Annotated in this window: 53 protein-coding genes (2 of these 53 running past the window's edge); 24 read left to right on the forward strand and 29 right to left on the reverse strand. The window is 48.6% G+C overall.

Annotation, left to right across the window (positions count from 1 at the left end; genetic code table 11):
- The 11 genes from LHL18_RS10170 to cysB form a co-directional block, all read right to left on the reverse strand.
- Positions 1-513, reverse strand: partial view of an SPOR domain-containing protein gene (locus tag LHL18_RS10170; protein ID WP_134056270.1) — the 5' portion only. It extends 90 nt beyond the left edge of the window; the window shows 513 of its 603 coding nt (coding positions 1-513); its start codon is at positions 511-513; its stop codon lies beyond the left edge, outside the window.
- Positions 510-1,787: a bifunctional tetrahydrofolate synthase/dihydrofolate synthase gene (gene folC / locus LHL18_RS10175; protein ID WP_226767003.1), complete on the reverse strand. Its 1,278-nt coding sequence runs from the start codon at positions 1,785-1,787 to the stop codon at positions 510-512. The genes LHL18_RS10170 and folC overlap by 4 nt, the downstream gene beginning before the upstream one ends.
- A gap of 7 nt (positions 1,788-1,794) precedes the next feature.
- Positions 1,795-2,670 carry an acetyl-CoA carboxylase, carboxyltransferase subunit beta gene (gene accD, locus LHL18_RS10180; protein ID WP_134056274.1) on the reverse strand — a complete coding sequence of 292 codons (876 nt, stop codon included), beginning with the start codon at positions 2,668-2,670 and terminating at the stop codon, positions 1,795-1,797.
- A 138-nt stretch (positions 2,671-2,808) separates the two neighbouring features.
- Positions 2,809-3,594 (reverse strand): tRNA pseudouridine(38-40) synthase TruA, encoded by a 786-nt coding sequence (truA, locus tag LHL18_RS10185; protein WP_226767004.1) that lies wholly within the window; start codon positions 3,592-3,594, stop codon positions 2,809-2,811.
- A 71-nt stretch (positions 3,595-3,665) separates the two neighbouring features.
- Positions 3,666-6,194 carry a FimV/HubP family polar landmark protein gene (locus LHL18_RS10190; RefSeq protein ID WP_226767005.1) on the reverse strand — a complete coding sequence of 843 codons (2,529 nt, stop codon included), beginning with the start codon at positions 6,192-6,194 and terminating at the stop codon, positions 3,666-3,668.
- 233 nt (positions 6,195-6,427) lie between these two features.
- Positions 6,428-7,447 (reverse strand): aspartate-semialdehyde dehydrogenase, encoded by a 1,020-nt coding sequence (locus tag LHL18_RS10195; RefSeq protein ID WP_226767006.1) that lies wholly within the window; start codon positions 7,445-7,447, stop codon positions 6,428-6,430.
- A 14-nt stretch (positions 7,448-7,461) separates the two neighbouring features.
- Positions 7,462-8,583: a 4-phosphoerythronate dehydrogenase gene (locus LHL18_RS10200; RefSeq protein WP_226767007.1), complete on the reverse strand. Its 1,122-nt coding sequence runs from the start codon at positions 8,581-8,583 to the stop codon at positions 7,462-7,464.
- A gap of 102 nt (positions 8,584-8,685) precedes the next feature.
- Complete coding sequence (locus LHL18_RS10205) at positions 8,686-9,486, reverse strand: DUF4198 domain-containing protein (RefSeq protein WP_134056283.1); 801 nt, start codon at positions 9,484-9,486, stop codon at positions 8,686-8,688.
- Positions 9,487-9,526: 40 nt separating this feature from the next.
- On the reverse strand, positions 9,527-10,021 hold the full coding sequence (locus LHL18_RS10210; RefSeq protein WP_134056285.1) for a DUF2271 domain-containing protein: 495 nt from the start codon (positions 10,019-10,021) through the stop codon (positions 9,527-9,529).
- 31 nt (positions 10,022-10,052) lie between these two features.
- Positions 10,053-10,703, reverse strand: coding sequence for a PepSY-associated TM helix domain-containing protein (locus LHL18_RS10215; protein ID WP_226767327.1), 651 nt, complete (start codon positions 10,701-10,703; stop codon positions 10,053-10,055).
- A gap of 98 nt (positions 10,704-10,801) precedes the next feature.
- Complete coding sequence (gene cysB, locus LHL18_RS10220; RefSeq protein WP_226767008.1) at positions 10,802-11,779, reverse strand: HTH-type transcriptional regulator CysB; 978 nt, start codon at positions 11,777-11,779, stop codon at positions 10,802-10,804.
- A gap of 162 nt (positions 11,780-11,941) precedes the next feature.
- On the opposite strand from cysB, the gene LHL18_RS10225 reads away from it, so the two are divergent.
- Together LHL18_RS10225 and LHL18_RS10230 are read left to right on the forward strand one after the other, a co-directional pair.
- Complete coding sequence (locus tag LHL18_RS10225) at positions 11,942-12,634, forward strand: sensor histidine kinase (RefSeq protein ID WP_134056291.1); 693 nt, start codon at positions 11,942-11,944, stop codon at positions 12,632-12,634.
- A gap of 75 nt (positions 12,635-12,709) precedes the next feature.
- Positions 12,710-13,474 (forward strand): hypothetical protein, encoded by a 765-nt coding sequence (locus tag LHL18_RS10230; RefSeq protein ID WP_134056293.1) that lies wholly within the window; start codon positions 12,710-12,712, stop codon positions 13,472-13,474.
- Between the two features lie 53 nt (positions 13,475-13,527).
- On the opposite strand, the gene topA is transcribed toward LHL18_RS10230, so the two are convergent.
- A complete protein-coding gene (topA, locus tag LHL18_RS10235) occupies positions 13,528-16,113 on the reverse strand; it encodes a type I DNA topoisomerase (protein WP_226767009.1) in 2,586 nt (861 codons plus the stop codon).
- A 224-nt stretch (positions 16,114-16,337) separates the two neighbouring features.
- Between topA and astB the strand changes: the two genes are divergently transcribed.
- Positions 16,338-17,681 carry an N-succinylarginine dihydrolase gene (gene astB / locus LHL18_RS10240; RefSeq protein WP_226767010.1) on the forward strand — a complete coding sequence of 448 codons (1,344 nt, stop codon included), beginning with the start codon at positions 16,338-16,340 and terminating at the stop codon, positions 17,679-17,681.
- A gap of 61 nt (positions 17,682-17,742) precedes the next feature.
- Here astB and LHL18_RS10245 read toward each other — a convergent pair whose 3' ends face one another.
- Positions 17,743-20,103: an Ig-like domain-containing protein gene (locus LHL18_RS10245; RefSeq protein WP_226767011.1), complete on the reverse strand. Its 2,361-nt coding sequence runs from the start codon at positions 20,101-20,103 to the stop codon at positions 17,743-17,745.
- 172 nt (positions 20,104-20,275) lie between these two features.
- Between LHL18_RS10245 and LHL18_RS10250 the strand changes: the two genes are divergently transcribed.
- Positions 20,276-21,610 (forward strand): dicarboxylate/amino acid:cation symporter, encoded by a 1,335-nt coding sequence (locus LHL18_RS10250; RefSeq protein ID WP_226767012.1) that lies wholly within the window; start codon positions 20,276-20,278, stop codon positions 21,608-21,610.
- Between the two features lie 35 nt (positions 21,611-21,645).
- Here the strand turns inward: LHL18_RS10250 and LHL18_RS10255 are convergent, their stop codons facing one another.
- The 3 genes from LHL18_RS10255 to LHL18_RS10265 form a co-directional block, all read right to left on the reverse strand.
- On the reverse strand, positions 21,646-22,299 hold the full coding sequence (locus tag LHL18_RS10255; protein WP_226767013.1) for a thiopurine S-methyltransferase: 654 nt from the start codon (positions 22,297-22,299) through the stop codon (positions 21,646-21,648).
- On the reverse strand, positions 22,299-23,294 hold the full coding sequence (gene sohB, locus LHL18_RS10260) for a protease SohB (RefSeq protein ID WP_226767014.1): 996 nt from the start codon (positions 23,292-23,294) through the stop codon (positions 22,299-22,301). Before sohB ends, LHL18_RS10255 begins: the two co-directional genes overlap by 1 nt.
- Before the next feature lie 100 nt (positions 23,295-23,394).
- Entirely contained in the window at positions 23,395-25,875 is a 2,481-nt protein-coding gene (locus LHL18_RS10265; protein WP_226767015.1) for a VolA/Pla-1 family phospholipase, read from the reverse strand.
- 224 nt (positions 25,876-26,099) lie between these two features.
- Between LHL18_RS10265 and LHL18_RS10270 the strand changes: the two genes are divergently transcribed.
- The gene (locus LHL18_RS10270; protein ID WP_134056309.1) at positions 26,100-26,843 is read left to right on the forward strand and encodes a YciK family oxidoreductase; all 744 of its coding nucleotides are present in this window, start codon (positions 26,100-26,102) and stop codon (positions 26,841-26,843) included.
- A gap of 71 nt (positions 26,844-26,914) precedes the next feature.
- Here LHL18_RS10270 and LHL18_RS10275 read toward each other — a convergent pair whose 3' ends face one another.
- Complete coding sequence (locus tag LHL18_RS10275; RefSeq protein ID WP_134056311.1) at positions 26,915-27,445, reverse strand: H-NS family histone-like protein; 531 nt, start codon at positions 27,443-27,445, stop codon at positions 26,915-26,917.
- 347 nt (positions 27,446-27,792) lie between these two features.
- Here LHL18_RS10275 and can point away from each other — a divergent pair, with 347 nt between their 5' ends.
- Entirely contained in the window at positions 27,793-28,449 is a 657-nt protein-coding gene (can, locus tag LHL18_RS10280; protein ID WP_134056313.1) for a carbonate dehydratase, read from the forward strand.
- Here can and LHL18_RS10285 read toward each other — a convergent pair whose 3' ends face one another.
- Together LHL18_RS10285 and purU are read right to left on the reverse strand one after the other, a co-directional pair.
- Positions 28,450-28,983: a hypothetical protein gene (locus LHL18_RS10285; RefSeq protein WP_226767016.1), complete on the reverse strand. Its 534-nt coding sequence runs from the start codon at positions 28,981-28,983 to the stop codon at positions 28,450-28,452.
- A gap of 66 nt (positions 28,984-29,049) precedes the next feature.
- A complete protein-coding gene (gene purU, locus LHL18_RS10290) occupies positions 29,050-29,883 on the reverse strand; it encodes a formyltetrahydrofolate deformylase (protein WP_264190158.1) in 834 nt (277 codons plus the stop codon).
- 155 nt (positions 29,884-30,038) lie between these two features.
- On the opposite strand from purU, the gene tsaA reads away from it, so the two are divergent.
- Genes tsaA through LHL18_RS10305 form a run of 3 tightly spaced genes read left to right on the forward strand, consistent with a single transcriptional unit; the run spans position 30,039 to position 33,567 of the window.
- Positions 30,039-30,743, forward strand: coding sequence for a tRNA (N6-threonylcarbamoyladenosine(37)-N6)-methyltransferase TrmO (tsaA, locus tag LHL18_RS10295; protein ID WP_226767018.1), 705 nt, complete (start codon positions 30,039-30,041; stop codon positions 30,741-30,743).
- A complete protein-coding gene (locus LHL18_RS10300; protein WP_226767019.1) occupies positions 30,715-31,779 on the forward strand; it encodes a Kelch repeat-containing protein in 1,065 nt (354 codons plus the stop codon). The genes tsaA and LHL18_RS10300 overlap by 29 nt, the downstream gene beginning before the upstream one ends.
- Before the next feature lie 60 nt (positions 31,780-31,839).
- Positions 31,840-33,567: a proline--tRNA ligase gene (locus LHL18_RS10305; protein WP_226767020.1), complete on the forward strand. Its 1,728-nt coding sequence runs from the start codon at positions 31,840-31,842 to the stop codon at positions 33,565-33,567.
- A 56-nt stretch (positions 33,568-33,623) separates the two neighbouring features.
- Here LHL18_RS10305 and LHL18_RS10310 read toward each other — a convergent pair whose 3' ends face one another.
- A complete protein-coding gene (locus LHL18_RS10310) occupies positions 33,624-35,036 on the reverse strand; it encodes a sodium-dependent transporter (protein ID WP_226767021.1) in 1,413 nt (470 codons plus the stop codon).
- A gap of 198 nt (positions 35,037-35,234) precedes the next feature.
- Here LHL18_RS10310 and LHL18_RS10315 point away from each other — a divergent pair, with 198 nt between their 5' ends.
- Together LHL18_RS10315 and galE are read left to right on the forward strand one after the other, a co-directional pair.
- Positions 35,235-35,534: a YciI family protein gene (locus LHL18_RS10315; protein ID WP_226767022.1), complete on the forward strand. Its 300-nt coding sequence runs from the start codon at positions 35,235-35,237 to the stop codon at positions 35,532-35,534.
- A gap of 23 nt (positions 35,535-35,557) precedes the next feature.
- Entirely contained in the window at positions 35,558-36,574 is a 1,017-nt protein-coding gene (gene galE / locus LHL18_RS10320) for a UDP-glucose 4-epimerase GalE (RefSeq protein ID WP_226767023.1), read from the forward strand.
- Here galE and LHL18_RS10325 read toward each other — a convergent pair.
- Positions 36,571-37,215: a response regulator gene (locus LHL18_RS10325; protein ID WP_226767024.1), complete on the reverse strand. Its 645-nt coding sequence runs from the start codon at positions 37,213-37,215 to the stop codon at positions 36,571-36,573. The two genes, galE and LHL18_RS10325, sit on opposite strands and share 4 nt — an antisense overlap.
- Entirely contained in the window at positions 37,208-38,350 is a 1,143-nt protein-coding gene (locus LHL18_RS10330; protein ID WP_226767025.1) for a sensor histidine kinase, read from the reverse strand. Before LHL18_RS10330 ends, LHL18_RS10325 begins: the two co-directional genes overlap by 8 nt.
- Before the next feature lie 129 nt (positions 38,351-38,479).
- Here LHL18_RS10330 and LHL18_RS10335 point away from each other — a divergent pair, with 129 nt between their 5' ends.
- From LHL18_RS10335 to LHL18_RS10350, 4 genes are all read left to right on the forward strand, one after another.
- Positions 38,480-39,241, forward strand: a complete 762-nt coding sequence (locus LHL18_RS10335; RefSeq protein ID WP_226767026.1) for a hypothetical protein — start codon at positions 38,480-38,482, stop codon at positions 39,239-39,241.
- Positions 39,242-39,288: 47 nt separating this feature from the next.
- Entirely contained in the window at positions 39,289-40,092 is an 804-nt protein-coding gene (locus LHL18_RS10340) for an SDR family oxidoreductase (protein WP_226767027.1), read from the forward strand.
- Positions 40,093-40,254: 162 nt separating this feature from the next.
- Complete coding sequence (locus tag LHL18_RS10345) at positions 40,255-40,542, forward strand: Bor family protein (RefSeq protein ID WP_134056340.1); 288 nt, start codon at positions 40,255-40,257, stop codon at positions 40,540-40,542.
- 14 nt (positions 40,543-40,556) lie between these two features.
- Positions 40,557-40,883, forward strand: coding sequence for a Bor/Iss family lipoprotein (locus tag LHL18_RS10350; RefSeq protein WP_134056342.1), 327 nt, complete (start codon positions 40,557-40,559; stop codon positions 40,881-40,883).
- Positions 40,884-40,955: 72 nt separating this feature from the next.
- Here the strand turns inward: LHL18_RS10350 and LHL18_RS10355 are convergent, their stop codons facing one another.
- From LHL18_RS10355 to rnm, 6 genes are read right to left on the reverse strand one after another with little or no spacing between them, the layout of a single operon-like run.
- Positions 40,956-41,708: a sulfite exporter TauE/SafE family protein gene (locus tag LHL18_RS10355; RefSeq protein ID WP_226767028.1), complete on the reverse strand. Its 753-nt coding sequence runs from the start codon at positions 41,706-41,708 to the stop codon at positions 40,956-40,958.
- A 56-nt stretch (positions 41,709-41,764) separates the two neighbouring features.
- The gene (gene rluB, locus LHL18_RS10360) at positions 41,765-42,763 is read right to left on the reverse strand and encodes a 23S rRNA pseudouridine(2605) synthase RluB (protein WP_134056352.1); all 999 of its coding nucleotides are present in this window, start codon (positions 42,761-42,763) and stop codon (positions 41,765-41,767) included.
- Complete coding sequence (scpB, locus tag LHL18_RS10365; RefSeq protein ID WP_226767029.1) at positions 42,763-43,347, reverse strand: SMC-Scp complex subunit ScpB; 585 nt, start codon at positions 43,345-43,347, stop codon at positions 42,763-42,765. Before scpB ends, rluB begins: the two co-directional genes overlap by 1 nt.
- A complete protein-coding gene (locus tag LHL18_RS10370; protein ID WP_226767030.1) occupies positions 43,347-44,186 on the reverse strand; it encodes a segregation and condensation protein A in 840 nt (279 codons plus the stop codon). The genes scpB and LHL18_RS10370 overlap by 1 nt, the downstream gene beginning before the upstream one ends.
- A 22-nt stretch (positions 44,187-44,208) precedes the next feature.
- A complete protein-coding gene (locus LHL18_RS10375) occupies positions 44,209-44,829 on the reverse strand; it encodes an L-threonylcarbamoyladenylate synthase (RefSeq protein ID WP_226767031.1) in 621 nt (206 codons plus the stop codon).
- A 32-nt stretch (positions 44,830-44,861) separates the two neighbouring features.
- Entirely contained in the window at positions 44,862-45,716 is an 855-nt protein-coding gene (rnm, locus tag LHL18_RS10380) for an RNase RNM (protein WP_134056358.1), read from the reverse strand.
- A 365-nt stretch (positions 45,717-46,081) separates the two neighbouring features.
- On the opposite strand from rnm, the gene LHL18_RS10385 reads away from it, so the two are divergent.
- From LHL18_RS10385 to LHL18_RS10425, 9 genes are all read left to right on the forward strand, one after another.
- Positions 46,082-47,668 (forward strand): anthranilate synthase component 1, encoded by a 1,587-nt coding sequence (locus LHL18_RS10385; protein WP_226767032.1) that lies wholly within the window; start codon positions 46,082-46,084, stop codon positions 47,666-47,668.
- Positions 47,669-47,671: 3 nt separating this feature from the next.
- Positions 47,672-48,256 carry an aminodeoxychorismate/anthranilate synthase component II gene (locus tag LHL18_RS10390; protein ID WP_226767033.1) on the forward strand — a complete coding sequence of 195 codons (585 nt, stop codon included), beginning with the start codon at positions 47,672-47,674 and terminating at the stop codon, positions 48,254-48,256.
- A 2-nt stretch (positions 48,257-48,258) separates the two neighbouring features.
- The gene (gene trpD / locus LHL18_RS10395) at positions 48,259-49,302 is read left to right on the forward strand and encodes an anthranilate phosphoribosyltransferase (RefSeq protein WP_226767034.1); all 1,044 of its coding nucleotides are present in this window, start codon (positions 48,259-48,261) and stop codon (positions 49,300-49,302) included.
- A complete protein-coding gene (gene trpCF / locus LHL18_RS10400) occupies positions 49,295-50,686 on the forward strand; it encodes a bifunctional indole-3-glycerol-phosphate synthase TrpC/phosphoribosylanthranilate isomerase TrpF (RefSeq protein WP_226767035.1) in 1,392 nt (463 codons plus the stop codon). The genes trpD and trpCF overlap by 8 nt, the downstream gene beginning before the upstream one ends.
- A complete protein-coding gene (gene trpB / locus LHL18_RS10405) occupies positions 50,679-51,869 on the forward strand; it encodes a tryptophan synthase subunit beta (protein WP_226767036.1) in 1,191 nt (396 codons plus the stop codon). Before trpCF ends, trpB begins: the two co-directional genes overlap by 8 nt.
- Positions 51,866-52,666 (forward strand): tryptophan synthase subunit alpha, encoded by an 801-nt coding sequence (gene trpA / locus LHL18_RS10410; protein WP_134056369.1) that lies wholly within the window; start codon positions 51,866-51,868, stop codon positions 52,664-52,666. The genes trpB and trpA overlap by 4 nt, the downstream gene beginning before the upstream one ends.
- Positions 52,667-52,802: 136 nt before the next feature.
- A complete protein-coding gene (locus tag LHL18_RS10415; protein WP_134056371.1) occupies positions 52,803-53,291 on the forward strand; it encodes an FKBP-type peptidyl-prolyl cis-trans isomerase in 489 nt (162 codons plus the stop codon).
- A 186-nt stretch (positions 53,292-53,477) separates the two neighbouring features.
- Positions 53,478-54,566, forward strand: coding sequence for a ferrochelatase (gene hemH / locus LHL18_RS10420; RefSeq protein ID WP_226767037.1), 1,089 nt, complete (start codon positions 53,478-53,480; stop codon positions 54,564-54,566).
- Positions 54,567-54,571: 5 nt separating this feature from the next.
- Positions 54,572-57,640: a transglycosylase domain-containing protein gene (locus LHL18_RS10425; protein ID WP_226767038.1), complete on the forward strand. Its 3,069-nt coding sequence runs from the start codon at positions 54,572-54,574 to the stop codon at positions 57,638-57,640.
- Here the strand turns inward: LHL18_RS10425 and LHL18_RS10430 are convergent.
- Positions 57,637-57,671, reverse strand: the 3' end of a protein-coding gene (locus tag LHL18_RS10430; RefSeq protein WP_226767039.1) for a GGDEF domain-containing protein. 955 nt of this gene lie beyond the right edge of the window; only the last 35 of its 990 coding nucleotides appear in the window; the start codon falls outside the window, past its right edge; the stop codon is at positions 57,637-57,639. The genes LHL18_RS10425 and LHL18_RS10430 overlap by 4 nt on opposite strands.

Below are 57,671 nucleotides of genomic sequence, written 5' to 3' on the forward strand. Positions count from 1 at the left end.
TTCCTTACGCAGCTCAGGCCCCACCAGCACGCTGGTCAACCGTATACCTTCAGAACTGGTAATATTACGGGTAAAAGTCACAAAACCGGCCTGGCGCAGTTTTGCCACCAGCGCATTGGCATTTTGCTCTTTACTAAATGAGCCGACCCGCACCACCCAGCCCGATTGAGCCAGTGCAGGGTTAGTTTGCGGCTGCACCTTTTTCTCTGTAGTAGGCGCAGTTACCTGAGCATACTGCTGAGCAGGCAACGTCTCTGTCGCGCCATTGTCCCCGGCATCTAATGGTTGTTCGTCCACAGGTTCAGCAGCTAGTTCTGCTTCAGCCTGGGTGAATACCTCAGGTTCCAACACTTGCTGTTGCTGAACACCCTGAAATTCAGGTCGGTTGGGGATCACCTTAAAATCATCTTTTACCACCTGCTTCTCGCCATCCAGCAAATCCGGCAGGAAAATAATACCAGCCATAACCAGTATCGCAGTTCCAAGTAACCGATGTTTAAATGCGGGTGTCACTTTGCCTCCAGATGGTCAGCCAACACGGCAGACACGGTGAAAAAAGAACCAAACACAACTAATAACTCGTCCGGCTGTAAATTAGCACGAATATCACGATAGGCTTGCTGTACGTCACTATACAGTTGAACGTCTGTCGGAACACCAGCAAGCGAATCCGCCAGCTGCTGAGCCGATGCGCCTCTTGCCCCGCCTAGGCTTACAAGATGCCATTGATTAAACAAGGACGTCAAGGGTAACAGAGTTTGTTGAATATCCTTATCTTTTAACATACCACACAATGCCCAGATCTGCCGGTACTGTGGTTTTAGTTTGCGCAGCTGCTCTGCCAGATAGCCAGCAGACTGCGGATTATGTGCCACATCCACGATAATGGCAGGCTGTTGCTGTAGCCATTGCATACGCCCGGGAAGGGTTAGTCCTGCCAGCGCTGATGATAAATCCGATGGCTCCGGCAGCAAATTAAGGCACTCCAGTACAGCCAGCGCGCATGCAGCGTTCTGAACCGGCATCGCAGGTAAAGGTAACTCGCGGTACGACGCAGTATCGCTATACCAGTGCCAGCTGTTGGCAGCTTCGCTATAGTGGTAGTGTTCTTTTACCTGTCTGACGTGACATGCCAGCAAGGCAGCATGTTTTAGCACAGAAACCGGCGGGCTCAGGTCGCCTATTACAACCGGTTGGCCGTGTCTGAAAATACCGGCCTTCTCAAAGCCAATACTTTCTCTGTCGTTACCGAGCCAGTCCTGATGATCTAAATCGACGGTTGTAATAACACTGATATCAGGGCTGATAATATTAGTTGCATCTAAGCGCCCCCCCAGCCCAACCTCAATCAGGCAAAAATCCGGCTGCCTAATTTGCAAAATCCTAAATGCGACCAGAGTCGTGAACTCAAAATAGGTCAGCGCGATGTCACCGCGTAACCGTTCAACAAAAGCAAAAGCATCTACCCAGTCGGTGTCTGACAAGTCAGCATTATTGACACGCAAACGCTCGTTAAAATGTAACAAGTGCGGTGAGCTGTACACTCCAACACTGTACCCCTGCGCCAGTAACAGCTGTTCCAAAGCCCGCGCCGTAGTGCCTTTGCCATTGGTGCCACCGATCAAAATACTTTTACCCGGCAAGCTTTGTAAACCTGCGCGACTGGCAACGCTCTGGATACGTTCTAAACCCAGTTCAATTTGATGTACAGGATGGCTTTGCTCTATATAACAAAGCCAATCGTCCAGAGTCTGGCACGATTGGCTGGCTGGTGTAGCTACAGACATGGATCCCTTAAGCGGCGTCGTGCTCCGACACCGGAGCAGGCAACTGCATAAACTTAGCAACTAATCGCGCAATTGTATCGCGCATTTTGCGCCGGTCAACAATCATGTCGATAGCACCATGTTCAAGCAGGAATTCACTGCGCTGGAAACCTTCCGGTAACTTCTCGCGCACAGTTTGCTCGATTACCCGTGGGCCGGCAAATCCAATCAGAGCTTTGGGCTCACCAATATTGATATCGCCGAGCATAGCCAGACTGGCAGATACCCCACCCATCGTCGGATCCGTCAACACTGAGATGTAAGGTAGTCCCTGCTCACTCATCTTTGCCAGCGCAGCGCTGGTTTTTGCCATCTGCATCAGTGAAAACAATGCTTCCTGCATCCTCGCACCACCACTGGCAGAGAAACAGACAAAAGGAACTTTATGCTGCAAAGCATGTTCCACACCCGCGACAAACTTAGCACCGACTACCGATGCCATCGAGCCACCCATGAATTCAAATTCAAATGCTGCAGCGACAATCGGCATACCCTTTAAGGTGCCATGCATCACGACCATGGCATCTTTTTCGTTGGTATCTTTTTGAGCTGCGGCGATACGGTCTTTATAACGTTTGCTGTCTTTAAACTTAAGCAGATCCTGTGGTTCAAGCTCCGCGGCCAGCTCTTTTACCGCACCACTGTCTAAGAAGCTGGTCAGCCTGGCCCGGGCCGACACCCGCATATGATGGTCGCACTTAGGGCAAACGCCGAGATTTCTGTCTAAATCAGCCTTATATAAAACCGCCTCGCACGAGGTACATTTTGTCCAGACACCTTCCGGGATATTTCGACGCGCGGAAGAAGAGGATGTTCTGGGCAAGATCTTTTCTAACCAACTCATATATATGTCCTATTGCTGGCAACACCGCCTGAGGCCATGTTGAAAAACGTTAAACAACGCCAAAATTCAGTAAACCGGCGCTATTAAAGCATAAAACCCTATATATCGAATATAGAGAACTGGTCTTAGTAGTGACAGTTAGCGTGGTAAAAACAACGGACCAGGTTCCGTTTTCGGTATACCAAAATGGTCTGGATAATCCACATCGACCAGATATAGACCGCCAGGTTTAGCAGTTGCCGCAGCTAAATTACGATTTTTTGCCGCCAGTAGCTCAGCTATCCATTCAGGCGGCCGGTTTTGCATACCTACTTCCAGCAGGCTACCGGTAATGTTACGTACCATATGATGTAAAAATGCATTGGCTTTGATATCCAGCACAATGTAATCACCACGGCGCACTATCGTTAAATGGTGTACGTTACGAAACGGGCTGTGCGATTGACATTGTATTGCACGAAATGAGCTAAAGTCCTGCTCACCAAGTAAATAAGGCGCAGCTTGCTGCATCAACTCAATGTTGAGTGTCTGATGATAGTGACTAAGCCCGGTACGCAAAATAGCAGGCCGATACCTGTGATTGTATATGATGTAGCGGTAGCGCCTGGCTGTTGCACTGAAGCGGGCATGAAAATCATCGGCAACAGGCGTTGCCCAGCGCACGGCTACTGCGTCGGGTAGCTGAGCATTCGTACCCATTACCCAAGCTTTATTATCACGCACCGCTGTCGTATCAAAATGCACTACCTGCCCGGTTGCGTGCACACCGGCATCGGTACGCCCGGCACAAAACAGCTCCACCGGCTGGTTGGCGACTTTTGACAACGCTGTTTCCAGTTCCTGCTGAACGCTGTTTACTTCACGCTGGCGCTGCCAACCATAAAATGCTGAACCATCATATTCGATACCCAGTGCAATGCGCATGCCGTCCCCTCTTGATAAAACGGCGGCGATTATAACGCAAGCCTGCTGTTATTACAGCGCTTGCTGCAATCTTACTCTCTAAGACTTTGGGCCTCCGCTTTGACGTTATCCGGCGCATCCGACGCCAGAATATCATCAAGCAGTAAGTCCGCGCTTTCGCGGTCATCTATCTCGATATAGGCCCTTACCAAATCAAGTTTCGCTGAATAACCATTATCTTCGCTATCTACGTCCCGTCTTTCATGCTCGCCAATGATATCTGCGTAATCTTCTAAACCTACGTCTACATTTAATTGAGTAAAGCGGTCAGGATCCTGCTCCTGCCGTTCTGCATTAGCAAGCAAACTGTCTATTTCAACAAAGTCCTCGTCGCCAAAATCAAAGCTGTCATCATGTTCTGCATTTGAGATTACAGCATCGCTGGATTGGTTTTCTGCTGGCTCTGCGTCGTCCAGATTATCCGCCATGGCTTCTAATTCAGTCATCAGCGAATCAAACTGCGTATCCGGTATCGGATCCAGTTCGGGCTCAGTTTCGGCGGGCGTATCACCTGCTACAGATAATAAATCTTCTTCCGTCAGCTCATCCTGATCCATCAATAAAAGCTCAGGCGCTAAATCATCAGGCAGAGACAGCTCCGATTCTTCGTCCTGTGTATCATCCGCCTCAAGCTCAAGCTGAGGATACTGATCTAATATTTTACTCGGGTTTTCAACAGACAATGCAGCATCTGTAGGTTGAGTTACTGAAGCATCATCTGAGGTGGTCAGATCCAAAGATGTCAGCACAGTGTCCTGCTCTTCCGACTCGGTGACATCCAGCAGTTCGTCCTGACTACTAACATCCCCGTTACCGCCATCAAAGTCCAAATTGCTATCCTGGGTGACCTCAGCAGAAGCCTGCTGATGGCTGTCAGGCAAGGCGTCGTGAACCTGATCAAGCAGCTCTGCCAGTTCTGCACTTAACAGTGCTTCCTCACTGTTATCAAACTCATCTGTATCAGCTGTTGATGCCAAATCATCACTTTCAGCTACCAGACTTTCCGCAAATTCCTCCAGCTCAGAACTGTCGAAACTTTCTATTTCGGGCACATCAGTAGCACTGCTGTCTGTAACGTCTACTTCAGCAGCTTCACTAACGTCAGCTTCTGACGACTTCTCTGCCAAGGCTATGTCTGACAGGGCCTGACTCAATTGTTGCTCCTGAGTCTGCTCCCGAGCTACGGCTGGTTCATCAGGCTCGTCTAAATCAATTTCTTCAATCAGTTCATCAACGTCAAATTCATCCGGCAGCACCGGATCTTCAAACGGATCAGCATCGGCTGTTGTATCTTGCACAGTAGCTTGCTGTTCTGCTTCGACCTCCAACCCGATGCTGTCTTCTTCATCGGCAAGCTCTATTACAACATCATCATCGTCTTCAGCCGCCAGCAGTGCAGATAAGTCGGTATCAGACAAAATATTGTCCGGGTCAAATGCGTCCTCAGGCTCAGGCGCCGCCTCTTTGGCTGGACGCTCGTCAGATGGCAGCAGGCTATCATCTTCAAAAGATAAGGCGTCATCGAATTCCTGCAGCTCGTCACTAAGATCTGGTTCTACTGAGTCCGGGCCTGCACTAAAAGCGTCCTCCAGCAATGCATCGTCAATCTCAAACAGGCTCTCATCCAGGTCGTTGTTATCGTCCAGTGGTGGCAAAGGCGATTGATAAGATGGGTCGGGCATCGGCTCTGTCGTAGCCGCATGAATAACCTCTTCAGTTTGACGGCTACGTTTTTTCACCCATAGCAAAATACTAAATAGCACCAGCAAGGCGGGAATACAGGCTGCCAAAACCCAGGCGATAGGATTTTTAAACCACTGCTGCCAATCTACCCCTTCTGCTGCTGCAGCTTCCTGCTCTGCTTTTGCCTGTAATAGCTCTGATTGCTGAGCAAGCAGTTGAGATATTTGCTGTTGCAGTTCGCTGTCTTCACCCAACTGAGATTTTATTAGCGCCAGCTCTTGCTCGACTTTACTCAAGCTGGTTTTAAGTTGCAGATTCTCAGCAACGATTGCTTCCACCTGCTGCATAGAGTCAGCAAACTGACTACGAAGACTATCCAGCTCCATACGTTGCTGCTGGTCAATTCTGGTCAATTCCTGCTGAAGCTTTTGTGCATCATCAGTTGAAGGCGCAGCTTTTTCCGGTGCTACTGTCGTTTGCCTGGCAGCGGCATTTTTTTGCCGTGTGGCCCACTCTTTATCATCACGCTCTGATTTATCCCGTGCAGTATTCAGATCAATTTGCTGAATTTCCTGCAAGCTGGGTAATACCAGCACGGACCCCGGGCGAAGATGATTCAGATTGTTATCCAGAAAGGCATCCGGGTTTTTCAGATACAGCGCATACATCACCTGATAAAGGCTGATATTTCCTTCCGGTTTAATGCGCTCGGCTACGCGCCACAGCGTATCAGAGGGGCTAAGCGGGCCTACCGTTAATGGCGCTGGCGGTACATCTGTGCTGCGCGGCCCGCGAATTTTTGTAGTTCTTTCCTGCGCCAGCGCACATGACGAAAAATTGACGAGCACGGTAATAATGAGAACAAATAACACTGGCATTAAAAGCTTCCTACCCCAATTCAGGCGCATATGTATAAGATGTCGGCAGCAACAGGTACCGGCTTTAATTATGTTGCAAACAATGTTCCAACTTTACAAGCCCGTTCACTGCACGGAAATATAATGCACTGATACCATTATGACTAGTTTTTCTGACTCTGGGTAAACTGATAACAACATCTAAGCAGGACATAAAAGCAGAAAAAAGGCTCCACTTGGGAGCCTTGCTTGTTTTACAAATAATCGCGGATAAGATGCTCAGCTATCTGAATACTGTTTGTTGCGGCGCCTTTTCGTATGTTGTCGGCAACTACCCAAAGGTTAATGCCATTTTCATGCGATAAATCCTGTCGGATGCGGCCCACAAAAACCTCATCTTTACCTGCCGCGCTACAGACCTGGGTTGGGAAATCAGCATTGTTTTCCAGCAATACCACACCTGGTGCATCAGCAAGCAATGCTTTAACCTGTTCAACACTTATCGGCATGCGGGTTTCTATGTGTACAGCTTCAGCATGGCCAAAAAACACAGGAACTCTTACCGCAGTGGCATTGACAGCAATACTGTCGTCACCGAAGATTTTCTGTGTTTCCCAGTGCATTTTCATCTCTTCCTTGGTGTAACCGTTATCCAGAAACACATCAATTTGCGGTATAACATTAAAAGCTATCTGACGGGCGAACTTCCCCTCGCTTTCAATCGGCCGGCCATTCATCAGTTGTGCCGCTTCATGCGCCAGCGCTTCAACGGCATCCTGACCTGCACCGCTGACTGACTGATAAGTGGCCACGTTGATCCGGCTGATGCCAACAGCGTCATGAATGGGTTTAAGTGCGACCAACATCTGAATAGTTGAGCAATTCGGGTTAGCGATAATATTACGGTTACGGTAGTCTGCAATGGCATGTGCGTTTACTTCCGGCACGACCAATGGAATATCATGCTCGTAGCGGTAATGTGATGTGTTATCTATCACTACACAACCCGCGTCTGCTGCTTTGGGTGCATATATTGCTGACACACTGCCACCGGCCGAGAATAATCCAATTTGCGCTTGAGACCAGTCAAAGGTTTCGGCATCAATAACTTTGATTTTCTTGCCCTTAAACGTCACGGTACCACCAGCCGACCGGCTGCTGGCAAGCGGAAACAATTCTGCGACCGGAAAATCGCGTTGTTCCAGAATTTCAATTAAATGTTGTCCAACCAACCCTGTTGCACCTAAAACGGCAACATTATATTGCGAAGCCATGACTGTTCCTCTAATTATTGAGCTAGGCCAAAACCTAATTGCAGCAAATAGTCGGGTACGCTATTGCCACACAATTGTAACGAGCTGAACTCGCGCCGCGCGGGATAGCTTTTGCGCAACCTGTCAAACCCCTGTTCAGCTAAATGTTGACGCAAGATAGCATCGTCACGACGCACATCATATAACAGTCTCGCCAGGTTTTGGACATCTGGAAGCCCAAAATTTGCACTAATTTGAACTTTTTCCATTGCTGGTATCGGCAACAACTCACTTAGCTGCTGGTTAGCGGGTATTCCCTGTAACTGACAGTACTGCTGATACAGCATTTCTGTGCCCCTGGCTTTGCCTTCCACACTGTGTCCGGCAATATGCACTGTAGCTATGTCGGTATAAGGCAATAAAGCTGTTAAAATATCAGGCTCATTTTCCCATACATCAAGCACTATGGGGCGACGTGATTTTGTTGCTGCAACATCAGCCAGCAGTGCATTGTTATTTAAAATTGCACCACGAGCGGCATTAATCAGCGCGCAGTCCGGCTTTAAACTTAGCAATGTTTCTTTGTTTAGCATATGCCTTGTTGGCCAGCGCCCGCCTGATGTTAGGGGCGCATGAAAGCTTATAATATCAGCTTGCTTACATAGCTGTTCAAAGCTGGTATGCACAAAACTGCTTTCGCGTTCAGCTCTTGGCGGGTCACATAGCAACACACTAATGTTCATCGCTTGCAGCGCCTTAGCCAAACGCGAGCCTATATTACCTACGCCAACAATACCCACAGTTTTGTCGGTCAGATCCCATTGGTACTTCTCGGCCAAACACCACAGACTACTGAGAACATATTCAGTGACCGATTGTGCATTACAGCCGGGAGCACTGACAAAAGGAATATTACGCTGTGCCAGGTACTGCTGATCAATATGGTCAATACCAATGGTTGCAGTACCAACAAAACGCAACCGGCTATTCATAGCCAAAAGCGCAGCATCAACATTGGTTACGGAGCGCACCAACAGAATATCTGCATCCTTTAGCTGCTCAGCGGTAACAGTACGGCCATTAAATAAATGAACGTCACCCAGTTCAGCAAAGAATTGCTGCACTAACGGCATATTTTCATCGGCAAAAATTTGCATTAGACCTTCCAGGTAGCAAAGTCAGAAACTGGCGGCAGTGTAACAAATAGCACAAAGCCAGCCTAATGTATCAGGCTGGCTTTGAAAGAAAAAAACATCTCGTTAAGGCAAAGCAACTTCGAAGGTATAAGTAACCGACTCCCTGACCTTGTCGGCCAGTGCTGTCGCGCTATCTGCAGAATAAGAAGCCTCTATCAGGTAACGGCCTGCGTGCTGCGGTGTGAAGCTGAAGCTGCCGTCTGCCGCCGTCTCAAAATCGACGCGACCGGCTTCGTTACGATATAGCTCACCGGCATAAGACAATACGCCTTTTACACCAGCCTGGGGTTTGCCATCCAGATTAAACACAAATGACAGTTTCTCTCCGGCCACGGCATCGGCCGGATGCGTTTCGCTGCTGAGTTCAAGCCCTTCGCCACGAACTTTGACGACAGTATTTGTTGGACCATTTACTGTGACATAAGCAAAATTGCGGCTGCGGATCTGCACCGTCTCTACATTAGCTGCACCTTGCGGTAACTGAGCAGTGCGCTCCTGCTTATTTACCATCAGCCGCTTGCGTTCACCGTTTAGCTCATAACTGGTAAAAAAACGCAGCGGATTGGCCAGTTCAATACGGTAAGTACCGTCGCCGCCAAGCTGCACATCGGCCATGGATTTACGCTTGCCCTGATACACATCAGTAACCGGCTTAACGCTGCCATCCGGCAGATACAGCTTAAGTGCGTTTAACCCTATACCTTTGTCCGGTACAAATGTCATATTTGCTGCGGATGCATCTACCGCAATCCAGCTATCTGGCTTAGATAATACATAATGGCTTGGTACAACCCACAAGGTGTGAGCACTCAAGCTACTGCTGATAAGCAGCGACGATAAAAGCAAAACAGATTTCTTCAACATAGCAAGTCCTTGTTATCAGTATTGATTCTGACCGGTACGATTAATGTAAACGTGCAGTAATGTCACCCAGCTCCCCATCCGCCGCAATATCAATAACAGCGCCTTTGGCGGGCAACATGAATTCTTGTTTCACCAGACTGCGGCCACCTTGTTCACGGGCAGCCTCTATCAGCAGGTGATACTGGCCATCAGCCAGTGATTGACCTTGATCATCCTTACCATCCCACTGCAGGGTGTAAGTACCAGGCTTTTGCGTTGCACCGCTGACAGCATCAACCAAAGCAGTATTGCTGCGGCCAATCTTGCGCCAGAATCGGCGTAAATCTTTCAGCCAGTCAGGCTTTTCAACCCACAGCGCGATTAATCTAACCGGCTGTTGCTGAGCATCCTCAACCCACACTGCAACATAAGGACGATGGTACTGGCTGGTTTCAATTTCCGGCAGCTGCACTGCAATCTCATGCGGTGCGGCCTCAACGCCGCAGGTCAATATTGCGCTAAAACATACAACTAAAATGGCGCTGGTTAATCTCATAAACTTCCCCTGTAAGCTGCAAGTAACGGTATTAATGTAACGATAAAATATACGCAAACAGCGTGACAAAAATGCCCAGCATTGCCAGACTGTTGCCTAAGCTGCGACGAGATGGTTGCTTCAGAATCAGATAAAAACCGGTTAGCGCAAACACAATACAGGCAATAGCCGTCAGATCGATCAGTAAAACCCAGCTGATGCCAGCGTTACGACCTTTGTGTAAATCATTAAGCAGCGCCAGATAACCACCGAACTCCATATCCAGCTCTGCCGTACCGGCCGAAAAATCAACCACCACACTGGCATAGCCTGCTGGCCGCTTAAAATCCAGCTCCAGCAGCATGTCATCGACTTCAAAGCTATAACTGAATACAGAGGCTTTTATCTGGTGTTCCTGGCTAAGCCAATTACGAAACTGCGCAGCAATTTCAGCCTGCTTCGCAGCAGATTCCGGCAACTCGGCAAGCTGCAAGTAAGGAGGTAATTCAAGCTCAGACTGCTGACTCACCTGCCCGGCTTTACTGATGATTAGATCAGGATGGTTCAGCGTAATACCGGTAATAGCAAAAAACAGCAGCAGCACAAGCACCAGCATTGAGCTGTAACTGTGAATTGCCCGCATCATTTTTGCCAATGCGGGTCCGCGCCAGAATTCAGTCATGATAAGTAATATGCCCGCTATAAAGTAGCCGGCATATTACTGATAATCATTACCATTTGCAATAAAATACAAGACGTAAGCCGCTCAACCGAACGAAAACGACGATAAGATGTAAAATGTTACCTGACTGGCAATTCGAAGCGGGAGAACATGCGATCAATTTCTTCCTGATTGCGCAGCATATTAGCTTTCTCTACGACATCCTTAGTCAGGTGGGGGGCAAAACGCTCGATAAAATCATACATATAGGTTCGAAGGAAGGCGCCCTTGCGGAAGCCAATTTTTGTCGTTGATGCGTCAAACAAATGACTGGCATCTATCGCCACCAGATCTCTGTCCAACTCTTTATCCATCGCCATTGACGCTATAACACCGACGCCTAAGCCAAGCCTGACATAGGTCTTGATGACATCAGCATCGGTGGCGGTAAAAACAATTTTCGGTTCAAGTCCTTTAGCTGCAAAGGCTCTGTCAAGCTCCGAGCGGCCGGTAAAACCAAAAACGTATGTCACTATAGGATGCTGCGCAACATCTTCCACCGAGATTTTTCTGCCCAGCTGCAGCAACGGATGATCTTTTCTGACAATGACGCTGCGATTCCAGTGATAGCAAGGTAACATCACCAAATCGTTATACAAGTGCAGTGCTTCTGTTGCTATGGCAAAGTCGGCTTCACCACGCGACGCCGCTTCTGATATTTGCTGCGGCGTTCCCTGATGCATATGCAGCGACACTTTAGGATATTTTTGCATAAAGCCACTGATCACCGGTGGCAGTGCATAACGTGCCTGGGTGTGGGTTGTCGCAATATTGAGTTTACCCTGATCCGGTAAGGTGTGCTCTTTCGCGACCGACTTAATACTCTCAACCTTTGCCAGAATTTGCTGCGCAATTTCAATCACATCCCGTCCGGCCGGCGTTACATGTGTTAAATGCTTGCCGCTGCGTCCAAACACCTGAATACCCAGCTCATCCTCGAGCATGCGAACCTGTTTACTGATACCAGGCTGAGAGGTATAAAGGCTTTCAGCGGTAGAGGAAACATTCAGGTTGTGGTTCAGCACTTCGACAATATAACGCAACTGCTGCAATTTCATGTGTCACAGATCCGGTAATGGCATATCATTGCTCAATATACATATATAGCAGGATATTCCAACTTATTTTTAATTCGTTGGTCGCTATAACTAACAGTAGTTAAAAATTATAGATCCGGTGCTATATCGGCTGCGATGTCTGTTGTGAATAAAGGAAATATTATGAGTAATACAGTCCCGGTAATTGATTTCGCGTCAGTGCTGGCGTCAACCGTACACGATATGAAAAATTCCTTATGTATGCTTATTCAGTCGACCGAGCTGATACAACAGGAAAGGCAGCAACTGTCAGACAGCGCACAGGATGAGCTGGCAAGGCTTAACTACGAAGCTAACCGTCTTAATTCTAATTTGTTGCAATTACTTTCACTGTACCGCTTTGAACGAAACCAACTGCCGGTACAAATCGATGAGCACTACTTGCCTGATATCACTGAAGAAGTCTTGCTGAAAAACCAGTTCTATACTGAACAGCGTAAACTACAAATAACACTGGAGCAGAGCGCCGATCTGTATTGGTTTTTTGACTATGACCTAATCGTAAACCTGCTAAATGATGCAGTCGCTAACGCATTACGCTACTGCAATAGCCGTATTTTGCTGAAAATTACGCAGCTACAGCAAAAGCTGCTTATTGAAGTTCATGACGATGGCCCTGGTTTTCCAACTTTTATGCTCAACAGCGATGCTTTAGATATGAATACACCAGATCTGGCCAATAATCATACCGGACTTGGTATCTTTTTTGCTAAGTTAATCGCCGGTGCTCACACTAATAAAGGCGAACGAGGTACCGTTAACCTGACAAATGGTGGTGAACTTGGCGGCGGGGTATTCCGGCTGACTTTGCCCTGAAAAGACAGATAGCTGTTATTTAAGCTGTTTTGTGATTAATATGAATGATAAAAATCCGTTCGGAATGAGGTTTCAATGCTGTTAACCTTGATTATAACGCTGGTTGTAGCGCTGGTTGTTATTGCGATAATAGTCAGTGCTATTCAACAACATAAAGAGCGTTTAGCCACATTGAAACGGGCTGAATACAGTAAACTTCGTACCATACTCGAAGATACGGAAGAGTTAATTGTCAATTCCGCCAATGTGCCCTTATCGCCTGCTATCAGCCAAATGCTGCTTAAACGTATAGCGTTTACGCTCAAAGCTATGGTGGAGCTGGAGCCGGGCGCTCGTGATATAAAACAGCGTTTACAGGAAACGGAGAAAAGACTCAGTGACACCGGCGCTGATGGTGGCGGCTTTGCTGAAACCGTCACCTTGCCGGATAATGACCAGCAGCTTATTGGTATGATTAAAGGCATTAAGAAACTACGCACTGTGCTACGCGCAGAACACGCAAGAGGCAATGTAGATACACAAACAGTGATCCAGGAAGACAAACGGCTGGAAGTACTGCAACTGCGTATTAATGTAGAGAGTCAGATCAAGCGCGGTAACCAAGCCAGAACAAATAATATGCTGGGCTCTGCCAGGCAATATTTTGAAAAGGCACTGACAGCACTGACCAATACCCCACATCAGGATGACTATGCCACGACGCGAAAATCTGAGGTAATGCAAGCACTTGAAGACATCGCCACCCAGTTAAAAGAGGGTAATGTGCGGGACAGAGAGAAAAAAGAAGAAAAAGAAAACAAAGATCTGGATGAACTGTTTGCGCCTAAACGTAAGTGGTAAAGCCTGCAGGATAAAAAATGGCCGCTACTGCGGCCATTTTTTATCTCAACGAATTAGCCTTTGGTGACAACCCATTTGCCATTTTCAAACCAGGCTGACCACCCTGTCGCCTTGCCGTCTTTTTCCGACATAACATACTGCTGCTTTGTCTTACGGCTCCAACGCACGATAGCTGGATTACCTTCAGGATCCTTAGCCGGGGCATCTGCCAGATAGTAAAACTTGGGTGACAAGCGCTCACGGTACTTAGCCAGCTCAGCAACTAAAGGCGCGCGCGTTTCGCGTGATTTTGGAAATGTTGAGGCCGCCAGAAACAGACCGGCAGCACCATCACGCAGTACAAAGTAGGCATCTGACTTTTCGCACTTCAACTCAGGCAAATGCACCGGATCTTCTTTTGGCGGTGCAGCTTCGCCATTTCGCAGTAGTTTACGGGTATTTTTACACTCGGTATTAGTACAGCCAAAATACTTGCCAAAACGGCCAGATTTAAGCTGCATATCACTACCGCATTTATCACATTCGATAACCGGCCCATCATAGCCTTTGATTTTAAAACTACCCTGCTCAACCTGATAACCATCACAAGCAGGATTATTACCACATACATGCAGTTTGCGCTGCTCGTCAATCAGGTAACTATCCATCGCGGTACCGCATTTTGCACAGCGTTTTTTCTGCCGCAGTGCTTCGGTCTCCATTTCGTCTTCGTCACTGACATTAACCGCTTCGTCGCCAGGCAACAGATTAACCGTTGTTGTACAGCGTTCTTTGGGTGGCAGGTTATAGCCTGAACAGCCTAAGAATACGCCGGTTGAAGCCGTACGTATTCCCATCGGCCGGCCGCAGGTCGCACAAGGTATATCGGTCAATATAAATTGATTAACCCGCATACCGCCCTGCTCTGGGTCGTTCTCTGCCGTTTTCAGTTTCTGATAAAAATCACCATAAAAATTATCCAGCTCTTTACGCCACTGCGCCTGACCGTTAGCGATATCATCCAGCTTTAGCTCCATGTTCGCGGTGAAATCATAGCTCATCAGGTCATTAAAGTTCTCAACCAGACGATCGGTAACAATCTCTCCCATCTTCTCGGCGTAAAACCTTTTATTGTCAACCCGAACATATCCACGTTCCTGAATAGTGGAAATAATTGCCGCATAAGTTGATGGCCGACCGATACCGCGTTTTTCCAGCTCTTTTACCAGACTGGCTTCGCTAAAGCGCGCCGGTGGCTTTGTAAAATGCTGGTTACTGTGCAGTTGCTGTAAGTCGAGCGTCTCACCAGGTTTTACATCTGGCAGCACATTATCTTCTTCATCTTTGCGCTTTAACGCAGGCTGCACTTTCGTCCAGCCATCAAAACGCAGTACACGGCCTTTGGCTTTTAATTCGAATTCGCCGGCCTCAACACTAATATTGGTAACATCATATAACGCCGGGGGCATCTGGCACGCAACGAACTGGCGCCAGATTAACTCGTACAGTTTACGCGCATCCGCTTCCATATCAGCCAATGAACCAGCCATCACATTGACATCAGAAGGACGGATAGCTTCGTGTGCTTCCTGAGCATTGGCTTTACTGCCATAGCTCAGCGGCTGTTCCGGTAAATACTTTTTGCCAAACTGCTGCGCTATGTAGTCACGACAAGCCGACACGGCCTCTGCACTGAGGTTCGTCGAGTCTGTACGCATGTAAGTAATATGGCCGGCTTCGTACAAGCGCTGCGCCAGCATCATGGTCTTTTTAACACCGTAACCCAAACGGGTGCTGGCAGCCTGCTGTAATGTAGACGTAATAAAAGGCGCCTGCGGCTTGCTGCTACTGGGTTTGTCTTCCCGTTCCAGCACCTTGTAAACGGCTTTGTTTAACAGGGTAAGTGCGGCATCTGCCTCGGCTTTGTTAACCGGTTTAAAGGCCTTACCTTGCTGCTTGGTAACATCCAGTTGCAGCATCTGCTGCGCCGCGGTTTGCGTATCTGCAGCTACTGTCCAGTATTCTTCCGGTACAAAAGCTTTTATCTCGCGCTCACGCTCTACAACCAACCTGACCGCCACTGACTGCACACGCCCCGCTGATAAACCACGGGCCACTTTTTTCCATAACAGTGGCGAAACCATAAAACCGACCACACGGTCAAGAAAACGTCTCGCCTGCTGTGCATTGACTCTGTCAACATTCAGCTCGCCGGGTTCTTCAAACGCATTCTGGATGGCATTTTTAGTGATTTCATTAAACACGACACGTTTAAAACGCTGCTCGTCGCCACCGATAATTTGTTGCAGATGCCAGGCAATGGCTTCTCCTTCACGGTCTAAGTCCGTTGCCAGATAAACAGTGTCTGCTTTTTCTGCCAGTGCCTTGAGTTCTTTAACGACTTTTTCTTTACCGGGTAGAATTTCATAACGGGCTTTCCAGCCATGTGCCGGGTCAATGCCCATACGGTCAACCAAAGCCTGATATTCTTTTTCTTCTTTACTCAGCGACTTTTTAGCTGCGGATTTCTCTTTACTGCTGCTGGTCGGTAAATCGCGAATGTGCCCAACACTCGACTTAACGATAAAATCGCTACCGAGATATTTGTTGATTGTCTTCGCTTTTGCCGGTGACTCTACTATTACCAGTGATTTAGCCATCTTAATCCTGAGATCCCTAACTTTTAATGCTTGTCATCAGTGCTGCTTTTTTAACATATATCCGTAAACCGCAGTTGTGACAAGTGAATAAACTCATTATTATGCAAACCAGCCTGTTTTCCGGGCTATCTGGCGAAAGGTTCGCCAATATAAATGAAGCATCCTCCGCGGCCGCAAAAATAATAAAAACAGTGCCCACTCCAACTAAAGGATATAAAGCAAAAATGAATTTCTTTGAAGCAAACTTCGATGGCCTGGTAGGGCCAACGCATAACTATGCCGGCTTATCTGTCGGCAATGTTGCCTCGCTATCTAACGCGAAAAACAGCTCCAGCCCGCGCCAGGCGGCAAAGCAAGGCTTAAGCAAAATGAAAGCGTTGCATGACCTGGGTATGGTGCAAGGCGTGTTAGCACCACAAGAGCGGCCTGATGTTTACACATTACGTCGCCTGGGCTTTACCGGCACCGATGCACAGGTTATTGCCAAGGCCGCCAAACAAGCCCCGGCAGTACTCAGAGCAGTGTGCTCAGCGTCCAGTATGTGGACAGCCAATGCGGCAACCATTTCGCCAAGCGCTGATACACACGATGGTAAAGTGCATTTTACCCCGGCGAATCTTACCAATAAGTTTCACCGCTCACTTGAACCTGTTACCACCGGCAGAATTCTGCAAGCGATGTTCCGCGATCCTGAGCATTTCGCGCATCATACACATTTACCCGACAACGATCACTTCGGTGACGAAGGGGCGGCGAATCATACCAGACTTTGCAGTGCTTATGGTAAACGTGGCGTCGAACTTTTTGTTTTTGGCCGTTATGCATTTGACAGCAATCAGCCTGCACCGAAGCGCTTTCCGGCACGACACACGCTGGAGGCATGTGAAGCCGTCGCGCGTTTACATGGCTTAAGCGGTGAGCATGTTGTGTATATGCAGCAAAACCCGGATGTGATAGATCAGGGCGTATTTCACAACGATGTTATTGCCGTCGGAAATCAGAACGTGCTGTTCTATCATCAGCAGGCCTTTGTTGATAAGCAAAATAAACTGAGCGAGTTACAACGTAAATTCGGCAACGACGCAGAATTGCATCTGATTGAAGTAAAAGACAGTGATGTCAGTGTATCAGAGGCGATAAAGACCTATCTGTTCAACACACAGGTAATAACATTACCATCCGGCGAGATGGCAATTATTGCGCCGACAGAGTGCCAGGAAAGCCACGCCGTATCATCTTATCTGGCGGCGTTAGTGCAGCAGCATACGCCTATCAGACATGTACATTACTACGATGTTAAACAAAGTATGCGTAACGGTGGAGGCCCGGCTTGCCTGCGCTTACGGGTTGCCTTAAGCGAGCAGGAAAAACAGGCGGTCAACCCGAACGTGCTGATGAATGACACGTTATTCAGCACGCTGAACCAGTGGGTAGATAAACACTACCGTGATGAGATTAGCGAAGCCGATCTGGCTGATCCGCAATTGCTGGATGAGTCGCGCTCAGCACTTGATGAACTTACCCGGATACTGGGCTTAGGTTCTGTGTATCAGTTTCAGCAAGGCTGATAAACGCAGTGTGAAAAAAGGGAGCTTGAAGCTCCCTTTTTTAATTCTAATCATCCCATTTTTAGAATGTATCGCCGCACTGGCTTGACGAACCAAACGGGTTCCTCGCTGGAGTAGCTGTTTTATTCGTTACATAAGAGCTTGGGTAAGAAAGAATATACTTTCTTGAATTACGGTTCTCTGTTCCTGATGCTAAAGCAGAGACAGTGATATTCACGTGTGTCCATGCCGCATAGTCAACTGGATATGTAAGCGAAAAAGTTGCAACTCCACTTGTATCTGAAGTCTCCTGTTGCTGTACAGTAACAACATTACCCGGCGTCAGGAAACCATCACTATTCACGTCTTCACCGTCGTCTAAAACACCATTAAGATTAGCATCTTCATTTTGGCACTGTGTATAGTAACCATATTTTGTAATGGTTTGAGGATTATCTGGACCGACCGGTTGGTCTTCATCGAAATTAGGATTTGTCTCAACTATATTAAAATCGTAATCCGCAGGATCTGCCTCATCTTTCAAAATATAGCTATACTGAGGTGCCCAATATTCAAAATCTTCTTCGTTCGGAACCATTACCCAACGACCTTTAACATAAGCCCACTCGTCAGACTTTGGTACAGCAACATTTTCAGGCGTAACGGGGGTTACTGAAATATTCAAGGCTTGGTTTGCAACAGGGTTACCAGAAGCGTCTGTTACTACCACGGAGAAATCTTTTCTCAGTAATGTTGGTGATACTTCCTCAACAGTATTACCGGTGCCAAAACGGAAAAATAGTGTTCTCTCACCCACAGTCAAACTAGTATTGCCTGTTTTCCCTTCCACATTCGCTGTGACACTAGCACCATTTGCGCCAGTAGCTGACGTTGCGGAATAAATAGTGGAAGCAATACCCTGCGAGTTCGTAACGCTACTAGCAGGGTTTAACGAGCCGCCTGCAGAGCCCGTTAATGTGAAATTAACTGTTTTCCCTTTGACGGGATTGTTTTTACTATCACGCACGATAGCTCTGACTGAGCTTTGCTCGTTTACACCAAGCTGGCTTGGAGAAGCCTGAACCTCTACAGTATCAACTGCTGTTGCCACAAACTCTAGCGACAATTGCGCAGTTATTAGCTCATCGTTGCCCCCTGCACTAGCTCTGATCGTAACAAATCCAGCAGTATCTGATTGAACAGATACCGTTGCCTCACCAACAGCATCTGTAGTTACCGAAACCTCTGTCTGACCTGCAACAGAAGGTAATGTGGGATCAAACACAGAGCCTCTAGTCACCACAAAGGCGACAGTTTGATTAGCCTGGACAATACCATTCTTAGCCCATTTAACCTTAACTGCTGCCGGTGTGTTCAGTTGAACTTCTGAAGATGACATCTCAGTAAAATTAAATTCATCAGCACTAATATTAATATCGACAACCTGCGTCAAACCCAAGCCAGACACAGAAACAGTATCACGACCGCTATTTGTGGCCGTGTAAACCACCTCTGCTTGACCAACATTGTTTGTCTGCAGAGTTGTGGAGCTAAGTGCATTCCCTAATGAAGACGTAACTGTCAAAGGCTGATTAGGAAGAGCGTTACCAGCAAAGTCCCGAACTAATATACTTACAGTACGGCTTGCCCCAACTACTAAAGCTTCAGGAGCTGAAACATCTATAGAAGTCCCCACAACATTAACTGTTACAGTTTCGGACTGATCGCCAACCTGAGCTGTTACAGCTATATTGCGCAGAGATGGATTAACTTGAGATTTGAGTACAGCGACTGCCAGACCATCACTGCCCGTAGTTCCATTTACGATCTCTAACTCGCCACCTAATGCACCTGTGGGAGCTGTCGAAAATGTAACATCAACACCCGACAATAATACGTTGCGGCTATCTTTTACTAAAGCATACAATTCAACTTTATCAGTACCACCACTGCCAAGTTGTAGTTTATCCGCCAATAAGGTCAGCGAGCCGATCGTAACATCAGGCTGATCCCCACCATCGCCTGCAGAGGTAAAAGTTGCATCTGCAGTGACCTCACCATAGCTAGCAGTAACTGTTCCGGTATCACTAATACTCCCAGCCAATAATGTTATTGTCGCAACGCCATTACTATTGGTTCTGGCGCTAGCTTCAGTGGTCTTAGTGTTACTGAAAGTAGCCAAGTCCGGCTTATTCAATTCAAAATCGATTTGGCGACCGGATACTACACCGTTATTTGTTGCAGTTAGCGTAGCGGTGATTGTTAGTGGTGATGCCTGAGCCAACTCGCCGTCTGGATCAGATAAGGCTAAACTCAAAGTGTAAACGGGTGTATTACCATTACCTCCGCCATTACCACCATCGGAATCCAGAGTACCGCCCCCACCACAGGCCGCAAGCGTTGTAACGATTAGCGCAACGAGTAGTTGCTGGATGTTTCGCATGAAAACTCTCCCTAGCTGTATTTATTATATAGTTTTTGTTAATTCTGTATCTTAAACCATTAATCTTGCAAACGTCACAGCATATTTGAAAAAAAAATCGCCTGAATATGCCTTTCATTGTCTCAACCTGTTAGGCTTAGCGCCATTGCAAACTGAATACTAGTCTGATGTTATGACAGGAAATAAGAAGCTGGGGCTGACCGCCCGCATTGTAATAGGTATGGTTGCCGGCATAGCCGTTGGTTTTCTTTTCAAGCTACTTCTGGCCGGGCAGGAAGAAAGAGTCCTGCATCTACTGGGCATGGATATCCCACTTAAAGCGCTGTTTATTGATGGTTTCTTTCATATAGGCGGAGAAATATTTATCGCCAGCTTAAAAATGCTGGTTGTACCTTTAGTTTTTGTTTCGCTGGTTTGTGGCACCTGTTCCCTGTCTGATACTTCGGCACTTGGGCGTCTGGGCGGCAAAACGATTGCGCTTTACCTGATTACTACTGCTATTGCGATAAGTCTGGCAATATTTGCAGCCTTGCTGATAGGCCCAGGCGAAGGCATACAGATGCAGTCCGATGCCAGCTTTAACCCAAGCGAAGCACCGGCACTGTCACAGGTGTTTATTAATATTTTCCCGAGTAACCCGATAGAATCAATGGCAAAAGGCAACATGTTGCAAATCATTGTATTTGCGGTGTTGTTTGGCCTGGCTATGGCGATGAGTGGTAAAGCCGGTGAGCGCTTGGCGGCAGTGTTCACCGATCTTAGCGAAGTCATTATGAAGTTAGTGACTTTGCTGATGAATCTGGCACCTTATGGTGTGTTTTTCCTGATGGCAAAGCTATTCACAACGCTTGGGTTTGAAACGATTGCCAGTCTGGCCAAATATTTCGCTGTAGTCATGTGCGTGCTGATAATACACGGCCTGGTCAGTTATGCTGTCATTTTAAAGTTGTTGACAGGCCTGAACCCTATTATTTTCTTCCGTAAAATGCAAGACGCCGCCCTGTTTGGTTTCAGTACCTCCAGCAGCAATGCCACTATGCCGGTGACGATGGAAACGGTAACTAAGAAACTTGGTGTAAAAAATAGTGTGGCGTCATTTACTGTGCCACTGGGTGCAACAATAAATATGGATGGCACCGCTATTATGCAGGGGGTGGCTACTGTATTTATTGCACAAGTCTTTGCAGTGGATCTCTCTGTTTCTGATTACCTGATGGTAATACTGACAGCAACGCTGGCATCTATTGGTACGGCTGGTGTGCCAGGTGTAGGCCTGATAATGCTGGCAATGGTGTTACAACAAGTTGGCTTGCCGGTTGAAGGTATCGCTCTTATTATAGGCGTTGACCGCTTGCTTGATATGACCCGCACCTCGGTAAATGTCACAGGTGACGCTATGGTGTCTTGTATTGTTGGTAAAAGCGAGGGCGCTTTTGATAAAGCCGTTTTCGATGACATTAATGCCGGCAGTAAAGAAGAAGATGTAGATTTTCACAAACTGCGTTAGTCAGACTAGTAAAGTAAAACACACTGCCAGCCAGTCTATATTGGCGGCAGTGTAATACGATAAACAGTTTCAAGCAGACTGCTGGTTGCAAACCGGCGCCTGGCAAAACCTTTCCCGGTTAACTCCGCTGTACCAAGCAATGTAATTTCAGCACCTGCAAAGAGTTGCTTTATTTCTTTGTCAGGCACACTGAACGGCGGCCCTTGCTTCTCATGTTGCGGATACTCAAGGCTGATGAGCAGAATATCCCCGCCCTTTGGCATCAACTGACGCAGCTTTTGCACATACTGCCACCGCATCTCAGCCGGCAATGCAATTAACGCAGCTCTGTCATACACCAGATCACAGCCGCTGATATGTTTCTCAGTTAACGTAAAGAAGTCTCCTTGCCACAAGCTTATATTCGTACTCTGGTAACATTGGAATGTCTTCTGCTGATTGACCTCGAACGCCAACCCCTGTTCCAGAAAAAAATCTTCGCAAGCGATTGCCGACAATTCTGCACCGACAACCGGTATATGCAGCGCCAGATAGCTTAAGTCAGGCGATTTACCACACAAAGGCACAAACACCTTATGCTTGCCGGTAATAACAGCAGGCAGATACTGACGTAATAATGGATGAGCTTCGTCTAACTGAAACCCAAGCTCATTCTTTTGCCAGCGCTGGTGCCAGAATTCAGCTTCCATCAACGGATCCAGCTGTGTTGGATCAGCCTCTGCCAATAGTGAGAAACGATGCTAGCCGAGCCCATGCCCACCTTCTCCGCGATACCTTTACGAAGCTGATACTTCACCTGAAACACCTGCCGCTGAGACATCTGTGTCAGTATGTAGTCGTCACTGGTCTGGATAGTATCAACAAGATTTAATGCCAGCGCCTGGTGCCCAAACCAATGTTCACCGGTAGCCACTTTATCGATATCTAACTGTGGCCGATGCTGCAAAACAAATTGTTTAAACAATTGGTGGGTATCTTCCAGTTCATGCTGAAACTTCTGCCTACCCTTATCGGTGTTTTCACCAAACAGCGTTACGGTGCGCTTGTATTCACCCGCTGTAAACTGTTCGAAATCAACACTATGCTTTTTCAGTAACTTATTAAAGTTGGGTAACTGAGCAATCACACCAATCGATCCGACTATTGCAAAAGGCGCAGCTAGAATAGTGTTGCCAATACAAGCCATCATGTAGCCGCCGCTGGCTGCGACCTTATCTATCGCTACCGTCAAATTGAGCGGATGCTGCCGCAGCCTGTCCAGTTGAGAGGCTGCCAGGCCATATCCATGCACCACTCCGCCGCCGCTTTCCAGCCGCAACAATACCTCATCTTCTTGATTGGCGACGGCCAGTATTGCAGTAACCTCCTCCCGCAGTGATTCTGTCTCTTTGGCATCCAGACTGCCATTGAAATCAAGTACAAATAGTTTAGGTCTGTTGTCTTGCCTGGCTGCACGCTGCGTCTTTTGCCATTGTTTAAACTGCTTTTTCTGCAGCAAATGTTGCTGCATATCCTCAGCCATTGACTGATAATGCTTCGTTAAATCAGTAAATTGCAACTGACCTTTTTTCGCTTTGTTTTTAGCCGCTGCAGCACCTGCAATCAAACCTATTACCAAGCCAATCGCCAGCACTAACGTTGCTGTTTTGGCCAGAAACAAACCGTATTCATATAGAAATTCCAATGCTATCCCCTTAGCCTATGTTTTGTTGCATTGTAGCGCCTTAATAAAAAAGAAAAAGCCCGGCATTGCCGGGCTCAATTATAAACTCCGAAAGTTATATTCAGTTAGCCGGTGCCAGCACGCCAGGGTTAGTTACCACTATCGCTGCCCCACCACTGCCAATAAAGCTGGCAGCCTGCATTTGCATTTCTGCTGTTGCTGCAGCACTGGCGCTTGGGTCTAATATGGACGCATGACCACCTGCACTAAAGCGTGCCAGCGAGTTTCCGCCATTTGTCATCACAGCACCGGCTACGTTATCTACCGCAGTAACACCTAATAAACGTCCAAGAGGCTCAGTACCCGCCAGCGGCATTTTACCTGCGCCAACAGCTTGTAAAGGAGATGCAATGCCATTTGGAATAACCTGATCAGGCAAAGAGCCTGCGCCATCACCGGCAACTTCTATGATATAAACCGGCGTTTCGGCAGCTACCAGGTTCTGTGCATAGTTATTTGGATCACCACTGTCAATTACCGTTTGGGCCGCAAATGAGAACTGACTATAACCGGCATACAATGCAGCTACAGCGGCATCCTGCCCTTGCGCTCTCAGGTATGATTCGAAAGCGTTATAACAAGCAGCAAAAGGCGGTACCAGTGGTGCACCACAGCCGCTCTGGCTCTGCACGAAAGTAGTAAAGGCAGTTTTTATCTCAGCAGTGCCAACGCTTAACAGCACTGAAGATTTGATCAGAGGGCCAAACTGACCAGATTCCAGCAGGAAGTTTGCTATAGCGCCACCTGGCATTGCCAGCGTTGCGGTCTTCATCGCATACACTGCATCTAGCTGGGCTTTTTGCAGGTCGTCTAAGGTCGCACTTTGCACCGGCGTATTCGCGGCGCCAACGGCCGAAGTACCGGTAATAGCACCTAGCGAATGCCCCATAAACTGCACATTTGTCGGGTTAATAGTGCCAGATTGCGTCAGATTACTGAAATTAAGGCCGGCCCGCAGCCCTAGAATATCACTGATACTCTGGCGGACATTATCGCGGGTTGTCAGCAAACTCTGCAGGTTCATATAATCTGTTGCATTATTTGTTGAGGCATTAATGACCACAGTGCGGGTACCGGTTTCTGTAGGCACCTCAACGCTGAAACCGCGGTCGCCATGCAAGGTGTGGTCAATTGCTACCACAGCATAGCCTGCCATTGACAAGGCGCCGGCCACCGCCAAAGCGTTACTCTTGCTACCTGTAATACCATGCTGGAATATCACCACAGGCCACCCACCGGCAGGCATTGTCATCGCAGGCTGACCCTGTGCAGCACGCAGCATATTAATCTGTGCTAAATCAGGTACAGTCATCAGCACTGGCACATTTACAACCTGGTTAACCTTAGGTACGGGGTTAAACTTAGTAATGTGGCGGGCAGTATCCACTCCGACGTTAAAACCTAATAAATTTGCCGGATTTTGCAGCTGCTCCGGGCTCAAGCCCAGGTCTGCGGGGTTAATCAGGCCAGCTTGTATTGCACCCAGTAACGTAACCGGGCTGTCATACTGCGCCAGCCAACGGCCAGTTAGCGGTGCCAACGGATTATCAGCGGTAGGCAAAGCACTGAAATATGGCAAATTGATAGTGCCACCATATACCTGTGCTGTGGTAGCAGCCGCGTAAGCTGGATTTGCCAATGTAGCCTGCGCGGCAGGGATTAAGCCCGCCTGCACTAAAGCATCGGCGGCGGTATAACCTTGCGGTGCAGCATTTAATACTGGGCGTAGCGCAGGCTGTAACAGCAATTGCTTAATAGTATTAAAGACAACGTCAGTAGATTGAGTCGTGATAGCAGCCGTATAAATTATGGTGTCGCGGTTCACACCTTCAGCCTCGATCACATCTTCAAAGCTGTTGATCAGCTTTTGCAGTGACACCTGAGACGGAGTATTAAGTGGTAAGGTTTCGTCATCCTGCTTCACCAGCTCGTACGATGTAGACGGTGCTATGGGGTTGCCTTCGCTGTCTTCTAAGACTGACGTCAATACAACCATATAAGTAGTGGCGGGTTTTAAAGGATTAAGCGGAATAACAGCAACATTGTTTCCACTGGCACCAGAGACAAAATCAACGCCGAACGTTAATTCGCCCACTACTTTACAGGCATGCCCTTGGCTGACGGTACGGCAGTCGGCATCAGATGATAAGGCACTGCCGGAAACTATTTCAAACACACGCACGGCACCGGGTGTTGACGCAGTCGACGCATTCAGGCTAATACCGGCAGCAAAATCAATCGCAATGGTAAAAGGGTTTTGTGTAGACCAGCCATCAAGTGCACCTAAGGCAACCTGAGGGTTAGAATAATCAGGCGCAGCCCCGCTGTCGGTAGTTAGCGTACCATCTGTAGTGCCTTGAAACAGTAAATCATTGGGCACAGACAAGCGAGGTGTGCTGGCACCTGGATCAAACACAACTCTGGAATAGGATTTCTCAGTATTGTCACCAACATCAGACTTAATATCATCTAAAGATTCGCCACCGCAGCCGGTTAACCCGAGCGCCAGAGCAACAGCCACACTAAGTGTCAGCTTGTTCATAATTTCTCCCCTATCCTGACTTTTATTTTTTGTTTTTAAAGCAAAAACTTAGTTTGCTTATTGGAAACCAATCACTGATATAGCTGCAACAGCTACGACCAGTTAAAGTTAACTCAAAGCTAAACAAATCGCTAGCGCAAAGATACATAAACCGTGAAGAAAGGTGCAAAGTTTATCAATTGCGCGTATGCTGGCGCCGTTTTTTTGGCAACAGGTTAGGTGATATGCAAAGTTATCAGGCTGCGACGGACGCATTAAAAGACAAAGTGATACTGGTTACCGGCGCGGGTGATGGTATCGGCAAAGAGGCTGCTCTGACTTATGCCCGCTATGGTGCTACCGTTATTTTACTCGGTAAAACAGTGAACAAACTCACGGCCGTTTATGATGAAATTGTAGCGAATGGCGGCCAGGAACCCGCTATTGTGCCATTGGATTTAAAAGGTGCAACGGCAAAACATTACCGGGATATGGCAGCCACCATTGACGCAGAATTTGGCCGCTTGGATGGCGTACTGCATAACGCCGGCATTCTTGGCGTGTTAAGCCCATTTGAGCATATAGACTTGGCTACCTGGAATGACATTATGCAGGTAAACGTCACTTCAGCCATGTTGATGACACAAGCACTGATCCCCCTGCTGAAACGCACGGCTGCAGCATCTGTTGTGTTTACATCATCCGGTGTAGGCCGAAAAGGCCGTGCTTTCTGGGGCCCTTATGCCGTATCTAAGTTTGCCACTGAAGGTCTGATGCAAGTGATGGCTGATGAGTTTGAAAACAGCAGTATCAGAGTAAATTGTATTAACCCTGGCGCTACACGCACCAAAATGCGCAGCAAAGCGTATCCGGGTGAAGATGTCAGCAAGCTAAAAACCGCAGCAGATCTGATGTGGCTGTATCTGTATTTAATGAGTGACGACAGCACAGATGTTAATGGTCAGTCTTTGGATGCTCAACCTAAGTAAGGCTGGTTACAAAGCGGCTTCCCCAAAACAAAAAAACCGGCTGACACCGGTTTTTTTGTTTTGGGCCTGAATTACTTTTTGCTTAGAATTTCTTCTGCATTCGCAGCTGCCCACTCATTCCAGGCATCCACTTTGCTGTTAAAATTCTCAACCGCCTGAGACGTAGCCTCAGCGATCAGCTTATCAATTTGTTTTGCATATTTTTTATCAACTTTAGCTAAAGGCATTACTTCTATACCACGCTCTTGTAAGCCCTTTTTCATTGTATGGGTACGCAACAATAACAATTGCCCGTTTTCTATATAAAAATACTGATTTTCTTTATTGATGGTCTTAAATTTTGGTTTGGTTGGACGCTTTTCAACTTTATCTGTATTTTCAGCGCTATCAGACATCAAGCCGTCATGATTCAACTTATAACCCAGCTGTTCAAGCGTGAATCCCTGTGACTTGGCTAACTGTTCTAACTGACTGATAAGCTCGACTTCTTTTTGCCGCTCCGCCAGTACAGCATTGAGCGTTTCGATAACGTCAGTTAATTTCGCCAGCGTTAATTCTTTCGCTGCTTTTTTCAGCTCTCGTTTATCTAATAAAATTGACATTGCGACCTCCTTCAAACTTAATGGCTTCAGGATAAGCAATTAGTGCTGTAAAATAAAGTGACAATACGTATTGTTTTATATAAAAAATTCACCTCCATTCAGCTTCAGTTAATATTGCTCAATCTTTCAATATCATTTCCCGATTAATGCTATCTTTTTCCGTTTTATTCAGCGCAAAGACATAAATATTATTCAGTTATTCAACTAAAAATAGCTACTCAGGTGTATTCGTTAGTTCAGCAGTTCATGCAATTTCTGCTCTTGAGGGTGTGAATTAAGCTGGTCGGTGCTCTAAAAGTAGGTAAAATCAGCTATCTTGTCGCGATTTTCTGACTGAAGGTAAAATTATGCCAAACTTTAAACAGTTGTTTATTAATAATAAAAACTGGGCTGATCGAATTGAGAAAGAGCAACCAGGTTTCTTCAGACAGCTATCTGAGCAACAAGCTCCTGAGTACTTATGGATTGGCTGCTCTGACAGCAGAGTGCCAGCAAACGAAATAGTAGGTTTGCTACCGGGGGAGCTATTTGTTCACCGTAATGTCGCGAATTTAGTCGTGCACTCTGACATGAACTGCCTGTCAGTCCTGCAGTACGCCATTGATATTCTTAAGGTCAAACATATTTTGGTCGTGGGCCATTATGGCTGTGGAGGTGTCAAAGCTGCATTGACTAAGCAGCGAGTCGGCTTTGTCGATAACTGGTTGCGTAATGTCAAAGACGTCTATGCGCTGCACCGTGAAGAAGTTGACGCTATTGCAGATGAAGACGAACGGCTTAACCGCCTGATTGAGCTGAATGTTGCCGAGCAGGTGCGTAATCTTTGCCATACCAGCTTTGTACAGGAAGCCTGGGAGCGCGGCCAGCCACTTGCTATTCATGGCTGGGTGTACAGCTTACGCAATGGCAGGGTAAAAGATTTACGCGTCAGTCATTCTTGTGCCGATAAAATTGACGATATTTACACCTTGGATCTGACTGACTATCACCCGGAAGAAAAGTAATCATTTAAAAATAATCTGTTGCTGCGCCACCGGCTGATAAGTTGCGCTGTGGCCTTCGACCCAGCTGCCGTTCTGTAAATAGCTGGATTTAGTCTCCATAGTACCATCCGGCATAATACGGCTGAATGATTTTACCTGGGTGATACCATTTTGATTATTTTCGACCTGCTCCAGCGCAATAATCTCGCCGATATTGCTGTTGAATTCCATAGTGCCGTGCGTGTAGAACCCTGCCGTGGTGAAATAATAGTATGCCAGGCTTTGCTTACTTTCATCCCAGAAAATAAATGACTCACCGCCATACTGACCATCATTGATAGAATGCACAGTTTTGATTGCCTGACCATTAAGAGCCCGGCTCCAGAAAGACCTATCGATGACTTTCTCAGTAGCGCCTGGTTGCGTCAAATCACCCTGCCAGTGCTGGTTAAGGTAGGGCCGAAGAGGCTCTAGCTTAGGATGAAGTATGCCCGTTTCTGCAGCTTGCATTAAACCGCTGAATAACAACGCACCACACAACAAAATGGCTTTCATAGCAAAACTCCTTTTCGGTATATCAGCCAAGTATCCGGGAAAAAACCGTTGAAGTAAAACCACCAGTCACAGGATCACTGTTTTATTGCCATGCACAAATACTCTGTCTTCGACAATACACTGCAGGGCTTTACTCAGGGCCGCTTTTTCAACATCGCGACCGGCTCTGGCCATATCATCTGCACTGAAGTTGTGATCAACCGGCGCTACCATTTGCTGAATAATCGGGCCTTCATCCAGGTGGTCATTTACAAAATGCGCCGTGGCGCCAATAATTTTAACGCCCCTTTCAAAAGCTTGCTGATAAGGGTTAGCGCCGATAAAAGCTGGCAAAAAGCTATGATGGATATTAATAATCTTATTCGGATATTGTGCGACAAAGGCAGGCGTTAAGATGCGCATAAACTTAGCCAGTACCAGATACTCCGGCTGGTATGGTTTAATGACCTCTAATAGTGCCGCTTCATGCTGCTGCCGGCTCAGTCCCTGATTGCTGACAAAATGGTATGGCAAATCGAAACGGGCGGCCAGTTGCTCCAGCTCAGGGTAATTACCGACGATAGCCGCAATATCCAGCGCCAGCGAGCCATCAAACACTTTCATCAGAATATCACCCAGGCAGTGAGCTTCTTTGGTCACCAGTACCACGACCTTTTTCGCACGCTGACTTATCAAACTGCGCGTTGAACCTACCGGGAGCGCACGATCCAAATCAAACAGCAGGGTTTGATCATTAAATACGCCTTCAAGTTCAGTGCGCATATAAAACTGGCCACTAACCGGATCAACATATTCGGTATTACGAATGATATTCAGCTGATGTTTGTAACAAATATTGGTAATTTGCGCGATCAGCCCTTTTGAATCCGGACATTCTGTAAGTAAGATTTTGCGTTCCATAGCCATTAACCACTTGCCGATAAACAGCTGAGTGTTTTACCGCATTTTCACTTACGGCGTCAAAGACATTCAGACGTCTTCTACTTAACTTGTTGTTTCGGCAAAAAACCGCATAATACCGCTCATTATGCACGTGTCTATCTAGCCAGGAGTTTATGGCGTCTTATCAGTTTAATGTAGTGGGCTATGTCCGCTCACCCTATAAACAGAAATTTGCGATCCCACGTCAGCCAGGTCTGATCCCGGAAGCGACCGGCTATCTGGAGCTTGAGCCTGAGTATTGTGATGAGGCTATTGTGCGGGGGATAGACAGCTTCAGCCACCTGTGGCTGCTGTTTATCTTCCATGAAACGGCTGATAAAGGCTGGTCGCCAATGGTGCGGCCACCCCGTTTAGGTGGAAATGCCCGCAAAGGCGTCTTTGCTACCCGCGCAACCTTCAGGCCCAACCCGGTTGGATTGTCAGTAGTAAAATTGGAAGGAATAGAGCGTCAAAATGGCAAATTGCTGCTGAAACTCAGCGGCATAGATTTGCTCGACGGCACCCCTGTTATCGACATCAAACCCTACTTGCCCTATTCTGATGCACTGCCCGACGCTGCCGGGGGCTTTGCCGATGCCGCACCTCAAACCGCGATGACAGTCAGTTTCTCTGAGCAGGCTGAACAATTCTGCCAGCAACAACGAGAACCCGAACTGCAGATTTTTATTGAAAAAGTACTGAAACAAGATCCACGCCCTTCCTATAAAAAGCAGCGCGACGGTGAACAAAGTTACGGCATGACGCTGTATAACTACAATATCAAATGGACTGTGAACGGAGAGCATAACCATGTTACTGAAATTCATCGGCTGCCTTAGCAGCCTGGCCGCAGCAGCGTGCTTTGCCCTGTCCGCCGCCGAGCTGCCTGATTTGCCAGAGCCGGTAAGTAATAATGCAGTAGCAAGTGTCACTATCCGCGGTAAAACTTATGTCGTCAGCTTTATGGGCATAGGTCCTGGCAAACAGCACAGCGATATTCACAACAAAGTGTTTATGCATACGCTGGGAGAATTTGGCTGGCATGAGATGCCCGATGTTCCCAGCCAGCAGCGGCTGCAAGGTCGTGTAGCAGCCAGTGCTGTAGCACTAAATAATAACTTTTTTGTTTTTGGTGGTTTCGCTGTTAATGCCGATGGTACAGAACAAACAGCTGCCGATAGTTATCGCTTTGATCCCATCACAAAGCGCTATACCCGCCTGAACGACATACCGGTACCGGTAGATGACGCCGTCGCGCTCACTTATCAGAACCGCTACATCTATCTGGTCAGCGGCTGGAGCGACCACGGTAATGTAAATTTAGTGCAGGTGTTTGATAACTATACCCAGCGCTGGTCACAGGCTACGCCTTTTCCGGGAAAGCCGGTGTTTGGCTTGGCAGGCGCTATGGCGGATAACCAGATGCTGTTGTGTGACGGCGTAGCACTGGAATACTATCGCGATAAAAAACGGGAGTACAAAGCAGAACCTGCCTGCTACCTGGGTACGGTTGGTAGTAATGCCAACCAGATAGATTGGCGCATTGTGCCGCACCCTACAGGTCAGGCGCGTTACCGCATGGCTGGCATTAACACCGAAATGGCCGGCAAACACATACTGGCGTTTATTGGCGGTAGCACCACCGCTTATAACTATAACGGCATCGGCTATGACGGCAATGCGGCCACACCTGACAGTAAGATCTGGGTATATTCGTTAGCTGAACAGCGCTGGCTGAGCGCCGCTGATACCACCGCGGTAATGGACTTACGGGGGCTGGTTAAAGTGGATGGCGATATATACTCTGTCGGTGGCATGCAAAATAACCAACAGGTTAGCCCGCAGCTGATTAAACACACAATAAAACTCCAATAGAATTGGTACTGCCGCCTTGCTAGAATGGCGGCAATTTTTTAGCACGAATATGAGATTACGATGCGCAGCAGTCAGTACTTACTATCAACAGTCAAAGAAACCCCGGCAGATGCCGAGGTAATCAGCCATAAACTTATGTTGCGCGCCGGCATGATCCGCCGGGTAGCATCTGGCATGTATACCTATTTACCAACAGGCGTGAAGGTACTGCGTAAAGTTGAGCAGATCGTGCGTGAAGAAATGAATAAAGCCGGCGCTATTGAAGTACTGATGCCAATGGTGCAACCGGCTGAGCTGTGGCAGGAATCGGGCCGCTGGGACAAAATGGATGCTGAGCTACTGCGTTTTAAAGACCGCCATACCCGGGACTTTGTACTTGGCCCAACGCATGAAGAAGTGATCACTGACCTGGTTCGACGCGAGATTACCAGCTACAAACAGCTACCGCTGAGTTTGTACCAAATTCAGACTAAATTCCGTGATGAGCGCAGGCCACGTTTTGGTGTAATGCGCGCGCGCGAATTTTTAATGAAAGATGCTTACTCATTCCATTTAAGCCAGGACAGCCTGCAACAAACTTATGACACCATGTATCAGGCTTACTGCAATATCTTTACCCGCCTTGGGCTGGATTTTCGCCCGGTACTGGCCGACACAGGCGCCATCGGCGGTAGTATGTCGCATGAGTTCCATGTACTTGCCGCTTCCGGTGAAGATGCTATCGCCTTCTCAGACAGCAGCGACTACGCCGCCAATATCGAGATGGCAGAAGCGGTTGCCCCTGCCGGTGAACGCGGTGCGGCAACACAAACCATCAGCGAAGTTGCCACACCGAATGCGAAGACAGTGGCTGATGTCGCCAGCTTATTGGGGCAACCACAAAGCCTGGTCAGCAAAACACTTATTGTCTATGGCGTTAAAACAGAAGCCGATAAAACACAGCCGCTGGTCGCGCTGGTACTGCGTGGCGACCACGAACTGAATGAAATCAAAGCCGAAAAACTACCGCAAGTGCAAAGCCCACTGGTCTTTGCCAGCGAAGAAGAAATTCGTGCCGCTATCGGGGCCGGCCCTGGCTCACTCGGCCCTGTCGCTATGCCGCTAACCATTATTGCTGATCGTAGCGCCGCACACCTGAACGATTTTATCTGTGGTGCCAACAAAGATGGCTATCACTTAACCGGCGTTAACTGGGATCGTGATATTCAGAACTACAGCGTGGCAGACCTGCGTAATATCGTTGAAGGCGACGCCAGCCCATGCGGTAACGGTAAACTGGTTATCAAGCGCGGTATCGAAGTTGGCCATATCTTCCAATTGGGTGACAAATACTCACAGGCATTAAAAGCAGGCGTACTGAATGAAGAAGGTAAGCACCAGATCATGACGATGGGCTGCTATGGTGTCGGTGTATCGCGCATCATCGCAGCGGCAATAGAACAGAACAATGATGAATACGGTATTATCTGGCCAGATGCGATAGCACCGTTTCAAATTGCATTAATTCCGATGAATATGCACAAATCAGTACGCATTGAAGAGGCGACGGTACGTTTATATAACGAACTGACCGCAGCAGGTTTTGACGTGTTGTTTGATGACCGTAAAGAGCGCCCGGGCGTAATGTTTGCCGACATGGAACTGATGGGTATTCCGCACAGTATTGTTATCGGCGAGCGTAACCTGGATAACCAGCAGGTTGAGTACAAACACCGACGTAGCGGCGAGAAAGAAATGCTGGATATCGCCGGTGTTGTTGCTGCCATGCAGCAAAAACTGGCTAAATAAGCTACACACAGACCCAAAAAAAGGCAGCCTGAGCTGCCATTTTTATTTCGCTGATATCAGAACAACAAATTCTTACCGAAGAATATAGTCGATACCGTATTGACGAAGATCACCGCTAAAATTAGCGGAATAAACGTGCCCAACGAGAAATTAACGTACTTTTGCAAAAACGAACCGGCAAAAGAGCTGTTTCCCTGGCTGATTTCAGCATCAAAATTATGTTTCTTCCAACGGTAGATAACGAATAAACACAGCAGCAAACCGTTCAGTGGCAGGATAGTTTCATAGAAAATATCGTACACCACGTCAAAGAAAGACTTATTCACCCCACCGTAAGAAAGCAAGTTACTGAACAGTTCTACCCGGCCAAAGGACAAGGCCGAAAACACCGCCAGCAGGATCATCACAGCGCCAAGGGAATACAGTGCAGTGCGGCGACTAACCCCTTTTTGGTCCATCAGGCTGCATACCGGTACTTCAATAATCGATACCAGTGACGTCAGCGCAGCGAAAAACACCAGCAGGAAAAAGAAACCGGCGATAAAAGATGCACCAAAGTAACCAATGTCGGCCTGCATTGCTAAGAAGATTTTCGGCAGAAAAGTGAAAATCATGCTGATACTGGATTCAGACAGCGTGCTGATTTGAATATCAGGGTTAAACGAGAATACCGCAGGTAGAATCAACAAACCCGAGCAACAAGCCACCAACAGCGATAACCCAGCCACCATTTTACCGGCCTGCACAATATTGTTGTCTTTTTGAATATAAGAGCCATAGGTGATCAAAATACCCATTGCCAGCGACAGTGAGAAAAACGCCTGTGCCAGGGCGCCGTTTAACACTTTGCCGGTTAATTTATCAAACTCAGGGATCAGGAAAAACTTCACACCCAGCATGGCGTTGTCCAGCGTAAAGACATACAGCACCAACGCTATCAGCATAATAAACAGCATAGGCATCAATACCCGTGCCGCCTTTTCGATGCCTTGTTTTACCCCACCTTGCAAAATTAAAAACGTCAGACCAATCACCACGGCCATGTAGACAAACAGTTCGTTGCTGTTAATAAAGTTACCAAAGCTGTCCGGCCCGGCTAGTTCATTAAGTTGCCCCAGTATTGATTTACCAAGGTAACCAAAAATCCACACGGTGATCACCAGATAAAACACACCAATCATAAAAGGCGTGATAACTGACATCCAGCCAACGGTGCGCCAGGCACGGTTCTGGCCAATTTCGCTGTAGGCTCCCAGTGGGTTTTGCCGGGTATGGCGGCCAAGGCTCATCTCTGCCAGCATTACCGGCAGGCAAATAAAGAACACAAAAATGGCATACATGATTAAAAAGGCGGCACCGCCGTTTTTGCTGGCCATAACCGGAAAGGCGACCAGATTACCGATACCTACAGCTGAACCGGCGGCTGCCAGTACAAAGCCGAGGCTTGAACTGAATTGTTCACGTTTCATTGCTACGCGGACTCCCTGAATATTTCTTATTAGAATGTCTGAGCAAGGCTCAGTAATATAAGTAGCGCCCTGCATGCTAACAGGCTGCTGCCGCAAATCCTAGCCTGCACTGCTCCGATGCGTGCAATATCATTGGCGAAGCGTTATCAATCTGCTAAGGTGCGCCAGTAAAAACAGGCTCTGTAAAAGGACGTATCTATGTTCTATATGATTTATTCTGAAGATGTTGCCAACAGTCTGGATAAACGTCTGGCAACCCGGCCGGCGCATCTGGCCCGGCTTGAACAACTGAAAACTGAAGGCCGTTTACTACTTGCTGGCCCCACTCCGGCGATTGACAGTGCTGATCCTGGCCCGGCTGGTTTTAGCGGGTCTCTGGTGGTTGCAGAATTTGCGTCGCTGGCTGAGGCGCAGCAATGGGCTGATGCCGATCCCTATCTCGCGGCAGGTGTGTATCAACGTTCAACGGTAAAACCGTTTAGAAAAGTACTGCCATAACAGCCAAACGAAGGAATACACGAATGAGCCATATTTTACTTACCGGTGGTGCAGGTTATATTGGCAGTCATACGGCGCTGGAGCTGCTGAACGCCGGTTTTAACGTACTGAGCTTCGACAATTTCAGCAACAGCTCTGATGCAGCATTAAAACGCGTAGAGCAGCTCAGCGGGAAAAGCGTCGTCAGCGTGAAAGGCGATATCCGTGATGAGCAAGCACTACGTGACGTATTCTGCCAATATGATATTGCTGCAGTTGTACATTTTGCCGGCTTAAAAGCCGTTGGTGAATCTACCCAAATTCCACTGCATTACTACGACAATAACGTTGCCGGCACGGTTACCTTATGCCGTGTGATGCGCGAATTTGGGGTGAAAAAACTGGTTTTCAGTTCATCGGCAACCGTGTACGGCGATGCTAAACAGGTCCCCATCCCTGAAACTGCCCCCCGCTCTGCCACCAATCCTTATGGCCAGAGCAAACTGATGATTGAGCATATTCTGGAAGATTTAGTGCGGGCAGAACCCGACTGGGGTATTACACTGCTGCGCTACTTTAACCCGGTCGGCGCGCATGACAGCGGCCAGATAGGTGAAGACCCTAACGGCATTCCGAACAATCTGATGCCGTTTATCTCTCAGGTAGCTGTAGGTAAACGTGAACAACTAAGTGTGTTTGGTGACGATTACGCCACGCATGACGGCACAGGTGTACGCGACTATATCCATGTTGTGGATTTAGCCCGCGGCCATCTGAAGGCCTTGCAGTACTTGCAAACACATAGCGGCATTGAGGCAATAAACCTGGGCACCGGCACCGGTTACAGCGTATTGGATATGGTAAAAGCCTTCAGCGAAACCAACAAAGTGCCCGTGCCTTATCAGATTGCACCGCGGCGGCCGGGCGATATCGCAGTATGTTATGCCGAACCGGCTAAAGCCAGAACCCTACTTGGTTGGCAGGCAGAGAAAACACTGGATGATATGGTGCGCGACAGCTGGCGCTGGCAGTCGGCAAATCCTAATGGCTATAGCAGTTAGCTGATTAAACCAAGCTCCAGTGCCAGCAATACGGCCCGGGTGCGATCGCGCACCCCGAGTTTAGCCAGTATCGCTGAGCACTGGTTCTTAACAGTACCTTCAGATTTATACAGTGCCGAAGCAATTTCTTTATTGCTGTAACCGGCAGCCATCAGCTGCAGTATCTCCAATTCCTTTTCAGTTAAAGGTTCAAGCGTAGCTGGCATAGTAAAAGTGCTGTCACTGCTTTTTACCGTTTCCAGCAAACGCTGGGTAATGTTCGGCGCAAACCAGCTGCCGCCCTGTGCCAGCGTAGCAATAGCCTCTATCAGCGTATCAAGCGACACATCTTTTAATAAAAAACCACGCGCACCGCAGCTGATACTTTTCAGTACCAGTCCGTGCTCATCAAAAGTTGTCAGAATGAGCACGGGTATATTGATACCGGCTTGCTGCAGCGCACCAAGCGTTTGAATACCATTCATTACCGGCATGGATAAATCCAGCAAAATCACATCAGGTTGCAATTGCCGGCAACCTTCAACCACACCACTACCATCACTGTACTCGCCAACAACGCGTACACTGGCGCACAAACCCAGTAGTGCTTTAATGCCATCACGGATAAGCTTCTGATCATCAACCAGTATTACGTTATGCACTGTCACTCCCCCGATAGGGCAAACTTATGTTCAGCATCATCGCCTGCTTTTGTGTTGTGAGCACCAAACTGCCACCACATTCGTTAAGCCGCTCGTGCATACCTTTAATACCATTGCCTGCCCGCCAGCGCGCCGGCAAGCTGCCATTGTCGAAGATCTGTAGCTTAAGGCAATCTTGTTCGGTAAACGCCCGGATAAATACTTCGCTGGCGCCGCTGTGTTTTAAGCTGTTACTCAGAGCTTCCTGCACGATACACAGTAAATGGTGCGCCTGCTGCAGATCATGCAGCATAATATTCCCCGTAATAGCCAGGTTTACCTTCAGCTGCTCAGGTAACCATGCCAGCAAAGGTGCTATCGCATCCTGTAAAGATACATCAGTAAACTGGCGCATGGTACTGACTGCCTCACGCACATCTGACAGCAATAATTTAGCCAGCTGATGGCACTTATCAATCTGTGTTTTGACGTCGCCGTCAGTTAAGTGACCTGCTACCTGCAGTTGTATTGTCAAAGCCGTTAAATGATGACCGACAAGATCATGTAAGTTGCGGGCAATCCGCGTACGCTCAGCCTGTCGCGACGCCCCTTGCAACAGTTGCTGTGTCGCCTGCAATTGCTGATGCTTCAATTCGAGCTCTTCTTTAGCTGCTTTTGCGTCCCGGCTGGCACTTTGCACCAACACCGCAAACACATGAAAACAGCCATTTAGCAATGCTGTGATCCAGACACTGTGACCGTTTTGCCAGGCTACAATGCTGTACCATGTCGCCACTACCACAAGCACGACCAACATCGCCCGGCCGGTAGACATCACAAACGGCAGCATAGCCACCCAGATAATGGTCAGTACAGAAAAAAAATCAAAGTAGTTAGCGGGCAAGTACAACAGCAAGGCAAATGCAATGAGCAGTTGTATTACTAATAGAGCACGGCCATAGCGCCCAGATAAAGTGTAACGTCCCTGACCGCGCGTCAGCAAAAAGAATAAGCCGCCGTAGCTGATAAACAGCAGGTGCGCAGCCAGCCAGCTCTGGCCCGGCGTGATTTTATGCAGAATATAAAAACTGATGCCATAAACTGCCAGCCAGGTGGCCAACCCCGCCAGAACGGCAAAATCATATTGTTTTTTCATAAGTGCATTATGCAAGATGCTGACATAACAGCAATATGCCAGAAGTCATAGTGAAAAATCCTGACTTATGGCACCTGCCTTAATAAAAGTTGCCGGGTAAGCTTTTGCTATCAATCACGGAGGCTTATTATGCACACACTTTATACCGTCTTACTTTACCTGCACATTACGCTCGGTGCTGTGGCTTTGTTACTTTACTGGCTTCCTATCATAGTGCGTAAAGGCAGTAAACTTCATATCAGCGCGGGCAATATTTTTTATTACATTATGCTGCTGGTGTCGGGCTCCGGCGTGGTATTAAGTTCACTGGGCTTAGCTGACCCGGTTGCTATTTATGCTGCAGGAAAACAGTTAAACCCTGAACAAATACAACGCATGCTGGTGTGGCGGGTGCCGCTATCGCAATTTCTATTACTGCTTAGCCTGTTAACCTGGGTCACTGTGCGCCACGCTATTGGCGTACTTCGCACCAAACATAACCGGGCGCTGCTGCGGCGCTGGAACTATCAAGGCCCGGTGTTTTTGCTGTTCCCTACTGCTTTATATGTTGCCTGGCAAGGGCTAAGTGTCGGTATGCCATTGTTAATCATCTTTGCCGGCGTCAGTTTAGTAACGGCGTCCACAATCAGTTGGTATGTGTACAAAGCAGAAGTCAGCCCGCGCGCCTGGATTATCGAGCATTTCAGTGCCATGGTAGGCAGCGGTATCGCGGTTTACACAGCATTTTTCGCCGCAGGCGGGCGCAGAATATTGGCGCAGTGGCTACCTGGCGACTGGCAGTTAATCAGCTGGCTGGCTGCACCGGTTATTGGCACAGCGGTACTCCTGAGTTTAAAGGGCTATTACAAACGCAAATATAAAGTCGCACCGCAGAAAGCTTTACAACCTTGATGCTACTGGCTTAATGTCGGGTTTAATCAGGCGAACAGAGCAGCACTATGATAAACCCGGCCATACACAACAAAGTTATCTGGATCACTGGCGCTTCTGGTGGTATTGGCGAAGCCCTGGCCCGGGAGCTGGCGGCAGATGGTGCCAGGTTAGTGCTCAGTGCCAGGCGCCTTCACGAACTGGAACGGGTTAAGGCAAGCCTCGCCAATAGTCAGCAGCATTTATTACTTCCATTAGATATTACCGACGTTAATGCAGTATCAGCAGCCATCGCGGCGATAACGCAGCAAATAGGTGGCCTTGACTGGCTGATCAATAATGCTGGCATCAGCCAGCGCGCACTGATAACTGACACCACGGCGCAAACAGATCGCACACTGTTCGATGTCGATTACTTTGCTCAGATCCACCTGACCCGCAGCGCATTACCGCTACTGCTGGCGGACGGCGGCGGGAAAGTGGTATTTATCTCATCAGTTGCGGGTTTAGTCGGTACTCAATATCGAGGCAGCTACTCAGCAGCTAAAGCAGCTTTGCATTTGTGGGCAAACAGCCTGCGGGCAGAACTGTTTGATAAAGGCCTGCAGGTGGCAACGATTTTTCCGGGTTTCGTTAAAACCGATGTATCACGTAATGCGCTAACCGGAGATGGTTCTGCTCTTGGTAGCATGGACGATGCCCAGGCCAATGCCATGACGGCAGAAGCCTTTGCTGAAAAAGCCGTTAAAGCGCTGCTGAAAGGTAAAAACTATATTGTTATCGGCGGCTTGAAAGAACGCCTCGGCGCCCTGGTCTCGCGCTTATCGCCGGAACTGATGTATAAAATGGTGCGTAACAGCAAGGTTCGTTAACATAAAACCATTTATTCACCAACAAAACAAACCAGCCAACCATAAAAATAACAATAAAAATAAATTCTTTACACAAATTTACCTGATACTTATACTGAACGGCGAAAAATGCACCAATAGATATATAACTCACTGTTTATTATAAAACTAATGGAGTCTTCTATGTTCAGGGAAATATCGACAATCGCGTTGATTGTCTCGGTAACCGCTTGCTCTTCCGTTACCATTCATCCACAAGCCAGCAGCAAACTCGCCAAAGAACCAACTTATATTGATTCTAAACCGTTTTATTTATGGGGTATTGTGGGAGAGCATCACGTTGATGTTAATACTATCTGTAATGGCGCAGAGCCAAAACAAATGCAATCACAACAAACCTTTACCGATGGCTTGCTTGGATTAGTAACACTGGGCATCTATTACCCACACACTGCCAAAGTCTGGTGCTGATTAGGAGCTACATTATGAATTATAAAATAGGACTATCAGCAGCCCTTTGTGTCGTGCTTAATGCCTGCAGCACCATTCACTTTGACCGAAATACAGACAAGCAAGCAGAATCTGTCACCTATCAGCAGTGGCATCACAACTTTTTCTTTGCTTTGTATGAAGGCAGCAAACCGGTGAACCTGGTGGAGATCTGCCAACAGCAAGACTGGCAGTCTGTAAAAACTGAAGTGTCTTTTTTAAATGGTCTGGCTACAACGGTAGTAAATTACGTTGCGCCAATTTGGTACCCAAAGACCGTTGATGTCAGCTGTACGCCTTCTGAAATAAGCAATGTGAATTAGCACTTTATTATCTGCCCAGGGTTATGAGTGTTGTGCCGTCACTCTGCCTGAGCTTAAACATATCCTGCTTATTCAGGGGGTAACACCATCAAGAATGAGTTTTATGCCTAACAGCAACATAGAATAACTGACGATGCTGTAAAGCATTCGTTCGCTAATACGGTGCTGCAAAACAATGCCCAGTTTTACACCAAGCCAAACCAATGGCAGGCTCAGCAAAGCATAACCCAGTAAAGCGGTATTGAGTTGGCCTAATAGTATGTATGGTGGCAGTTTCAACAGATTTACCGCAGCAAAAAACACCACAGCAGTAGCCAGGTACTGCTGCTTAGGCAATTGTTGTGGTAACAAATACATATTTAATGGTGGCCCACCTGCGTGGGCAATAAAACTTGTAAAACCGCTTAACGCACCTAGCACTCGCCCGGCGATAGATGATGTAAAGTGTGATTGATTAACCACTTTAAACAGCATATTCAGGGCAAATAGCAAGGTAATAATACCGAGTAACAGGCGCAAACCCGCTTCGTCCAAAGAGCCAAAACTGATATAGCCCAACACAATGCCAACTACTGCAGCCGGTAGTAACAGCATTAAATGCGCCCTACTGTGCTGTCCCCACCATTGCCGGAGGCTAAGCACATCAGCAATGATCAAAATCGGGAGCAACAGCGCAGCAGCAAAGGCAGGGCTTACCACCAGAGACATTAAAGGCACAGTGATGCCACCAATAGCGCCAGCAAAACCGGATTTGGAAATGCCGGTAATCAGTACTGCCAGTGCAATCACCACAACGGTCAGCACCGAATTTAACTCTGCTGTCACTTAATCTCTCTCAACGTAACAATAAAGGCGCTTAATGCGCCTTGATTCTTTTGATATTAACCTCTGCCTTCACGGCTGGGCTTTTTGCCGGTAGGCTGGCGCTGTGGCTTTCCTCTGGCGGGTGCTGGTTTCTGCCGCGTGGCAGTTTTGTTAGCGTCTGTCTTTTCAACAGACTTACGTTCTTTCGGTTTACGCTCCGGGCTTTTCTCGGCGATCTGATGCTTGCGCACTGCCCGCTTCATACTGGCCATGCGGCGTCGGCGCTCGTCTCTGTCTTCCGGTTTCACTAAGGTGGCCACTTCCGGCGCCAGGCTGACTAACTTTCGCAGGTAGTTCACTTCGTCGAGTGGGTATTCTGCATAACCACCGGCCGGCAAGTGCTTAGGTAATAATAAATCGCCATAGCGTACCCGGATTAAGCGGCTAACCACCGCACCTTGCGACTCCCACATCCGGCGCACTTCGCGGTTGCGGCCTTCTGTCAACACAACATGGAACCAACGGTTAATACCTTCACCCGGTAAGGCTTTAATTTTTTTGAAATTCGCTTTGCCATCTTCGAGCTCAACGCCAGTGCGCAAGCGCTGGATCATAGCATCGTTAATCTCACCAAATACCCGAACCGCGTATTCACGCTCGACTTCGAACTTAGGGTGCATCAGGCGGTTGGCCAGTTCACCGTCAGTGGTAAATAGCAGCAAACCCGAGGTATTAATATCAAGCCGGCCAATGGCAATCCAACGTGCGCCTTTGATATTGGGTAAGCGGGAAAATACTGTTGGCCGACCTTCAGGGTCGGTTCGTGAACAAATCTCACCTTCTGGTTTGTGATACGCCAGCACGCGACAAATTTGTTGCTCTTCACTGGCAATCTGTACCGGATGCCCATCAACCCTTACCTGCTGGTTTGGGCTAACACGATCACCCAGCGTTGCTGGTTTACCATCAACGGTCACACGGCCGCCGCTTATCCACTCTTCCATTTCCCGGCGGGAGCCAAGACCAGCGCGGGCCAGCACTTTTTGCAGTTTCTCGCTAGCGGTTTTATCACTCATCAGTGTAATTCTCCTGTCGTCACGACGGTGTCTGCCAAATCCAGGCTTATCGCCTGAAATTCTGGCAAGGGGGGTAACTGGGTTAAGCTTTTTAACCCAAAATAATCTAAAAATTCTTTGGTGGTGGCATAAAGCCCCGGCCTGCCCGGCACCTCTTTATGACCTACCACCTTAACCCAGCCTCGGTCCAGCAAAGTGCGCATAATCTGGCTGCTAACCGAAACGCCACGAATATCTTCTATCTCGCCACGGGTAATGGGCTGGCGGTACGCTATCAATGCCAGTGTTTCCAGCACCGCCCGCGAATAGCGCGGCGAGCGCTCTGGCCAAAGCCTTGCTAAATAATCACTTAACTCAGGCCGGGTAATAAAACGGTAACCTGATGCCGTTTGGTTTAGTGTAACGCCGCGCCCGGCATAGTCCTGTAGCAACCTTGCTAAGGTGTCATTCAGGCGTTTTTTGCTGATGTTCAGCCCATCCAGCACTGTTGACTGTATATCGTCTTGGCTAAGAGGTTTGTCAGCTGCGAAAATAGCAGCCTCAACCAACTGCATTAACTGAACATCATTAATTTTGCCCGCCATTATGCCTCAGTATCCTTTAATTTGACATGGATCTGGCCGTACGCCTGCACCTGAATAATTTCTATCAGCTTTTCTTTGGTTAGCTCCAGCATCGCCAGAAATGTAACTACCACACCTTCACGGCCTTCACTGATATCAAAACAGGCAGAAAATGCCAGATAGCCCTGATGGCTACTGAGTAAATCCAGAATTCGGCTCATGCGTTCACGGGTAGATAAATGTTCACGTTTTATATGATGATGCTGAAAATCCTTCGCCCGTTTGACAATATCTTTCAACGCCAGCGCCAGCTCGCCCAATTCCACGTCAGGCAAAATCAGCAGCGGTGCAAAATTGTCCGCCAGACTGGCATTGCCGGTAAAATGATCACGCTCGTCCCGCGGTAAGCTGTCAAGCCCAGACGCGGCCTGTTTGAACACTTCATATTCCTGCAGGCGGCGAATCAGTTCGGCTCTGGGGTCGGCTTCTTCATCATCTGCCTCGGTATGGCGTGGCAACAGCAAGCGTGATTTGATCTCCGCCAGCATCGCTGCCATTACCAGATACTCTGCCGCCAGTTCAAAATTCAGCCCCTGCATCAGGTCAATATATTCCATATACTGCAGCGTAATTTCATTTACCGGTAAATCGACAATATCAAACTTATGCTTGCGTATAAGGTAGAGCAGAAAGTCCAACGGCCCTTCAAAGGCATCAAGCAGGATCTCCAGCGCATCGGGCGGAATATATAAGTCTTCCGGACGCTCCAACACAGCTTCACCGCGTACAAACGCCAGTGGCAACGGCTGCTGTATCGTTAAACTGTCTGGTTGCACAGTGTCTGGCGGAGTATCGCTCAAGGTTGGCCCTTATAACTCACGCTTAGCGAAACGGCGCCGGGTCGCCACAGCCTTCGCGCAGCACTACCGGTTCATCGTCAGACAAATCAATTACCGTGGTTGGCGACTCACCGATGACACCACCGTGCAGTATTAAACTAACCTGCTTTTCCAGCCGGGCACGCATATCTTCAGGGTCGCTCTCGGCAAACTCTTCGCCCGGTAAAATCAAGCTGGTGCTTAGCAGCGGCTCTCCCAGCTCTTCGAGCAACGCCAGCGCAATTTTATTCTGTGGAATACGCAGACCAATGGTTTTCTTTTTGTCATTCAGTAAGCGCTTTGGCACTTCTTTCGTACCACGTAAAATAAAGGTATAAGCGCCCGGCGTATTGTTTTTTATCAGGCGAAAGGCCGCGTTTTCTACTTTGGCATACACTGAAAGCTCAGATAAATCACGGCACATCAGCGTAAAGTGATGTTCACCGCTTACCTGGCGGATCTGTAAAATACGTTCCATCGCGCTTTTATCGCCTACATGGCAGCCCAGTGCATAACCGCTGTCTGTCGGGTAAATCACTACGCCGCCCTGCTGGATAATTTGTACTGCCTGCTTTAGCAAACGCTGTTGCGGGGTTTCCGGGTGAATATGAAAAAATTGGCTCATTAGTATTCTGCTTAAATAAAATTAAAGGCTAATCAAGCGCTTTGCGCCTGGGCCACCTGCGGCCAATTCGCCCATACAGGAATAACATCGTCGGTTAAATATAGGTTTTTTCCGATGTCATTCCAAGTTGTCACCTGATGAAAATCTGAACCGACCGATGCTGTCAGGCCATGCAGTTCACACAGAGCCCACAGCTCACGCTTTTGCACCGGCGTTTGTTGTGGCGAGATAATCTCAATAGCATCACCACCGGCGGCAGCAAACTGTTCCGCCAGCCGCTTTACCCACTTTGTGGTCAATTTGTATTTTAGCGGATGCGCCAGCACAGCCACTCCGCCAGCGTCATGGATCCACGCAATAGCCTCGGCCATGTCCACCCAATTATTCGGCACATAACCTATTTTGCCCCGGCCAAGGTACTTCTTAAATACATTATCCATGGTGCTGGCTTTGCCAATACTGACCAGATGGCGGGCAAAATGCGCCCGGGTCAACGCCGCACCGTTTGCCAGCTTCAGCACTGCCGGCAACACATCAGGGATATTATTCTTCGCCAGCCGTCGTGCCATTTCTTCGGCGCGCACCACTCTTGCCTGTTGCTGCGTAGCCAGGCGTTGTAAAAACAGCGGACAGTCAGGGGTAATATTCAACCCGACAATATGAATTTCCAACTGCTGCCAACTGGTAGAGATTTCTACACCATTGATAAGCGTCAGCGGCAAGTGCTGCGCTGCTATAGCTTCTCTGGCTGCAGTTAATCCGGCAACCGAATCATGATCGGTAATCGCCAGTACATCTACGCCTTTTTCTGCGGCCCGTGCTACTAAATCCGCCGGCGACAGCACACCATCAGAGCACAGCGTATGGCTGTGTAAATCAATTTTCATCAGCACCTCAATATAAGGTTGCTATTGTCGCACAGCACAGACTTATCGCAAAGCCAGAGCGCAGCCATCCGGAAGCTTATACGCTTTTATTTCTGTGTTATAACAAATAAGCACTTGACGCCGGCTACCGTTTTGCGGTTTTATGTGGGCGTAATTAACGAGGTGGCTAAAGCTAATGCAATTTATGACAACCCTTAACCTGACTAACTGGTGGTGGCACATTCCCAACGGGCGTGTGTAGGCGTTGTATTAGCTTTAATTACCGAAGCCCGTTTCCACAAGAAGCGGGCTTTTTTTATGTGCCTGCAAAATGTGTGGCGGCGAGCTGAACAAAAACTTGTTGATTTAAAAGGACAAAATTAAGCATGATTTTTAGTCATATCACTGACACGCCGGGCGAGGTGGCCAGTATCGCCATGCAGCTGCCATATCAGGCAGACGCATTATCCTGCTACCAGATGCTGACGGCACAAAGCCCTTATTCTTTATTGCTGGAATCGGCCGAAATCGACAGCAAGGACAACTTGAAAAGCCTGCTGCTGATAGATGCGGCACTGCGCATTGAATGTAACGACCAAAACGTTATTATCACTGCTGTCAGCAACAATGGCGCTGTACTGCTACCTTATCTGGCACAAAAGCTAAGCACAGATGCCAGCGTTGAGCAACAGGGCCAGCAACTGAGTATTCAATACCAGCGCCCACCGTTGTTACTCGAAGAAAACGCCCGCCTGCAAATGCCAAACCCTTTTACGGTACTGCGTACTTTGCAGCGCGAACTGCATTGTCAGAGTGATGAACCTTTTGCAGTATTTTTAGGCGGTGTTATTGGCTACGACATGGTGGCCACAGTTGAACAATTACCTGAAGTAGCGGCGGCGGAAAACCAATGCCCGGACTATGTGTTTTATCTAGCTGAAACCTTGCTGGTATTGGATCATCAAACCGGCGACAGCCGGCTGGTCGGCAATGTGTTTTGTGGTGAGCAAGCACCAGCGAACTGTTTTGTTATTGGCAAACGGCTGGAACAGCTAAAGCAGCTGTTGCAATCAGCACCGACAACGCAGCCGCTTACAGCTAAGGTATCTGCTGAGTTAAACCTTGATATCAGCGACAGCGACTTTATGCAGCAGGTCGAAAAACTGAAACAACACATTGTCGCCGGCGATATTTTTCAGGTGGTGCCGTCGCGCTGTTTCAGCTTGCCATGCCCGCAACCACTGGCCGCTTATGCGCGGTTAAAGCAACAAAACCCCAGCCCTTATATGTTCTACCTAAAAGATGCCGCTTTTACGCTGTTTGGCGCCTCGCCCGAGTCGGCACTGAAGTTTGATGCCCAAAGCCGCCAGGTAGAAATATACCCTATTGCCGGCACCCGGCGCCGTGGTTTTAAAAGCGATGGCAGTATAGACAGGGATCTGGACAGCCGCATTGAGTTAGAGCTTCGACAAGATGAGAAAGAGAAAGCCGAACATTTAATGTTGGTTGATTTAGCCCGCAACGATGTCGCCCGTATCAGCGTGCCGGGCAGCCGTTATGTCAAAGAATTGCTAAAAGTAGACCGCTACTCTTATGTTATGCATCTGGTATCGCGCGTTGTCGGTACATTAAAGCCAGAGCTCGATGCACTGCATGCTTATCAGGCTTGTATGAACATGGGCACTTTGGTCGGCGCCCCTAAGGTAAAAGCCGCTGAACTTATCCGCCAGGTAGAAGGTAAACGCCGGGGCAGTTATGGCGGTGCGGTGGGATACCTCGCCGGTAACGGAGATTTTGACAGCTGCATTGTGATCCGCTCGGCCTATGTGGCCAACAACACTGCCTATATACAAGCCGGTGCCGGGGTAGTATTCGACTCTGTTGCCCAGGCAGAAGCCGATGAAACCCGCAGTAAAGCGCAGGCCGTGATTAGCGCTATCATTGCCGCGCATCAAGCACCGGTACAGGAGTAAGTTATGGCTATCATTTATTTGCTTGATAACATCGATTCTTTTACCTACAACCTGGTCGATGAATTTGCCCAACTAGGTTATGAAACCAGGCTGTATCGCAATACAGTGCCGGCAGACTACATTTTTCAGCAAATGTGCGCCGAAACCTCGCCGGTATTGCTTGTGTTATCGCCCGGCCCTGGCAGCCCTGCCGATGCGGGTTCAATGCCCGCGCTGTTGTTGCTGTGTGAAGCGAAATTTCCGGTGCTGGGTATTTGCCTGGGCCATCAGGCTATCGTCGAGCACTTTGGCGGTGTTGTCGGCCGTGCCGGCGAAACTGTACATGGTAAAACGGCGGCGATTACGCTAAACCCGCATGCGTTATTTAATGGCTTGCCCAACCCCTTCCCGGTAGCGCGCTATCACTCCCTGATGGCGACTGAAATGCCAAATGCGTTGACGCTGCTGGCTAATGACCGCCATATCCCGATGGCTGTTATAAATGAAGAAAAACGTATGCTGGGTTTTCAGTTTCACCCGGAGTCGATCCTGACAACGCTTGGCAAACCGCTGCTGAAACAAAGCATTGATTATTTATTACGGGGCTAACGATGACAGACAAGATTTTAGCAACAGTACAACATAGCCTCAGTGGTCAGCCGCTTAGCTTTGAGCAGGCTGAGCAGTTTTTCTCTGCCGTGGTTACCGGCGATGTCGACCCTGTACTGCTGACGGCTTTACTGATCGCGCTGAAAATGCGCGGCGAAACCGCTGATGAAATTGCCGGTGCCGCCAGTGCCTTACGTGCTGCAGCGGCACCTTTTCCTGCCCGGATCAGTGGCAGTATCGACTGCTGTGGCACAGGTGGTGATGGCAGCAATACCATTAATATCTCCAGCACTGCCGCTATAGTGGGCGCTGCCATGGGGTTAAAAGTCGTTAAACATGGTAACCGCAGTGTGTCATCCCGTTCCGGCTCTGCCGATTTACTGGAACATCTGGGGGTTAATATTCAGCTGTCTGCACAGCAGGCGGCTGATACCTTGCAACAAACTAACTGCAGTTTTCTGTTTGCACCTTTGTACCATACCGGCATAAAGCATGCGATGCCGGTGCGTAATGCGCTAAAAAGCCGGACGCTGTTTAACCTGCTGGGGCCACTGGTTAACCCTGCAGCACCTGACTATCAGTTACTCGGCGTATACGATCCTAAGTTGTGCCGTGTTATGGCACAGGCATTAAAGCAGCTTGGCCTGACTCGTGCGTGGGTGGTGCATGGCAGTGGTTGTGATGAAGTAGCGCTGCATGGCACCACCTATGTCTGTGAGCTAAAAGATGGCGTAATTACCGAGTTTAGCCTGACACCGGACGACTTTGGCGTAAGCTTAATGCCTTTAAGTGCTCTTGCCGGTGGTGAGCCGGGCGAAAACGCCGCAGCAACGCTGGCGATATTAACAGGCCAAGGCCAGGCTGCGCACAATGCGGCGGTGGCAATCAATGTCGCAGCCATGCTGAAAATTGCCGGCTTGGGTGATGATTTAAAAGTGAATACCCGCGCCGTACTGGAGCTGCTGCAATCCGGCCGGGCTTACAATACCCTTAGCCAGTTTATCGCACTGAGTCAGTCAGCCGCGAAGGAGGCCCAACATGGCTGAGCAAATGCCAAACGTGTTGGCAAAAATCGTTGCCCATAAACGTGATGAAGTCGCAAAGTTAAAACAGCAGTTACCGCTGCAGAGCTTCGCGGCCGAGGTGCTGCCAAGCCTGCGCGATTTTCTGGCCGCGCTGAAACAAAGTGGGCCACGTTTTATATTAGAGTGTAAAAAAGCCTCGCCATCCAAAGGGCTGATCCGCGCCGATTTTAATCTGCAAGAACTGGCGCAGGTATATAACCGCTATGCCGACTGCATTTCGGTACTGACCGATGAGCAATTCTTTCAGGGCAGTTATGACTACCTGCGCACTATGCGTGCCTTGACTGACAAGCCTTTACTGCATAAAGACTTTATTATTGACAGCTACCAGATATATGCTGGCCGCCACTGTGGCGCAGATGCGGCGTTACTAATGTTGTCGGTATTAGATGACGCGCAGTACCGTGAGCTGGCGGCTATTGCGCGTCAGCTGAATATGACAGTGCTGACCGAAGTCAGTAACGAAGAAGAAACGCGGCGGGCGGTGGCGTTGGATGCCGAGCTTATTGGTATTAATAATCGCGATCTGCGCGATCTGAGCACCAACTTAGACACCAGCTTCACGCTGGCAACGCTTATTCCTGCTGACAGAACCGTGGTATCAGAGTCTGGCATTTACACTAACCAGCAAGTGCGGCGTTTAGCCCTGGTAGCTGATGCCTTTTTAGTTGGCAGCTCACTGATGGCTGAAGCCAACTTAGCCCTTGCTACCCGTAAACTGGTGCAGGGCGAGCACAAAGTATGCGGCTTAACACGGCCACAGGACGCTGAAGCCGCATACTCGGCCGGTGCTTATTACGGCGGCTTGATTTTTCACCCGGCATCACCGCGTTATATTACGCCAGAACAAGCCGGAATAGTGCAGCAAGGCGCGCCACTGCAATATGTCGGTGTCTTCGTTAATGCCGATATCGAACAGGTAGCCCGGCAGGCGAAGCTGCTGAAACTAAGCGCGGTGCAGCTGCATGGCGAAGAGGATGATCGCTACCTGCAAAAGCTGCGTAAGATGCTCGATGCCAGCTGTCAGATTTGGAAAGCCTATCGGGTAAAGGATGCCCTGCCGGAGTTTACCCCGCTTGCAGATCGTATCTTGCTGGATGCGTTTCATCCGCAGCAACATGGTGGCAGCGGTATCAGCTTTGACTGGCAATTACTAACACAACAATCCTCCGCCTTGCCGCTGATGCTGGCTGGCGGCCTAAGCCCCGACAACTGCGGCACAGCATTAACGCTGCCGGTGGCCGGGCTAGATTTTAATTCAGGGCTGGAAAGCGCACCAGGCTGCAAAGATGTAGCCAAAATCCAGTCAGCATTTACCAAAATCCGGGAATTTCATTATGAGTGAGCTAAAACTTAATCCTTACTTTGGCCAGTACGGCGGTATGTTTGTACCGCAATTACTGGTACCGGCACTGAAACAGCTGGAGCAGGCTTATGTTGATGCGCTGGCCGATCCGGCTTTTCATGCCGAGTTTCAGCAACTACTGACAGAATACGCCGGCAGGCCAACGCCTTTAACGCTGTGCCGCAATATTTCGCCTAACCCGAAAGTTAAAATTTACTTAAAACGCGAAGATTTACTGCATGGTGGTGCACATAAAACCAATCAGGTGCTCGGCCAGGCACTGCTGACTAAACGTATGGGCAAGCAGGAAGTGATAGCCGAAACCGGTGCCGGCCAGCATGGTGTTGCAACCGCCTTAGCCTGCGCTTTACTCGGGTTAAAGTGCCGAATTTACATGGGGGCTAAAGACATTGAACGCCAGCAGCCGAATGTGTTTCGGATGAAGCTGATGGGCGCTACCGTTATACCTGTTACCAGTGGCAGCGGCACGCTAAAAGATGCGGTAAATGAAGCGATGCGCGACTGGTCTGCCAGTTACGACACCACGCACTATATGCTAGGCACTGCAGCCGGCCCTCACCCCTTCCCGACCATAGTACGTGACTTTCAGAAAATGATTGGTGAAGAAGCCAAGCAACAGCTGTTAAAAGCCGAAGGCAAACTGCCCGACGCCGTCATTGCCTGCGTTGGCGGTGGCTCAAATGCTATCGGCATGTTCGCCGACTTTATCGACGAGCCGGGTGTAAAACTGATTGGCGTAGAACCCGGCGGTACAGGTATCGATACCCATCAGCATGGTGCAGCGCTGTCTACCGGTAGTTATGGTATTTTACATGGCGCCTATACCGCTATTATGCAAACCACTGATGGCCAGATTGAAGAGTCCTATTCTATCTCCGCCGGCCTCGATTATCCGGCCGTTGGCCCGCAGCATACCCATCTGCAACAAACCGGCCGCGCCAGTTACGTGGCCATAAACGATGATGAAGCTTTAGCGGCATTTCAGCTACTGGCAAAAAGCGAAGGTATTATTCCGGCACTGGAGAGCTCCCATGCGCTGGCTCACGCATTGAAAATGGCAGAACAGGCAACCGAACCTACTGTACTGCTGGTGAATTTGTCCGGCCGTGGCGACAAAGATTTAGCCCATGTGCACAGTGTATTAGCAGGAGCGAAGTTATGAAGCGTTATCAACAGATGTTTACCCGCCTGCAGCAGCAAAACCGTGGTGCTTTTGTCCCTTTTGTCACTATCGGCGATCCGACAGCAGAGCTGTCATTTGAGATCATTAAAACGCTGATTGATGCCGGTGCCGATGCGCTGGAGCTGGGTATACCGTTCTCAGACCCCATTGCCGACGGCCCGACTATTCAGGGCGCCAATATCCGCGCCTTAGCCGCTGGCGTCACTCCGGCCATCAGCTTTGATATTATCGCCCGAATACGCTCTTACCATGCCACTATTCCTATTGGTTTATTGCTATATTCAAATCTGGTGATGGCGCGTGGTATCGATAACTTTTATGCCCGGGCAGCCGCCGCCGGTGTTGATTCAGTATTGATTGCCGATGTGCCGCTGCATGAAAGCAAGCTATTCCGACAAAGCGCTATCAAGCATGACATAGCGCCGATTTTTATCGTGCCACCTAATGTAGATGATGAAGACTTACGCCAGATAGCATCATACGGCCGCGGCTATACCTATCTGCTCAGCCGTGCCGGTGTAACGGGCACCGAAACTGTTGCAGCGATGCCAACCTCTGAGCTGATAAGCCGCATCCGCAGCTATAACCCGGCCCCACCACTGCTGGGCTTTGGCATCTCGACACCGGCGCATGTTAAAGAGGCGTTAGCCAGTGGCGCCGCCGGGGCTATCTCTGGCTCAGCAATTGTTAAGCTTATCGAGCAGCACCAGCATCAGCCGGAGCATTTACTGGCGCAGTTAACGCAATTTATCAGCAGTATGAAAGCAGCAACCTGATACCACTGGCAGGTTGCTATGCAGCAGAGCCCCAAACACGCCACTCATTTTGTGGCGTGTTTTTTCTTAAAGCTGTCGATTTTTACCGTCTCAGGCCCGATAATAACGGCTTTACGCCAACCGGACTCAAACTATTATGCAAATCAGTGACAACAGCGTTGTACAGTTTCATTACACCCTAAGTGACGCCAACAGCGGCGCGCAAATCGAAAGCTCACAAGGCAGCCACCCATTACTGTATCTGCACGGTCATCAACAAATGCTGCCGGCACTGGAGCAGCAACTAAGTGGTAAAGCTGCTGGCGACAAACTGGACGTCACGCTGACGCCAGCAGAGGCTTATGGCGAGCGCGACGAAAATGCGATTCAGAGCATTCAGGTAAAACATTTGCTAGGCGCAAAAAAATGGCAACCGGGTATGACAGCCGTAGTGCAAACCGAACATGGTCAGCGTCAGGTGACCATCGTTAAAGTAGGCATGTTTAAAGCCGACGTTGATACTAACCACCCGTTAGCCGGCAAAACGCTGCAATTTGCTATCGATATTTTATCGGTGCGCGACGCAACGGATGAAGAAATTGCTCATGGCCATGCACATGGTGAAGGTGGTCATCACCATCATTAATGGTTGTATTGGGCCGCTCAACAGCGGCCCTTCACTATGCTGGCAACAAGATTAATTTTTCAACCCTCCTTACGTATTCACCATATAAACTGCTAAGATCGGCTCAGGCCTTAGATCAGGTAAACTGATAAAGTGTTACTGCCGTACTGACAGTTCCTTTTTAATAAAAAGAGCAGCCGCCCTGTTATGCGCTATATTAATACCCGCGACTTCAATCACCAGCAACACGATAAAATAGGTATTTTGCTTACCAACCTCGGCACCCCGGATGAGCCTACGCCGAGGGCATTAAAACGCTATTTAAAGCAATTTTTAGCTGACCCCCGCGTGGTTGAGTTTCCCCGCCTGCTATGGTGGTTTATTCTCAATGGTGTGATTTTGCAGTTCAGGCCGCGCCGCTCTGCGAAAGCCTATGCCACCGTATTTACCGAGCAAGGCTCACCACTGTTATTTCACACTCAGGCACAGCGCGATGCCATCGCAGCGCAGCTAAAGACAGATGGCCGAGACGATATCGTTGTTGAATTCGCTATGCGCTATGGCAACCCCAGTTTTGATAGTGTACTGGACAAAATGTTTGCCCAAGGTGTACGCAAGCTATTAGTGCTGCCGCTATATCCGCAATATTCGGCCTCAACGTCCGCATCGAGCTTTGATGAGCTGTCACGCAATTTTATGCGACGGCGCTGGCTGCCTGACCTGCGCTTTGTTTCGCACTACCCTGACTACCCGCCTTTTATTAAGGCCGCAGCGGATAAAATTCGCCAGCACTGGCACACCCATGGTCAGGCAGACAAACTTATTTTGTCTTATCACGGCATCCCCAAACGCTATCTGCTAAACGGCGACCCGTATCACTGCGAGTGCTACAAAACCTCACGTTTAATCGCCACTGAGCTCGGACTTGATGAAAGCCAGTACATCACTACTTTCCAGTCGCGCTTTGGCCGCGAAGAATGGTTAAAGCCATATACCGATGCCACGTTAAAATCACTGCCCGCCCAGGGCATCAACAGTGTGCAGGTATTTTGCCCGGGCTTTTCGGCAGATTGTCTGGAAACCATTGAAGAGATTGGCGAAGAAAACAAAGAGTACTTCTTGCATGCTGGCGGACAACGCTATGAATACATCAGCGCGCTGAATGCAGAACCCGGGCATATTGCCGCACTGTGCCAGCTGATTTATGACAACCTGCATGGCTGGCATTATACCAGCGCAAATGATAAGGCTTTGCATGCAGAAGCGTTAAAACAGAAAGTGCGGGAGCAAACCTAGCAGGTATGAGTGTATCGCAGAATCAAAAGCCGAGAACTGAACCCACGCTGCACGCCAAACCTATGTTGCAGCGTATGACATTTGACAATGTCAGAGAACCGCCTTATGTCGCACCGGCACAGCCGCCGGTACGTTACTTACCCTGGCTACTATTGATTTTTTTTATTGTACTGGTACTGGCTATTTATCAGGAAAGCCGCAACCATTTCTATCAGTCGGCTTTCTGGCACTGGTACAGCAATAAACTCACCTATCAGGTCAAAGACTCCGCTACTGAGCAAATACACTACCCTGCAGCTGGCCCCTTTGATCAGCGCTTTGGTTATAGCCGTTTGCCGGTGTGGATTGAAAAGCTGCAACAATCAGGCTTTCGTCTGACAGCTCAAACTGAATTCTCTCCGGCCCTAATGCAGTACGCCCGGCTGGGTTTTTACCCACCTTATACCGAGAAACAAAGTGCCGGCCTACTGGTAAATAGTTGTCAGCAACAGACTCTGTATAGTCATCAAGCACCCGCCATGCAGTTTGATGATTTAACTAAAGTAGCGCCACTGATTATCCAAAGCCTGCTGTTTGTCGAAGACAGAACCTTGCTGACACCAGAGCATGTGCAGGCCAACCCGGTACTAAATCTGCCGCGCTTAGGCGCCGCTGTCTGGTCACAGTTGCAACGTGCTGCCGGTATTCCAGCCGCCGCCGCTGGTGGTAGCACACTGGCGACGCAACTGGAAAAATATCGCCACAGCCCGCAGGGATTTACCTCTGATGTTGCCGATAAATTCCGCCAGCTGGTGTCAGCCAGCGTCAGAGCTTATCAACAAAGCCCTGATACCAGTATGGTCAGACAGAGAATAGTACTCGATTACATAAATACCGTGCCGCTTGCCGCTACGCCTGCTTATGGTGAAGTTAATGGCATGGCAGAGGGTTTATATGCCTGGTTTGGCGCAGAGCCACTAAAAGTAAGCCGGCTGTTGCAACAAGGCCCGCCATACAGTGAACAACAAGGATTGGCCTTAAAACAGATTATGGCGTTAATCATTGCCCAGCGGCGACCATCGTATTACCTGCTACAGGGCAGAAATGAATTAGAGCAACTGAGTAACCGCCATCTGAGTCTGATGCAGCAACAAGGTTTAGTACCTTCAGCTCTGGCGGCCAAAGCCATACAGCAACCGTTGCATTTCAATGGCAAAGCCGCACCTGCAGCACAATCTGGTGAAGACTTCAAAGCCAGTACCATGGTGCGAAACCGCGTAAGTCAGTTACTGGAGCAAAGCCTGTATCAGCTGGACCGGCTTGATATGACGGCCCAAACCACGTTGCACCTGCAGCTGCAACAGGATATCAGCCAGCATTTACGGGCTCTCAGTCGCTATGATGAAGCAGAAAAAGCCGGCTTGTTTGCCGACCGATTGCTGCAAAGCGGCCAACAAAATAAAGTAAAGTACAGCTTTACGCTGTATCAGCGCACAGAAAACGGCAACAAGGTACGGGTACAAACCGACAATACTGACCAGCCTTTTGATATGAATGATGCCAGTAAACTCGAGCTTGGCTCTACCGCTAAGCTCAGGGTGCTGGTTACTTATCTGGAGATTATTGCAGAACTGCACCGGCTGTACGCTGAAGAAGATACCGACACCCTGCAGTTTGTGAATATAGCGCCACAGGACCACCTGACCAGTTGGGTCATCAGTTATCTGACTGAACACCCTAATACCAGGCTTGATGCTTTGTTACAGGCGGCGCTCGATCGCAGGTACAGCGCTGATCCGAAAGAAAGTTTCTATACTGGTGGTGGTCTGCACACCTTTAACAATTTCCGTAAAGAAGAAAACAGCATGACACCGTCTATTGCTGAAGCGCTGCAGCAATCGATTAACCTGCCCTTTGTCAGATTGTTGCAAGACATTGTCAATTACAGCATTTATCATGGTGAAAACAGCAGTTACCAATTGCTGGCCGATGACGACAACCCGCGTCGTGATCAATATTTGCGCCGTTTTGCTGATCGCGAAGGCACCACTTTTATCCGCCGCTTTTGGCAGAAATATAAAGACAGTACGGCAGAGCAACGTATGCAACTGTATGTTGGCAGCAGCCGGCAAACACCAGAGCGCCTCGCAGTTGCCTATCTTTATATCAACCCTACCAGCACGCCGGCTAAACTGGATGCCACACTTAGGGCACAATTTGGCAATGAGGTCACTGAAGCCGACAGCCTAAAACTGTATGACAAGTATCAGCCGGGTGCGTTTAACCTGCCAGACCGCGCTTACCTGTCACGCAGCCACCCGTTAGAATTATGGCTACTTGCCTACCTGCAGCAGTATCCACAGGCTAATTTACAGCAGGCGATTACCGACAGTGCTGATGTACGACAGGAAGTATACCAGTGGCTGTTTAAAACCCGTTTTCGCAGCGCCCGTGATAACCGCATCCGCAACATGCTGGAGATAGAAGCATTCTGGGACTTACACCAGCGCTGGCAACGATTGGGGTATCCGTTTGATTATCTGGTGCCATCACTGGCGACAGCCCTTGGTAGCTCCGGCGATAGACCGGCAGCGCTGGCCGAACTTATTGGCATTATTATCAATGATGGTAAGCGTTTGCCGGTGTTTCGCGTCGAAAAGCTGGCGTTTGCTTCAGGCACGCCTTATGAAACCCACTTTGATCGCACGTCACCGCAAGCACATCAAGTGCTCGAACCTGAAGTTGCCGCGGCGGTGCGCTCAGCGCTGCAGCAGGTTGTGTCAGTGGGTACAGGCAGACGGTTACACACTGCTTATAACAGCGCGAATGTCATCATAGGTGGCAAAACTGGCACCGGGGATAACCGCCTGGTCCAGTTGAATGCCAAAGGGCAGCATGTCAGTTCAAAAGCACTGAACCGTACTGCAACCTTTGCCTTTTATCTGGGATATCAGCATTTTGGTGTGTTAACAGCTTACGTACCGGATGCAGAGGCCGAACAGTTCAGTTTTACCTCAGCATTACCACTGCAGGTAATGAACAGTTTAGCCCCGGTATTGCAGCCCTATCTCGATAACGGCAACTGGTGCCATTAAGCTGTGACGACCCGGTTACGCCCCTGATGTT

The organism is Rheinheimera aquimaris (assembly GCF_020531985.1).
Lineage (GTDB): Bacteria > Pseudomonadota > Gammaproteobacteria > Enterobacterales > Alteromonadaceae > Alishewanella > Alishewanella aquimaris.

Coding starts and splice junctions, on each gene's coding strand:
- folC (WP_226767003.1), bottom strand. CDS start 1,787: ATGTCTGTAGCTACACCAGCCAGCCAATCGTGCCAGACTCTGGACGAT.
- accD (WP_134056274.1), bottom strand. CDS start 2,670: ATGAGTTGGTTAGAAAAGATCTTGCCCAGAACATCCTCTTCTTCCGCG.
- truA (WP_226767004.1), bottom strand. CDS start 3,594: ATGCGCATTGCACTGGGTATCGAATATGATGGTTCAGCATTTTATGGT.
- LHL18_RS10190 (WP_226767005.1), bottom strand. CDS start 6,194: ATGCCAGTGTTATTTGTTCTCATTATTACCGTGCTCGTCAATTTTTCG.
- LHL18_RS10195 (WP_226767006.1), bottom strand. CDS start 7,447: ATGGCTTCGCAATATAATGTTGCCGTTTTAGGTGCAACAGGGTTGGTT.
- LHL18_RS10200 (WP_226767007.1), bottom strand. CDS start 8,583: ATGCAAATTTTTGCCGATGAAAATATGCCGTTAGTGCAGCAATTCTTT.
- LHL18_RS10205 (WP_134056283.1), bottom strand. CDS start 9,486: ATGTTGAAGAAATCTGTTTTGCTTTTATCGTCGCTGCTTATCAGCAGT.
- LHL18_RS10210 (WP_134056285.1), bottom strand. CDS start 10,021: ATGAGATTAACCAGCGCCATTTTAGTTGTATGTTTTAGCGCAATATTG.
- cysB (WP_226767008.1), bottom strand. CDS start 11,779: ATGAAATTGCAGCAGTTGCGTTATATTGTCGAAGTGCTGAACCACAAC.
- LHL18_RS10225 (WP_134056291.1), top strand. CDS start 11,942: ATGAGTAATACAGTCCCGGTAATTGATTTCGCGTCAGTGCTGGCGTCA.
- LHL18_RS10230 (WP_134056293.1), top strand. CDS start 12,710: ATGCTGTTAACCTTGATTATAACGCTGGTTGTAGCGCTGGTTGTTATT.
- topA (WP_226767009.1), bottom strand. CDS start 16,113: ATGGCTAAATCACTGGTAATAGTAGAGTCACCGGCAAAAGCGAAGACA.
- astB (WP_226767010.1), top strand. CDS start 16,338: ATGAATTTCTTTGAAGCAAACTTCGATGGCCTGGTAGGGCCAACGCAT.
- LHL18_RS10245 (WP_226767011.1), bottom strand. CDS start 20,103: ATGCGAAACATCCAGCAACTACTCGTTGCGCTAATCGTTACAACGCTT.
- LHL18_RS10250 (WP_226767012.1), top strand. CDS start 20,276: ATGACAGGAAATAAGAAGCTGGGGCTGACCGCCCGCATTGTAATAGGT.
- LHL18_RS10255 (WP_226767013.1), bottom strand. CDS start 22,299: ATGGAAGCTGAATTCTGGCACCAGCGCTGGCAAAAGAATGAGCTTGGG.
- LHL18_RS10265 (WP_226767015.1), bottom strand. CDS start 25,875: ATGAACAAGCTGACACTTAGTGTGGCTGTTGCTCTGGCGCTCGGGTTA.
- LHL18_RS10270 (WP_134056309.1), top strand. CDS start 26,100: ATGCAAAGTTATCAGGCTGCGACGGACGCATTAAAAGACAAAGTGATA.
- LHL18_RS10275 (WP_134056311.1), bottom strand. CDS start 27,445: ATGTCAATTTTATTAGATAAACGAGAGCTGAAAAAAGCAGCGAAAGAA.
- can (WP_134056313.1), top strand. CDS start 27,793: ATGCCAAACTTTAAACAGTTGTTTATTAATAATAAAAACTGGGCTGAT.
- LHL18_RS10285 (WP_226767016.1), bottom strand. CDS start 28,983: ATGAAAGCCATTTTGTTGTGTGGTGCGTTGTTATTCAGCGGTTTAATG.
- purU (WP_264190158.1), bottom strand. CDS start 29,883: ATGGAACGCAAAATCTTACTTACAGAATGTCCGGATTCAAAAGGGCTG.
- tsaA (WP_226767018.1), top strand. CDS start 30,039: ATGGCGTCTTATCAGTTTAATGTAGTGGGCTATGTCCGCTCACCCTAT.
- LHL18_RS10300 (WP_226767019.1), top strand. CDS start 30,715: ATGTTACTGAAATTCATCGGCTGCCTTAGCAGCCTGGCCGCAGCAGCG.
- LHL18_RS10305 (WP_226767020.1), top strand. CDS start 31,840: ATGCGCAGCAGTCAGTACTTACTATCAACAGTCAAAGAAACCCCGGCA.
- LHL18_RS10310 (WP_226767021.1), bottom strand. CDS start 35,036: ATGAAACGTGAACAATTCAGTTCAAGCCTCGGCTTTGTACTGGCAGCC.
- LHL18_RS10315 (WP_226767022.1), top strand. CDS start 35,235: ATGTTCTATATGATTTATTCTGAAGATGTTGCCAACAGTCTGGATAAA.
- galE (WP_226767023.1), top strand. CDS start 35,558: ATGAGCCATATTTTACTTACCGGTGGTGCAGGTTATATTGGCAGTCAT.
- LHL18_RS10330 (WP_226767025.1), bottom strand. CDS start 38,350: ATGAAAAAACAATATGATTTTGCCGTTCTGGCGGGGTTGGCCACCTGG.
- LHL18_RS10335 (WP_226767026.1), top strand. CDS start 38,480: ATGCACACACTTTATACCGTCTTACTTTACCTGCACATTACGCTCGGT.
- LHL18_RS10340 (WP_226767027.1), top strand. CDS start 39,289: ATGATAAACCCGGCCATACACAACAAAGTTATCTGGATCACTGGCGCT.
- LHL18_RS10345 (WP_134056340.1), top strand. CDS start 40,255: ATGTTCAGGGAAATATCGACAATCGCGTTGATTGTCTCGGTAACCGCT.
- LHL18_RS10350 (WP_134056342.1), top strand. CDS start 40,557: ATGAATTATAAAATAGGACTATCAGCAGCCCTTTGTGTCGTGCTTAAT.
- rluB (WP_134056352.1), bottom strand. CDS start 42,763: ATGAGTGATAAAACCGCTAGCGAGAAACTGCAAAAAGTGCTGGCCCGC.
- scpB (WP_226767029.1), bottom strand. CDS start 43,347: ATGGCGGGCAAAATTAATGATGTTCAGTTAATGCAGTTGGTTGAGGCT.
- LHL18_RS10375 (WP_226767031.1), bottom strand. CDS start 44,829: ATGAGCCAATTTTTTCATATTCACCCGGAAACCCCGCAACAGCGTTTG.
- rnm (WP_134056358.1), bottom strand. CDS start 45,716: ATGAAAATTGATTTACACAGCCATACGCTGTGCTCTGATGGTGTGCTG.
- LHL18_RS10385 (WP_226767032.1), top strand. CDS start 46,082: ATGATTTTTAGTCATATCACTGACACGCCGGGCGAGGTGGCCAGTATC.
- LHL18_RS10390 (WP_226767033.1), top strand. CDS start 47,672: ATGGCTATCATTTATTTGCTTGATAACATCGATTCTTTTACCTACAAC.
- trpD (WP_226767034.1), top strand. CDS start 48,259: ATGACAGACAAGATTTTAGCAACAGTACAACATAGCCTCAGTGGTCAG.
- trpCF (WP_226767035.1), top strand. CDS start 49,295: ATGGCTGAGCAAATGCCAAACGTGTTGGCAAAAATCGTTGCCCATAAA.
- trpB (WP_226767036.1), top strand. CDS start 50,679: ATGAGTGAGCTAAAACTTAATCCTTACTTTGGCCAGTACGGCGGTATG.
- trpA (WP_134056369.1), top strand. CDS start 51,866: ATGAAGCGTTATCAACAGATGTTTACCCGCCTGCAGCAGCAAAACCGT.
- LHL18_RS10415 (WP_134056371.1), top strand. CDS start 52,803: ATGCAAATCAGTGACAACAGCGTTGTACAGTTTCATTACACCCTAAGT.
- hemH (WP_226767037.1), top strand. CDS start 53,478: ATGCGCTATATTAATACCCGCGACTTCAATCACCAGCAACACGATAAA.
- LHL18_RS10425 (WP_226767038.1), top strand. CDS start 54,572: ATGAGTGTATCGCAGAATCAAAAGCCGAGAACTGAACCCACGCTGCAC.